We start from the raw sequence: 54,825 nt of genomic DNA, 5'->3' as shown, positions 1-54,825 counted from the left end.
CCATCAACGGGCGCGCCCAGGCCGTCACCAGGAGCCAGGCGAAGATCGCGGCGATGAGCCACAGGGGCTGCGGCGATGTCCACCGGCCATTGCCGGCGCGCTTCATGTCTCTTCGGCCTCGAGACCGCTGCCGTGTTCGCGGCGCACCACGTACAGCGGACGGCCCTTGACCTCTTCGTAGATGCGCGCGATGTACTCGCCCACGATGCCGGTGGAGATCATCTGGATGCCGATGAAGAACATCAGGCTCACGACGATGGTGGTCCAGCCCGAGACGGAGTTGCCGAACAGCAGGTGGTCCACGGCCACGTAGGCGCCATAGGCGAAGGCCGGCACCGCGAGCATCAGGCCCGCCACGCTGACCAGGCGCAGCGGCCAAGTGGTGAAGGCGGTGAGCCCGTCGATGGCCAGGTTCAGCAGCCGCCGCGCGTTGAACGTGGTGGTGCCTTCGGCGCGCGGCGCGGGCGTGTAGGGCAGCGCCACGGCTCTAAAGCCCACCCACGCGTACAGGCCCTTCATGAAGCGGCTGCGCTCGGGCAGGCTCATCAATGCATCGACCACCTTGCGGTCCATCAGGCGGAAGTCGCCCGCGTCCTTGGGCACCTCGAAGCGGTCGGAGGAATTGACGAACTTGTAGAAGAGCTTGCTGCCGATCTGCTTGAAGCGGCTTTCGTCGCTGCGCTCCTGGCGCACTGCGTACACCACCTCGGCACCGGCCACCCACTGCGCGATCATGGCGTGGATGAGCTCGGGCGTATGTTGCAGGTCGCCGTCGAGCAGCACCACCGCATCGCCGTTGGCCGCCGCAAGGCCGGCGGTGAGCGCGGCTTCCTTGCCGAAATTGCGCGACAGCGAGATGCAGCGAAAGCCCGACAGCTCGCACCACGCCTGCGCGACGGTGGCGGTGTCGTCGGTGCTGCCGTCGTCCACCACGATGATTTCCCAGCGCAGCCGCGTGGCCCACAGGATGTCTTCGAGCAGCGGCAGCAGGTGCCGCAGGTTGGCGGCCTCGTTGTAGCAGGGGATCACGCACGAGATGCTGCGCGGCTGCGTCTGGGCCGTCACCGGCGTGGCGGCTTGCGGCGCGGTTTCCGTGGCGGGGGAGGCGATTGCACCGAGGCCCGCGCCGGTGCGCGAATGTCTTGCAGTGGTGGGAGAAGTCATGAAGGCCTCCAGAGCGACTTGGTCTCGTGTCCGTTGGCGGAAGCATGACCAGAGCGCATTGCGAAAAAATGAACGATCCACAGCACGGCGGCGAGCAGCCCGGCGATCACACCGCCCAGCAGCAGGCCCGCGACGATGTCGAGCGGGAAATGCACGCCCACGTAGACGCGTGCCCAGCCGGTGGCGGCGGCCAATGCCAGCAGCGGCACGCCGAGCCGGCGCAGGTTGGGGCGCAGCAGGAAGGCCAGTGCCACCATGAACATGACGGCCGCGTGCGTGCTGGGCAACGACCCGCGACCGGCATGCTCGATGTAGGCCGGTGCCAGCCCCTGCACGAAGGGCCGGGCCACGTTGAGCGACACCGCGATGGCATGCGACATCAGCGAGGTCAGCCCCGCCATCGCGGCCACGACGCACAGGTAGGCGCGGTCGGCAGCATGCCGCCACAGGGCCACGGCGATGAGGCCGGCGCAGAGCCAACTGCCCCAGAGGGCCAGGCTGGTCGCGATCGCAAGCACCCAGGGCGTAGGCTGGCTGCCGGCGGCGATCCATTGAAAGAGGGTGAGATTCAGCGCGTTCACAAGGCCACCCCCGCGAGAGGGCCGAAGAAAAAGAGGGGCGCACGACGGCACCGGTTGCCGCATGCATGCCAGAAAAAATGGGTCACGGTCAGGACCTTTCGACGAGGAAAAGAGCCCGCGGCGACACACGGCAACGCATCTGCGCGGCAGCGCAAGGCAGCGGGAAAATGCGGCGCGCGAGGCGTCGCTTCTCAGATCCCGTAGGGCGGGGCCGCGGTGGGCGGCAGTCGCCGCCAGGGTCGTGTGGCAGGTGGTGCCCCGCCATGCGGCGGCACGTGCTCGGGCGCCTCGCGCTCGACCGGCGTGACCAGCCGGGTCATCACCAGGGCCAGCGGCAGAAGGGCCAACACCATCGCCATGAAGCCGTCCAGCGCGGACAGCAAGGCGTCGGGGTGGTCGATGCTCGCCGGCGCCTGGGCGAACACCGTGGTCTCGTGGTCGTTCGGATGGTCCGCGCGGTCGTCGGCCTCGAACTGCGTGGTGTCGCCGAGGCTGCGCACGCGCAGCATCGGTTCGTCTTCCAGTCCGTCGCAGCGGAAGTGAACCGCAATGAAGGGCTGCAGAAGAATCAGGAACACGCCCGCCACGCACCACATCCTGTAGTGCGCTTCAGCAAAACGGCGTACGCGTGCGAGCAGCATGCGGGAATCCTAGGCTGCTCTCGTGAATGGAACCTGATCTTCCGCGTCAGCTTCCCGCAAGGTAATGTCACGGGGTGCGTGTATAAGATAAGCGCGCCCCCGCGCCAGCTGCGCTACAGCACGAACGGAATGAAGCGCCGCGTGCCGCGCATGTACGCGCGGTAGGCATCGCCGAAATGCGCGATGCATTCCTTCTCGTCGCGCAGCGCCGTCAGAAACAGCAGCAGCGTGGCCGCGAGCACCAGCGCCAGCGTGAGCCAGGTGAACTGCTTGAGAAACGCGCCCCAGGCCAGCAGCATGAGCGCCGTGTACATCGGGTGGCGGATGTAGCGGAAGGCGCCCGTGGTCACGAGCGACGAAGTCTTCTCGAAACCATAGAGGGCCGGGTCGTCATTGCGTGCGTCGCTCGGCTTGCCCTGCGCCTTGAGCAACCGCACCGCATGGATCGGCAGCCAGATCGACAGCGCCAGGAACACGCACGACAGCAGTTGCGTCACCGAGAGCGGATCGACATGCCACACCGGCAGGTTCACGAGGATCAGCACGAGCATGCATTCCCACGCGAAGAAGCGATAGAAGCCGTGCGAGCCGGGCTGGCGCAACGGCCCGCGCGAGACATACAGCAGCGCGGCCGTGCCGGCGATGAAAACGATGAGCTGGAACCAGAAGAGCATGGCGGCCGAATCTACACGGGCCGCGCGCGTCAGCCGGATATCGAAAACCCGCCGTCGACCGGAATGGCCGTGCCCGTCACGTAGTCCGACGCGGGGCTCGCCAGAAACACGGCCGTGCCCGCGATGTCGGCGGGCTGGCCCCAGCGGCCGGCGGCGGCGCGTGCCACCACGCGGTCGTACAGGCCCGGGATCTGGCTGCGCGCGCCGTCGGTGAGTTCGGTCTCGAACCAACCCGGCAAGATGGCATTGACCTGGATGTTGTCCGCCGCCCACGACAGCGCCGTCGACTTGGTGAGCTGCACGATGCCCGCCTTGCTCGCGGCGTAGGCCGGTGCATAGGGCGCGCCGAAGATCGACATCATCGAGCCGATGTTGATGATCTTGCCGCCACCCGCCGCCTTCAGGTGCGGATGCGCGGCGCGGCTGCACAGAAAGGCGCTCGTGAGGTTGGTGCCCAGCACCTTGTTCCACTCGTCCAGCGAGAGCTGGTCGACCGGCTTGCGTACCGTGATGCCGACGTTGTTGACGAGGATGTCGAGCCGCCCGCAACGCGCTGCGACTTCGTCGAACAGCTTCTGCACCGAGGCCTCGTCGCTCACGTCGGCTTCGAGCGCGAAGCTGTCGCTGCCCAGCGCCTTCAAAGCCTTGATCGCGGCGGCCGATTTCTGCGCGTTGCGCGCGGCGACGATGACGCGGGCACCGGCCCTGGCCAGCCCCTGGGCCATGCCCAGGCCGATGCCGCCATTGCCGCCGGTGACGAGCGCTGTCTTGCCGGTGAGATCGAACATCAGGAGGCCTCGGGCTTCTTGGAGACGAGGGTCAGGATGTCGTAGCTGGCGACCAGCTCGCCGTCCTGGTTCGTCACTTCCACATCCCACGCCACCACGCCCTGGCCCTGGCCGCTCGCGTCCTTCTTGTTGCGGTCGATCTTGCGCTTGCAGGTCAGGCGCGCGCGGATGGTGTCGCCGATGCCCACGGGCTTGACGAAGCGCAGCGTGTCCAGGCCGTAGTTGGCCAGCACCGGGCCCGGCGCGGGCGACACGAACAGGCCGGCCGCCGCCGACAGCACGAAGTAGCCGTGCGCGATGCGCTTGCCGAAGGGCGACTCTTTCGCCGCCACTTCGTCGAAGTGCATGTAGAAGTAGTCGCCCGAGATGCCGCCGAAGGCCACGATGTCGGCCTCGCCGACGGTGCGGCGGTGCGTGAGCAGCGAGTCGCCGATCTGCAGGTCTTCGAAATAGCGGCGGAAGGGATGGATGTCGCTCTCGCGCACGGCCGCGCCGCGCACATGTTCGCGGGTGATCGCGGCCAGCATGGTGGGCGAACCCTGCACCGCGGCGCGTTGCAGGTAGTGCTTCACGGCGCGCAGGCCGCCGAGTTCTTCGCCGCCACCCGCGCGGCCGGGGCCGCCGTGCTTGAGCTGCGGCAGCGGCGAGCCGTGGCCGGTCGATTCGGCGGCGGCTTCGCGGTCGAGCACCAGCAGGCGGCCATGCCAGGCGGCGGCGACAGGGATCGCCTTGGCTGCGATGGCCGGGTCGCGCGTGACCAGCGTGCCGACCAGGCTGCCACGGCCGCGCGCGGCCAGTGCCAATGCTTCGTCGATGCCGTCGTAGGGCATGAGCGTGCTGACGGGGCCGAAGGCTTCGACGTCGTGCGCCGCATCGTGTTCGAGCGGCTTGCGGCTCAGCAGCAGCGTGGGCGCGAAGAAGGCGCCTTCGCTCACGCCGTCGCCGACCGGCGAGAAGCCGTCGCGCTCGCCGTACACCAGCTCGGCGCCTTGCAGCAGCGTCGCGACGCGCTCGGCCACATCGACCTGCTGCGCATGCGAGGCGAGGGCGCCCATGCGCACTTCTTCGCGCGACGGATCGCCGATGACGGTCTTCGCAAGCCGCGCGCGCAGGCGCTCGGCCACGGCATCGAGGTGCTGGCGCGGCACGATCGCGCGGCGGATGGCCGTGCACTTCTGGCCGGCCTTGATGGTCATCTCGCGCGCCACCTCTTTCACGAAGAGATCGAACTCCTCGTCGTCGGGCGTCACGTCGGGAGCGAGGATCGCGCAGTTCAGCGAATCGGCCTCGGCGTTGAACGGGATCGATTGGCGCACCAGGTTCGCGTTCACGCGCAGCCTGGCTGCCGTGTCGGCCGAGCCGGTGAAGGTGAGCACGTCCGGCCCTTCGAGCCGGTCGAGCAGGTCGCCCGTGCCGCCAATCACCAGTTGCAGGCTGCCTTCGGGCAGGATGCCCGATTGCACGATGAGCCGCACCAGCGCTTCGGTGAGGTAGCTGGTGGCCGTGGCCGGCTTGCCGATGCAGGGCATGCCCGCGAGGAAGCTGGGCGCGAATTTCTCGAGCAGGCCCCACACCGGGAAGTTGAATGCGTTGATGTGCACCGCCACGCCACCGCGCGGCACCAGGATGTGCGTGCCCGCGAAGCCGCCCTTCTTGCCGAGCGGGAAAGCCGGGCCTTCGTGCACGAGGTTGCCCGAAGGCAGCTCGTTGGTGCCGATGCCGGCGTAGGCGCTGAGCGTGCCGGCGCCGCCTTCGATGTCGATCCAGCTGTCGGCGCGGGTGGCGCCGGTGTGGGCCGAGATCGCGTAGAGCGTTTCCTTGTTCGCGGCGAGGAACTTGGCGAGCGCCTTCAGGCGTTCGGAGCGCTGTTGGAAGTCCAGCGCCATCAGCGCGGGCAGGCCGACGCGGCGCGCGTGGTTCAGCGCCTCGGCGAAGTCGATGGCTTCGGCGTGCGTGCTGGCCACTGCGGTGCCGTTGATGGCGCTGCGCAGTGGCTGCGAGGCTTCCTTGCCGATCCAGCGGCCGGCGATGTAGCTTTGAAGGGTGGTCATGTCGGTGTCCTTTTCATCAATGACGGATGAGGCCGTTCGGGTCTTGCTCCTTCCCCCTCTGGGGGAAGGCTGGGATGGGGGCATGGCTCGTTCGGCGCAGTGCTTCATCAAGTGCCGCTTGCCCCCACCCCGACCCTCCCCCGGAAGGGGAGGGAGAAAGACCGGGAGCGAGGCAGCGGATCAGTGTTTGTTGCCGATGCCCAGGTAGGTATCGATGATTCGTTGGTCATGCAGCAGTTCGCGCGCGTTGCCTTCCAGTGCCACGTCGCCCATCTCCAGCACATAGGCGCGGTCGGCCACCTGCAGCGCGGCGCGTGCGTTCTGTTCCACCAGCAGCACCGAGACGCCATGGGTGCGCAGTTGCGCGACCACGCGCAACACTTCGCGCACCACCAGCGGCGCCAGGCCGAGCGACGGTTCGTCGAGCATCAGCAGCCGGGGCCGTGCCATCAGTGCACGGCCGATGGCCAGCATCTGGCGTTCGCCGCCCGACAGTGTCGAAGCCATCTGCGGCCGGCGTTCGCGCAGGCGCGGAAAGATCTCGAACACTTCTTCCATGCGCGCACGCTGGTCGCGTTTGCCTTTGCGCCACTGGTAGAAGCCGCCGAGCAGCAGGTTGTCTTCGACCGACATCTCGCCGAACAGCTCGCGCCGCTCGGGTACCAGTGCCACGCCGCGCGCCACCATGGTCTCGACGCCGGGGCGGGCGATGCGTTCGCCATGCAGCGAGAGGCTGCCGGTGGAGGGCAGCAGGCCCATTGCCGCGCACAGCAGCGTGGTCTTGCCGGCGCCGTTCGGGCCGATCACGGTGACGATCTCGCCTTCGTTCACATGCAGGTGCACGCTGTGCACCGCCTCGACACTGCGGTAGGCGACGCAGAAACCGTCCAGTTGAAGAATGGGCGTGCTCATCGGGCGTCTTCCAGCAGTTCGTCGTCGGCGCCGCCCAGATAGGCTTCGAGCACGCGCGGGTTGGCCTGCACTTCGGCGGGCGTGCCGGTGGCGATGACGGTGCCGAACTCCAGCACGGTGATGCGGTCGGCAAGGTTCATCACGAATTCCATGTCGTGTTCCACCACGAGGATGCCCAGGCCTTCGGCGCGCAACTGGCTCAGCAGCACGGAGAGCGCGCGCTTTTCAAGATGGCGCAGGCCGGCGGCGGGTTCGTCGAGCAGCAGCAGCGACGGCTGGCCGGCCAGTGCGCGCGCGATCTCGACCACGCGTTGCTGGCCGAGCGAGAGCGAAGCGGCCGGCGTGTCGGCATGCGCGCCGAGGCCGCAGCGTTCGATCTGGCGGCGGGCTTCGGCCATCAGCGCGGCTTCTTCCGCGCGGTCGAGCCGCAGCATCGCCGACAGCCAGCCGCGTTTGGCGCGCAGATGGGCGCCGAGCGCGACGTTCTCGACCACGCTGCGCTGCCCGAGCAGGCGCACATGCTGGAAGGTGCGGCCCAGGCCCAGCGCGGCAAAAGCGCGCGAAGGCTTGGTGGCCATCGACTGGCCCGAGAGCCGCACTTCGCCGGAACTGGGATCGTCCACGCCCGAGATCATGTTGAAGAAGGTGCTCTTGCCTGCCCCGTTCGGGCCGATCAGCGCGTGGATCTCGCCGGCCTTCAGCGTCATCGAGATCTCGTTGTTGGCAACGAGGCCGCCGAAGCGCTTGCTGACGTTGTCGGCCTGCAGCAGCAGTTCACCGCTCGCGGGCAGCGTGCGCTGCGCGAGTTGTGCGGGTGCGGTCTTCGATGTCGCTGTCGTTGTCGTCGTGGTCGCCACAGCCTTCGTGTCATTGCGCACCCAGCGGCTCGTCAGTCGCGCCAGCGTGGGCCACAGGCCGTCCGCAAAGCGCTGCAGCACGAACAGCATCAGCAAGCCGAACACGATCACTTCGAAGTTGCCGCTGGTGCCGAGCAGCGCGGGCAGCACGTCCTGCAGCTTCTCTTTCAGCAGCGTGATGAGCGAGGCGCCGAGCACAGCGCCCCACAGGTGCCCCGCACCGCCGACCACCGCCATGAACAGCAGCTCGATGCCGATGTTCAGGTTGAAGGGCGTCGGGTTCACGAAGCGCTGCAGGTGCGCGTAGAGCCAGCCCGAGACCGCCGCGAGCAGCGCGGCCAGCACGAAGAGCTTGATGCGGTGGCGGGCCGTGTCCACGCCCATCGACTCGGCCATCAGCCGTCCGCCCTTGAGCGCGCGGATGGCGCGGCCTTCGCGCGAATCGAGCAGGTTGTGCAGTGCCCACAGCGCAAGCAGCAGCACGGCCCAGATCACCACGCCCAGCGCGCGCGGCGTGGCCAGCGAGACGCCCGCGATCACCAGCGGTGGCACGCCGGTGATGCCGGTCTGCCCGCCCAGGAACTCCATGTTGCCGAACAGGTAGTACAGGCTCAGGCCCCAGGCGATGGTGCACAGCGGCAGGTAGTGGCCCTGCAGCTTGAGCGTGACCGCGCCCAGCGCCCAGGCCAGCGCGAAGGTGAAGACCAGGCCCAGCAGCAGGCCGGCCCATGGCAGCAGCGCGGGGCTGACCGCGCCGCCCAGCCATGCGGCGGCGGTGGGCGAGGTGCAGATCCACGCGGTGGCATAGGCGCCCATGCCGACGAACGCGGCCTGGCCGAAGGAGGTCATGCCGCCCACGCCGGTCAGCATGACCAGCCCGGCCGCGACCAGCGCATACAGGCCGATGTTGCTGAGCACCGAGACCGTGAACTCGGGCAAGAAGCCCCAGGCCAGCGCCAGCAGGACCACGAAGACCAGCGTGAGCTGGCGCGGCGTGACCAGCGGCTTGCCCACGGGGGGCGCGTTGTCGACGGCAGCGATGTTGTTCGAAGACGGGTTCATTCCTCGTCCTCCACGTGATGGCTGCGCAGCGAACGCCACCACAGCACCGGAATGATCAGGGTGAAGACCAGCACTTCCTTGAAAGGGCTGGCCCAGAAAGAGGCGAAGGCTTCGAGCTGGCCGACCAGCAGCGCGCCGAGCAGCGCGAGCGGATAGCTGGCGAGCCCGCCGACGATGGCGGCCACGAAGCCCTTCAGGCCGATGAGAAAGCCGGTGTCGTAGTACACGGTGGTCAGCGGCGCGATCAGCAGGCCCGACACCGCGCCGATGAGCGCGGCGAGCGCGAAGCTCAGGTCACCCGACAGCTCGGTCGGAATGCCCGACAGCCGTGCGCCGACGCGGTTGATGGCGGTGGCGCGCAATGCCTTGCCGACCATCGAGCGGCCGAAGAAAAGGAACATGGCAATCACCAGCAGCAGCGTGACGCCGACCACCACCAGCGCCTGTCCGCTGACCGGAATGCCGCCGACGTCGAAGCGCGCTTCGGAGAACGCCGTGGTGCGCGAACCTTCGGCACCGAAGAACAACAGGCCCAGCCCGACCAGCACGCCATGCAGCGCGACCGAGACGATCAGCAGCATCAGCACGTTGGCATCCGCCAGCGGCCGGTAGGCCAGGCGATAGAGCAGCGGGCCGAGCGGCATGATGAGGATGAGCGTGGTCAGCGTCTGCCCCGCCATCGAGGTGGGCTTGAGCAGCAGCACCAGCGCGGCGGCGGCCAGCGGCAGCACCACGCACCATGCGAGCGCGGAAGCCCAGTCGACCACCGCGCCGCGCTTCCAGCGCCAGAACTCGATCACCAGCACCACCACCGCCAGCGCCAGCAGCAGCCACAGCGTGGCCGGCACGCGGCCGGCCTGCAGCATCGCCATCGAGAGCGCCCCGAAGGCGACGAACTCGCCCTGGGGAATGAAGATGACGCGCGTGACTGAAAAAACCAGCACCAGCGCGAGCGCCATCAAACCGTAGACGGCACCGTTGACGATGCCGTCCTGCCCCAGAAGCAGGGCGATCTGCGAATCCATAAAAAAACCTTTGGGCTCGGCCCGTGTGTCGAATCAGTGTCTGCCGCTGCATGGCTCCTTCCCCCTTTGGGGGAAGGTCGGGATGGGGGCAAGCGGCACCTGTTCGGCGCAGTGCCTTGTGTCGTATGCCGTCGTGCCCCCACCCCGGCCCTCCCCCGGGAGGGGAGGGAGCAAAGACATCAGGGCTGGTATTTCCAGGCGCCGTTTTCGATCTTCACCATCACGCGGGCGCGTTGGTCCAGGCCCAGGTGGTCCGTGGCCGTCATGTTGAACACGCCGTGCGCGCCCGACACGTCCTTGGTCTGTTCCAGCGCGTCGCGCAGCGCGGCACGGAACTCCGGCGTGCCCGGCTGCGCCTTCTTCAGGGCGGCCGGCACGGCCGAGCTCATGACCAGGCCGGCGTCCCAGGCGTGCGCGCCGAAGGTCGAGACCGTGCCCTTGCCGTAGGCGGCTTCATACGCGGCCACATAGGCCAGCGCGGACTTCTTCAGCGGGTTGCTGGCCGGCAGTTGATCGGCCACCAGCACCGGGCCGGCGGGCAGGAAGGTGCCTTCCACGTCCTTGCCGCCCACGCGCAGGAAGTCGGCGTTGGCCACGCCGTGGGTCTGGTACATCTTGCCGGCGTAGCCGCGTTCCTTCAGCGTCTTCTGCGGCAGCGCGGCTGGCGTGCCGGAGCCGGCGACCAGCACGGCGTCGGCCTTGGCGGCCATGATCTTCAGGGCTTGGCCGGTCACCGAGGTGTCGGTGCGGGCAAAGCGCTCGTTGGCCACGATCTTGATCTTCTTCAGCTCGGCCGCCTTGGCGAATTCCTGCGACCAGCCTTCGCCGTAGGCATCGGAGAAGCCGATGAAGGCGACGGTCTTCACGCCGTTGGCGGCCATGTGCTCGGCGATGGCCAGCGACATCATGATGTCGTTCTGCGGCGTCTTGAAGACCCACTTCTTCTTGGCGTCCATCGGCTCCACGATGCGGGCCGAGGCGGCCACCGAGATCATCGGCGTCTGCGCTTCGCTGACCACGTCGATCATGGCGAGCGAGGCCGGCGTGGTGGTCGAGCCCAGGATCACGTCGACCTTGTTCTCGGCGATGAGCTTGCGCGTGTTGTTGACGGCCGCGGTGGTGTCGGAGGCGTCGTCGAGCACGATGTAGTTGATCTTCTGCCCGCCGATCGTCTTGGGCATCAGCGAGATGGTGTTCTTCTCGGGGATGCCCAGCGATGCCGCCGGGCCGGTGGCCGAGATGGTCACGCCGACATTGATGTCGGCCCAGGCGGCAACGGCCGTGGCGCACAGCGAGGCGATCAGCAAGGGCTTGAAGAATTTCATTTGGTCTTGTCTCCGGGTTGAAAAATGGTTGAGGCCTGAAGTATCTTCGATCACCGCTCGTCGAAAGAGAGCGTGACGCGTTCGGTGAGGGGGTGAGCCTGGCAGGTCAGTACGAAACCCGCGGCGACCTCATTCTTGTCGAGCGCGAAGTTCCGTTCCATTCGGACTTCCCCGTCCACGCACTTGGCGCGGCAGGTGCCGCACACGCCGGAAGTGCAGGAGAACGGCACTTCGAGCCCGGCCGCCGACGCCGCATCGAGAATGCTGGGCTGCCCTTCGGTATAGGTGATGTCGCGCTGCAGGCCGTCGCGCACGATGGTGATGCGCGATTGCTTGGCGTCGCCGGGCTGGGCCTCGTGCACCACCGCGCCCACCTGCGTGGCCGAGGGCAGGGCGACGCCGAAACGCTCGATGTGGATGCGGTCCTCGGGCACGCCCGCCGCCAGCAGCGCGGCCTCGGCCTCGTCGTTCATCTGGAACGGGCCGCACACGTACACATGGTCGATGGCCGCGGCCGGCACCACGCTCTGCAGGAACTCGCCGATCTTCTCGCGGTTCATCACACCGAAGCCCAGCGGCGAATCGGTGTGCTCGTCGGAGAACACATGCTGCAGCACGAGGCGCGTCATGTAGCGGTTCTTCAGGTCCTCGATTTCTTCCTTGAACATCGTGGACTGCAGTTGCCGGTTGCCGTAGATCAGCGTGAAGCGGCTCGCGGGCTCGCGCGCCAGCACCGTCTTCATGATCGACAGGATCGGCGTGATGCCGCTGCCGCCCGCAATGCCCACGTGGTGCCGGGCCGAGGCCGGTTCGATCGGCACGAAGAAGCGGCCTTGCGGCGCCATCACCTGTAGGGTGTCGCCGGGTTGCAGGCTGGCGTTGATCCAGTTGGAGAACACGCCGCCGCGCACCTTGCGCACGCCGACGCGCAGCTCGCCGTCGTCCAGGCCGGCGCAGATCGAATAGGAACGGCGCAGGTCCTGGCCGTCGATGTCGTGGCGCAGGGTGAGGTACTGGCCCTGCGTGAAGCCGAAGACTTGCTGCAGGTCGGTCGGCACTTCGAACGAGACGATGACGGCCTCGGCCGTGTCGGGCTCGATGGCCTTCACGCGCAAGGGGTGGAAGAGGGTGCTCATCGCTTGGGGCGCTTTTTAGATTGGCTTGAAATGTTCGAACGGTTCGCGGCAACTCATGCAGCGATAGAGGGCCTTGCAGGCCGTGGAGCCGAAGGCCGACAGGCGCTCGGTGCGCTCGCTCGCGCAGCGCGGGCAGGCGATGCGTTCGCCGGCCATGCGGCCGAAGAGCTTGATCGGCATGGCGGTGTTGGCCGCGGCTTCGGGGGTGAGGTGAGCGGGCGGCGCGATGCCGTAGGCCTTGAGCTTCGTGCGGCCTTCGTCGCTGATCCAGTCGCTGGTCCAGGCCGGCGCGCGGCGCAGGGTGGCGCGGGCGCGGCCGAGGCCGGCCTGTTCGATGGCGGCCAGCACGTCGTGCTCGATGGCTTCGGTCGCGGGGCAGCCGGAGTAGGTCGGCGTGAGCACGATCTCCAGGCCGTTGTCATGCTCGATCACGTCGCGCACGATGCCCAGGTCGCAGACCGACACGGCCGGCACCTCGGGGTCGGGCACGGTGTGCAGCACGGCCCACGCGGCATCGATGCGCGAAGCGGTCGCGAGATCGGCTGTGGTCATCACCACACGCCCCCGGGGTAGCTGCGCTGCAGGTGCTGCATCTCGGCGAGGATGTAGCCCATGTGTTCGCTGTGCACGCCGTGCTTGCCGTTGCTGCGGAAGGCGGCTTCCTTCGGCATCGCGAGGCCGGCCGCATCGAGCACCTGCTGCATCTCGGCCAGCCAGGGCTCGCGCAGCTCGCTCCACGCCGGGCCGAGGCCGTCGGCACTGGCCTGGGCATCGACCGCGTCGCTCTCGAACAGCTCGGGCATGTAGAGCCACAACTGCTTCAATGCCTTCTCGGTGCGGCGGCGCGATTCCTCGGTGCCGTCGCCCAGACGCACCACCCAGTCGCCCGAGTGCTGCTGGTGGTAGCGTGCTTCCTTCACGGCCTTGCCGGCGATGGCCGCCACTTCGGCGTCGCTCGATGCGGCCAGGCGCTGCCACAGCAGCTTGAGCAGCGTCGAGACCATCGTGTTGCGCACCACGGCAAAGGCGAAGTCGCCGCGCGGCAGTTCGGCGATGGTGAGGTTGAAGTAGTCGCGCTCGTCGCGCAGGTAGGCCAACTGGTCTTCGTCGTGCTCGCGGCCGGCGCCTTCGAGCTTGCCGGCGTGCGTGAGCAGCGCGCGCGCCTGGCCGACGAGGTCGAGCGCGATATTGGCCATCGCGATGTCTTCCTCCAGCACGGGCGCGTGGCCGCACCATTCGCCAAGCCGCTGCGCCAGCACCAGGCTGGTGTCGGCGATGCGCAGCAGGTACTGCACGGCGGGCGTGCGGTTGAGTTCTATCGATGCTTGCATGGCGTGCCGCTCGCTCACATGTGGTCCACGGACTTGGGCAGCGCGTAGAAGGTCGGATGGCGGTAGACCTTGTCTTCCGCCGGGTCGAAGAACATGTCCTTGTCGCCCGGATCGCTCGCCACGATCTGCTCGGAGCGCACCACCCAGATGCTGCTGCCTTCCTGGCGGCGGGTGTACACGTCGCGCGCCATCTGGATCGCCATCTTCGAATCGGCCGCGTGCAGGCTGCCGCAATGCTTGTGGTCCAGGCCCGCCTTGCTGCGCACGAACACTTCCCACAGGGGCCACTCTTGTTTGGTTGTCGTATCGGCGCTCATGCGGCCTCCTTCAATGGTTGTTTGTTGGCGTGGGCCATCGCGGCTTCGCGGACCCATTCGCCGTCTTCCCATGCGTCCACGCGGGCCTGCAGGCGTTCGCGGTTGCAGGGGCCGTCGCCGCCGATCACGCGCCAGAACTCGCTCCAGTCGATGGCGCCGAAGTCGTGCGCCTGGCGCTCCTCGTTCCACTTCAGGTCGGGGTCGGGCAGGGTCACGCCGAGGATGGCGGCCTGCTCCACGGCGGCGTCGATGAACTTCTGGCGCAGCTCGTCGTTGCTGAAGCGCTTGATGCCCCAGCGCATCGACTGCGCGCTGTTGGGCGACTGGTCGTCCGGCGGGCCGAACATCATGATCGAGGGCCACCACCAGCGGTTGACCGCGTCCTGCACCATCGCCTTCTGCGCGTCGGTGCCGTGGGTCATCATGGTCAGCAGGGCTTCGTAGCCCTGGCGCTGGTGAAAGCTCTCCTCGCGGCAGATGCGGATCATGGCGCGGGCGTACGGCGCATACGAGCAGCGGCAGATCGGCACCTGGTTCATGATGGCCGCGCCATCGACCAGCCAGCCGATGGTGCCCATGTCGGCCCAGGTGAGCGTGGGGTAGTTGAAGATCGAGCTGTACTTGGCCTTGCCGCTGTGCAGCGCGTCGAACATCTGGTCGCGCGAGGTGCCCAGCGTTTCGGCGGCCGCATACAGGTAGAGGCCGTGGCCGCCTTCGTCCTGCACCTTGGCCAGCAGGATGGCCTTGCGCTTGAGCGTGGGCGCGCGGCTGATCCAGTTGCCTTCGGGCAGCATGCCGACGATTTCGGAATGCGCATGCTGGCTGATCTGGCGCACCAGCGTCTTGCGGTAGTGCTCGGGCATCCAGTCTTTGGCCTCGATGAAGTCGCCGGCGTCGATGTGGGCGTCGAAGCGCTCTTCGAGGCGCATCTCCTCGGCGGAGCGCACGGCTTTTTTCGGCTTGCCGTCGCCTGCGTCCTTGCCCATGGTGTCCATTGCCTGGGTGTACATGTGCGTGTCCTTTCGGTGGATGTTTGGAAGTGGCTTCAGCGCGGGCGCGTGTCGATCACGCGGCGTGCCTTGCCGGTCTGGGTGCGTTCCATCTCGTTGGGCGCGTGCACTACCACTTGGGTCGAAATGCCGATGAGCGTCTTCACGCGGTGCTTGACCCAATCGCCGATGGCGGCGCGGTCGGCCGCGGCGACGTCGGCGGGATTGAGTTCGCAATGGATCTCGACCTGGTCGAGCTTGTCGGCGCGGCTCACGTGCACCTGGTAGAGGCCCGACAGCGCCTTGTGCGCGAGCACGATCTCTTCGACCTGCGTGGGGAACACGTTGACGCCGCGGATGATCATCATGTCGTCGCTGCGCCCGACGATCTTGCCCATGCGGCGGAAGGCGCGCGAGGTGGGCGGCAAGAGGCGCGTGAGGTCGCGCGTGCGGTAGCGAATGATCGGCATGGCCTCTTTGCTGAGCGAGGTGAAGACGAGTTCGCCTTCTTCGCCGTCGGCCTTCAGCTCACCGGTCTCGGGGTCGATGATCTCGGGGTAGAAGTGGTCTTCCCAGATCACGGGGCCGTCCTTGCTCTCGACGCATTCGCTGGCAACGCCGGGGCCCATCACTTCGGACAGGCCGTAGATGTCGACCGCGTCGATGCCGGCCTTGGCTTCGATGTCGCGGCGCATCGCCTCGGTCCAGGGCTCGGCGCCGAAGATGCCGATCTTGAGCGAGCTGTCTTTGGCGCTCAGGCCCTGGCGCTCGAACTGCTCGATGATCACCTGCATGTAGCTGGGCGTGACCATGATGATGTCGGGCTTGAAGTCCTGGATGAGTTGCACCTGCTTCTCGGTCTGGCCGCCGGACATGGGGATGACGGTGCAGCCCGCGCGCTCGGCGCCGTAGTGCGCGCCGAGGCCGCCGGTGAAGAGGCCGTAGCCGTAGGCCACGTGGATCATGTCGCCGGCGCGGCCGCCCGCTGCGCGGATCGAGCGCGCGACAAGGTCGGCCCAGGTGTCGATGTCGTTCTTCGTGTAGCCCACCACCGTCGGCTTGCCGGTGGTGCCTGACGATGCATGGATGCGCGCGACCTGCGTGCGCGGCACGGCGAACATGCCGAAGGGGTAGTTGTCGCGCAGGTCGGTCTTGACCGTGAACGGAAACTTCGACAGGTCGGCGAGCGACTTCAGGTCATTGGGGTGCACGCCCTTGGCATCGAAGGCACGGCGGTAGTGCGGCACGTTGTCGTAGGCGCGTTGCAGCGTGGCGCGCAGGCGGGTGAGCTGCAGCGCGGTGATCTCGTCGCGGCTGGCGGTTTCGATGGCTTCGAGTTCGCCGGGGGCTGGGTGTCGGGCGGTCATGGTGGTCTTCTTGTCTTGTCTCTTCAGGCTGTGGCTGCAGCGACGGCGGGGCGGCCCTTGGCCGTGTACGAGCGGCCGCGGAACATGGCGATGCGCTCGCCGCGCTGGTTGGTGATTTCGGTGTCGTACACACCGGTGCGGCCGGCCTTCGACACTTCGAAGCAGCGCGCGGTGAGCAGGTCGCCTTCGCGCGCGGGTGCGATGAAGTCGATGGAGAAGCCCGAGGCGACGGTCAGCTCGTTGTACGAGTTGCAGGCGAAGGCGAAGGTGGAGTCGGCCAGCGTGGCCATGAACCCGCCGTGGCAGGTGGCGTGGCCGTTGAGCATGTCGGGGCGCACCTGCATTTCGATGGTGGCCTGGCCGGGGCCGACCTCGACGATGCGCATGCCCAGGCCCTTGGTGGCGTTGTCGTTCGCGAGCATGCCGTCGCGGACGTATTCGGCTGTTTGCTGGGGTGTGCGGTTGGTTGCGGTCATGACTCAGCGGTCCTTGAATTGCGGCGCGCGCTTGGCGCGGAAGGCTTCGACGCCTTCGCGGTAGTCGTTGGCGTTGCCCATCTCGCGTTGAATGCGGGCTTCTTCGGCGAGTGCGGTGCCCAGGTCCGTGTTCTGCGCGGCGGCCATGGCCTGGCGGGTGGCGACAAGGGCGCGAGTCGGCATGCCGGCCAGCTTCGAGGCGAGTGCCGTGGCTGTTTCAGCCAGCCCCGCGTCGTCCACGCACTGCCAGATCAGGCCGATGCGCGCGGCTTCTTCGGCGGGCAGCTTGTCGCCGAGCATCGCGATGCCGAGCGCGCGCGCCGGGCCCACGAGGCGGGGCAGCAGCCAGGTGCCGCCGGTGTCGGGCACGAGGCCGATCTTGGTGAAGGCCTGGATGAAGCTGGCCGAGCGCGCCGCCACCACGAGGTCGCAGCACAGCGCGAGGTTGGCGCCCGCTCCGGCGGCAACGCCGTTCACGGCTGCGATCACCGGCACCGGCATCGAGCGCAGGCGGGCGACCAGCGGGGCGTAGTACGTGGAGATGACATGGCCCAGGTCCTTGGGCGCGGCACCGGGCGTGGGGTCGGGAGCGACCGACGGATCGGCCAGGTCCTGCCCGGCGCAGAAGGCACGGCCCGTACCGGTGAGCACCACACAGCGCACGGTGTCGTCCTGTGCGGCCAACTCCAGCGCCGCCATCAATTCGGCATGCAGTTCGGTCGTGAAACTGTTGAGCGCCGCAGGGCGGTTGAGGCTCAGCGTGCGGACCGCGCCGGCATTGCTGGTGAGTACCAAAGGATCACTCATGGCTTGTGTCTCTCATCCTGTGTGGGGGCGGATCGGCTCGCAAACACTATTGACCGACCGTTCGGTTGATTTTAGGATCGACCCCAATCAAGGCACAAGCGGGTTTGATTCAGGGAAAACCCTGCGACCCGCAAAAAAGGAGACGGACCCCATGCCCAGCTATTCCATCGACGGTGTGATCCCGGTCGTCGACCCGAGCGCGTACGTGCATCCCACGGCCGTGCTGATCGGCGACGTGATCGTCGGCCCGAACTGTTATGTGGGCCCCTGCGCCAGCCTGCGCGGCGACTTCGGCCGCATCGTGCTGCAGGAGGGCTCGAACGTGCAGGACCACTGCTGCGTGCACGGCTTTCCCGACAACGACACGGTGATCGAGGTCAACGGCCACATCGGGCACGGCGCGATATTGCACAGTTGCATCGTGCGGCGCGATGCGCTGGTGGGCATGAATGCGGTGGTGATGGACGAGGCCGAGATCGGCGAGAAGGCCATCGTCGCGGCCTGCGCCTTCGTGCCGGCCGGCATGAAGGTGCCGGCGCGCTCGCTGGTCGCGGGCATTCCGGCGAAGGTGAAGCGCGAGCTGAGCGAGGACGAGATCGCCTGGAAGCTCGAAGGCACGCAGACCTACCAGGCGCTCACGGTGCGCAGCCTCGCGAGCCTGCATGAAGTGGCGCCGCTCGCCGTGGTCGAGCAAGATCGGCCGCGCCTGCCGGCGACCGATGTGCGCTCTCTCATCGCGACGAAGCGCGGCTGACGACGCCGCTCGCGCTTCGTGCAAGATCGCCCGTTGCCTTTGACCGAACAACCCAGGAACAAGACCCGATGCCGCGTGGAAGATCCGCCACCTACGACGACCAGCGCGAACTGATCCTTGCGCAGGCGGCCCAACTGTTCGCGCGCCGGGGCTATCCCGCCACGTCGATGAACCAGGTGGCCGAGGCCTGCAATCTCTCGAAGGCCACGCTCTATCACTACTACAAGGACAAGAGCAGCCTGTTGATCAGCATTGCCGAGACGCACGTGTCGAAGCTGGCTGCGCTGGTGGCCGAGGAAGAGGCCTCGACCCACACCGACGAGCAGCGCCTGCGCCGCTTCATCTACCGCATCGTCGAGGAATACGCCGGCGCACAGGACGCGCACCGCGTGCTGACCGACGACGTGCGCTTTCTGGAAGAGGCCGACCGCGAGCGCGTGCTCGACAAGGAGCGCGAGGTGGTCGCGGGCTTCGCGCGCGCCGTCTCCGCACTGCGGCCCGGCGCGCCGAGCGACGACCTCGCCAAGCCGCTGACCATGCTGCTGTTCGGCATGATCAACTGGATGTTCACCTGGATGAAGCCCGGCGGAACACTCGACCACGCGGCGATTGCGCCGATCGTGGCCGATCTGTTCCTGGGGGGCATCGGTGCGGTCAAGTCGCCGGACTATGCGGCGATCGAGGCCAATGCCAAGGCCCTTCAGGCTGCCGCAGCAGCAGCCAGGGCCGCTGCCGAATAACGCGTCGCCGGCTTGCCGATCTGCGAGGCGGCGAACAGCTTGCCGCTTGCGTCGATGAAGGTGGCGAGCAGGGCGGCGTCGTTCACCGATGGCAGGGTGATCGCTTCGCCCAGGTCGAGCCCGGCCAGTGCGGCGTCCACGCAATCTTCGGCGGCCATGATGGTGCCTTCGGCCAGTGCCGACATCGGCACGCCCGACAGCTCCCAGATGTCGGTGGCCGTGGCCGCCGGCAACACCAGTTGCACCTTCACGCCGGTGCCCGTCACTTCGTCCTGCAGCCCGCGCGTGAAGGCCACCACGAAGGCCTTGGTGCCGCTGTAGATGCTGCTGATCGGCAGCGTGTGAAAGCCCAGCACCGAACCGACGTTGACCAGGCTGCCACGGTTGCGTGCCTTGAAGGCGGGCAGCACCGCGTGGCTCAGGCGGGCGAGGGCGTGGATGTTCACGTCGAGCATCTGCTGCATCTGGCCGGTGGTGGTCTGCGCGACCGGTGCCAGCGTGGAGGTGCCGGCGTTGTTGACGAGCAGCGTGATCGCGGGGTCGGTGGCAACGACGGCGGCCACGCGTTCGAGGTCGTCGGCTGCGCCCAGATCGGCCACCAGCGTCTGCACCTTCACGCCGTATTCGGCGCGCAGGGTCTTTGCCACTTCTTCCAGCCGGTCGCCGCGACGGGCCACCAGCAGCAGGTCGTGTCCGCGCCGGGCCAGGCGGTCCGCATAAATCTTGCCGAGGCCGGCGGAGGCGCCTGTGACGACGGCGGTGCCGAGGGTTGCGTGTTCGCTCATTTCGTATCCATTCAAAGGTGGTTGGCTTCAAAGCATGATGATCATCATGTTTGAGGTGGCGAAGCATGATGGGTATCATGCTTAACGTCAAGCCAGGTCTTGAAGTACCCCGGAACAGGAAGAGGTCACATGCGATACCCCCCAGCAGAAACCGCCGAAAAGCACCAGAAGATCCTGGACGAGGCCTCGCGCCTGTTCAAGGAACGCGGCTTCGGTGGCGTGAGCGTGAGCGAGATCATGAAAGCCACGGGCCTCACGCACGGGCCCTTCTACAACCACTTCGCCTCGAAAGAGGCGCTGATGGCCGAGTGCATCGACCATGCCTCGGCCGCCGCGCTGGCCCAGATCGACAGCGTGGCCGAAACGCCCGATGGCCTGCTGGCCTACATGCGCGCCTACCTGAGCGCGGACCACCGCGACGATCGCGGCCAGGGCTGCCTGATGGCGGCATTCGCGGAGCAGACGGGGCGCGAGCAGGGCCTGAGCGCATCGGTGACGGCGCACTTCAAGGCCACCATCGAGCGCTTCACGAAGCACTTTCCGTGGCGCACGAAGAAGGCGGCACGCGCCGACGCCATCCTGATGCTCGCCGCCATGCTGGGCGGCGTGGTGATCGCCCGCGCCGTGAACGACAAGGCCCTGTCGGACGAGGTGCTGGACGAGGTGCGCACCGGCCTCGAACGCCTGGCGTCGAAGTCGGCCACGGGCGCCTGAAAGAAGCCTAGAGGATGCGGTTGAACCAGAGCAGCGAGAGCCCCGCCGACAGCAGCGTGAGCACCGCCGCGCAGAGCGCGAACAGCGCCGAGATTTCGGTTTCTTTTTTCTCCACGGTGAGCCGGGTGCTCAGCGTTTCGTAGACCTTCTTCAGGTCGTTCGCGGTGCCGGCGTAGAAGTAGTCGGCCTGCGTCTTCTGTGCGATGGCCTTGAGCGTGTCTTCGTCCAGCCGCACGCGCATCGACCAGCCCTCGAAGCCGATGGTTTCGCCATCGACCGTGCCCACGCCCACCGTGTAGATGCGCACGCCGCGGTCGGCCGCCGCCTTGGCCGCATCGAGCGGATCGACGCCCGTGGTGCGCTGGCCGTCGGTCAGCATGATGATCGCGGCCGAGGTGAACGAGCCGGGCGCGACGGGCGTGAACTCCTTGAGCTTTTTCTCCGTCTGGTCGAGCGGCATGCCGCGCTGGCGGCTCGGTGCGCTGAATTGCTCGACGTCGATGCCGGCATCGGGGAACAGCGTGGCCAGCGACACCACGATGGCGTTGCCCGTGGCCGTGGCGCGCTGCAACTGGAAGCTGTCGATGGCGGTCACGAGGTCGTCGTGGTTGGTGGTGGGCAACTGCGCCACCTGCGCGCTGCCCGCGAAGGCGACGATGCCCACCTTCACGCTGCGCGGCAGGTCCTTGATGAAGCTCTTGGCCGCTTCCTGCGCCGCCACCAGCCGGTTGGGCAGCACGTCGGCCGCGCGCATGCTGCCCGACACGTCCATCGCCAGGATGATGGTCTGCTGGTTCGACGGCAGCACCACCACCGCCATCGGCCGCGCGGCGGCCACCAGCATCGCGGCCATGGCCAGCAGGAACAGCAGGGGCGGGATGTGGCGCCGCACGCTCTGCCCGGTGCCGATGGCTTCGCGCACGATCGACAGGCTGGCATAGCGCACCGCCAGCTTCTTCTTGCGGCGGATCAGCCAGAGGTACAGCAACACCAGCAGCGGCAACGCGGCCAGCAGCCAGAGGAATTGAGGCCAGAGAAAGTTCATGCTGCCACCGCCTTCAGGCCAGCCAGGCCGATGCGCGTGCGGCGCTTGCGCATGTCGGCAAAACGAACGATGGCTTCCACCAGGTCGTCGCTGGTCGAGAGTTCGAGCGCGTCCACGCCGGCCTTGGCGAGCGACGCGCGCAGCGTGGCTTCGCGCTCGGCCGCCAGCCGTGCGAAGCGCTTGCGAAAGCCGGCGTCGTGGGTGTCGACCCAGAGCTGTTCGCCGGTCTCGGCATCGCGCAGCGGCACCAGGCCGAGGTCGGGCAGCTCCAACTCGAGCGGATCGAACAGGCGCACTGCGATCACTTCATGGCGCTGCACCAACTGGCCCAGCGGGCGCTCCCAGCCGGGCTCGCTCAGGAAATCGGACACCACGAACACGGTGGAGCGGCGCGGCATCAGCGCGGCGGCAGACTTCAGCAGTTCGTCGAGGCGGGTCATGCCTTTTTGCGTGGGCGCGGCCTCGGCCTTGCCGGCGCGGCGCTCCATCGCATGCAGCAGGTGCAGCACATGGCGGCGGCCGCTGCGCGGCGGAATCACCGCTTCGAGGTCCTTGCCGTAGACCAGCGCGCCGACGCGGTTGCCGTGCCGCGTGAGCAGGCGCGCCAGTACGCCGACGAAGCCGGCGGAGATTTCGCGCTTGGCCTTCAGGCCCGAGCCGAAGTCGACCGAGCGGCTCAGGTCGAGCACGAACCAGGCGGCCATCTCGCGGTCTTCGGTGAACACGCGCACATGCGGCACCTGCAGCCGCGCGGTGACGTTCCAGTCGATGTGGCGCACATCGTCGTGGTGCTGGTATTCGCGCAGGTCGGCCAGGTCGAGGCCGACGCCGCGCATCAGCGTGCGGTAGTCGCCCTGCAGCAGGCCGTCGAGGCGGCGGATGACGGTCCATTCGAGCCGGCGCAGCGCGCGTTCCGCCCCGCCGGCTTGCGCGGCAAGCCGTTCGTCGTTCGCGGCCGCAGGGGCCTTACGCCACCAGCTTTTCATGTTCGAGAGGCTTTGCAGGAGCGGGGACTGCACGCATGATCTTTTCTACCAGCCCGTCGGGCGTCAGGCCTTCGGACAGACCCTCGTACGACAGCGTCACGCGATGGCGCAGCACGTCGGGCACCAGCGCGATCATGTCTTCGGGCAGCGCGTAGCTGCGGCCGCGCAGCAGTGCCAGGGCGCGCGCGCCTTCGGTCAGGCTGATGCTGGCGCGCGGGCTGGCGCCGAAGGTGATGAAGCGGCGCAGGTCCTTCAGGCCGTGCTTCTCGGGCGTGCGCGTGGCCGAGACCAACTTGACGGCGTACTGGATCAGCGAAGGATCGACATACACGCGCCGCGCCTCGGCCTGCAGCGCGGCGAGCTGGTCGGTGGTGGCGACCGCGTTCACTTCCACGGGCGGGCCGATCACGCGCTGCACGATCACGAACTCTTCTTCGTCGCTCGGGTAGTCGACCATCACCTTCATCATGAAGCGGTCGACCTGCGCCTCGGGCAGCGGATAGGTGCCTTCGGTCTCGATCGGGTTCTGCGTGGCCATCACGAGGAAGGGGCGCGGCACCTTGTGCGTTTCGCCGGCAATGGTGACCTGCCGCTCCTGCATCACTTCGAGCAGCGCGCTCTGCACCTTGGCCGGCGCGCGGTTGATTTCGTCGGCCAGCAGCAGGTTGGCGAACACCGGGCCGAGCGAGGTGCTGAACTCGCCGGTCTTCTGGTTGTAGATGCGCGTGCCCACCAGGTCGGCCGGCACCAGGTCGGGCGTGAACTGGATGCGCTTGAACTGGCCGCGCACGGTATCGGCCAGCGTCTTGATGGTGAGCGTCTTGGCAAGACCCGGCACGCCTTCGACCAGCAGGTGCCCACCCGCGAGCATCGCGACCATCACGCGTTCGAGAAAACGGTCCTGGCCCACGACCACGCGCTTGACCTCATAGAGGATCTGCTCCATCAGTTCGGCGGTGCCGGCGGGCGTGGGGGAGGCGGTCTCTGTGCTCATGCGAAGGGCTTTCGTTGAAATCAGATCAGAACGGTGGCGAACCGGCGGCGGAGGCGGCGTTCTCGATGGGGATCGCGAAGGCGATGCCGATGAAGGTGCGCTGCTGCGTCGGGTTGAGGATGGCGGTGACGATGCCGAGCACTTCGCCGTCCATGTTGATCAGCGGTCCGCCCGAATTGCCAGGGTTGGCGGCGGCATCGAACTGGATCAGGTTGCCCAGCTCCTGCTTGCCCTCGGGCGAGCGGAAGGAACGGTTGAGGCCCGACACCACGCCGGCCGACACCGACGGCCCGATGCCGAACGGAAAGCCCACGGCCGCCACGTTGTCGCCGGGGCGCAGGTCGGCGGTGGAACGCATGGTGGCCGGGATCAGGTCGTCGGGCACCTTCTGGGCCTGCAGCACGGCGAGATCGTTCTCGGGTTGCACGCCGGTGATGGTGGCAATGGCTTCCAGCCCGTCGAAGAAGGTGACCTTGATCTTGTCGGCGCCCGCGACCACGTGCAGGTTGGTGAGGATCACGCCCTTGTCGACGATCACCACGCCCGTGCCCACGCCGCGCTCGACTTCGCCGGGCGGCGAATCGGCGTCCGGCGCCTTGCCCTTGGCGAGGTTGCGGCCGCGCTTTTGCAGCCGGGCCTCGGGGGTGTGCTTCTCTTCGCCATAGCTCACCACCCGCACCACCGAGGGCCGGATGATGTCGGCCGCCTTGGCGGCGGGCGAGGGCAGGGTGTTGGTCTGCAGCGTGCGCAGCACGGCCGCGTCGATGTCCTTTTGGGTGAGGGCCTTGCTGCCCGGGCGCGGAGCCCAGAGGGCGGCGCCGGTGACCAGCGCGGCGCTCAGCACGATCAGCAGTGCGAAGCTGCGGCGGCCCGGTTGCCAGCCCGTCCTTGATGAAGATGCGGTTCGCGCGCCATGGCCTGCCGCGTCAGGCGACGCCGGGGCATCCGCCTGATCGGCCGCTTGTTCTGCGGCCGGCGGCAGCGTGCGGGGCGAACGGCTGTAGAAAGCGGGCCTGCGCATCGGAGAACCTCCGGCAAAAAATCGCGTGAAGGAGTTCACAGTAGCACGCTTTCCGCGCCTGCGCATCCCTTCGGGCATCATCGCGCGATGGCTGCATTTGTCGATACCCACTGCCACCTGGATGCGCCCGAATTCGGTGCCGAGATGCCGGCGATCCGCGCCCGCGCCGCCGAGCGGGGCGTGGCGATGTGCGTGATTCCGGCCGTGGCCGTCTTCAACTTCGCCACCGTGCGCGAGCTGGCCCACGTGCAGGGCGATGCCTACGCGCTGGGCATCCACCCGCTGTGCACCGGCGATGCGAAAGACGCCGACCTGGACGCGCTCGATGCCGAGCTGAGCGCGCGGCGCGACGACCCCCGGCTGGTGGCCGTCGGCGAGATCGGGCTCGACTATTTCGTCGAGGGCCTGGACGGCGACAAGCAGGAGCGCTTCTTTCACACTCAGTTGCAACTGGCACGCAAGCACGGGTTACCCATCCTCATCCACGTGCGGCGTTCGGTCGACAAGGTGCTCAAGCATCTGCGGCAAACGGCGGGCGGCCGACCGTGGCACGGCATCGCGCATGCCTTCAACGGCAGCGAGCAGCAGGCGCAGGCCTGCATCGCGCTCGGGCTGCGGCTGGGCTTCGGCGGCGCGGTGACCTTCGAGCGCGCGCTGCAATTGCGGCGGCTGGCCGCCACGCTGCCGCTCGAATCGATCGTGATGGAGACCGATGCGCCCGACATCCAGCCGCATTGGCTCTACCGCACGCAAGAGCAGCGCGCCGCCGGCCAGCCGCAAGGCCGCAACGAGCCCGGCGAGCTGCCGCGCATCGCCGAAGTGGTGGCCGGCCTGCGGGGCATCGGCATCGAGGAACTGGCCCGGGCCACCACGCGCAATGCGGTCGAAACGCTGCCGAAGCTCGAAAGTCTGATGGCTTTGTCGGAGCGCCCGCCGCAGGCCGCGTAGGTCAACGCCCCGTTCTGCGCCCGTGTGTGCAGATGCTGCAGATTTGCTGTCATCCTTGAGGTTCGCAAGTTCGTTGCTAGTCCAGTGGCAAGCACGTCACTCCAAAACTTCATCCAACATCCAGGAGCCTTTTCATGACCACGTCTTTCATTCGCACCGTGCCTGTTGTCCTCGCCCTGGCGCTCGCCTCCATCGGCGTGTCGGCCGTGGCGCAGACCTCCGCGCCCGCGCCGGCACCGGCTGCGGCGCCCGCAGCGGCCGAACCCAGCACCACCGAAAAGGTGAAGGAAGCCGGCAAGGACGCAGTCGACGCGACCAAGCGCACCACCAAGAAGGCCGTTGCCGCCACCGAACGCGGCACCAAGAAGGCATGGGACGCGACCAAGCGCACCACCAAGAAGGCCACCAAGGCCACCAAGCACGCTGCAGCCAAGACCGGCGAAGCCGTTGAAAACGCCGGCCACAAGACGGCCGACGGCATGCGCAGCACCGGCAAGGCCATCGGCGAGAAGATCCCCGGCACGGCCGAGAACGAAGCCGCCAAGAAGTAAGTTGGCACCCCGGGCTTAGGCCTGAACGAAAGAACCCGCCGCGGCGGGTTTTTTTGTGAGCGCTCGCTCTTTCAGGCGAAGAGCTGCTACTGGCGGGAGAGGCGCTGTTTCTCGATAGCAGCGTTGCCTTCCTTCATCGCACGCTCGGCCTCTTCGCGCGCCTGTGCCTTTGCGATGGCATCCTTGTATTTCTGCGCCCTCGCGGCTGCCCAGCCAACGACCAGCGTGAGCAGCCCGACGATGGGCTCAAGGAAAGCGCTCTTCGAGCCGCCCTGCAAGCCATCGATCATCCACCAGACCAAGAGTACGGCAACCGCAACAGACCCGGTTGCCAGCAAGCCGACGACCGTGCGCGAAAGTCCACCGCCGGTCTCATCGCCCTCGATGGCCCGGCTCCGGTCTTCCAGTTTCTCCACCCGCTTTCTGTCGTTCGCCGATTCGACGAACAAGGCGCTGCTTACTCGTTCGTAGATCAGGAAGTCCTTGAGCATGCGGGCCAGCACATGGTCTGCAATTTCTTCCGGACCATCGAAGTGTCCCCAGATGATGCGGGATTTCTTTCGCCGAACCACCTCGGATTCGAACGGATAGAACAGCACGATCACGCTTCCCAGCGGGCCTTGCGACATGACGAGCGTGCAGCCCGATTCCAGGCTCCGTTCGCCCTTCGTATTGCCAACAGGATGCTGGCCGCAGAAGAGTTGAATCGTTCGGCGCGCGTCGATCCGGCTGATGTACATCCATTCGAACCAGCCGACCCGATTGGCATGCTCGCGCACGGCCCGGAAGTTGAGCGTGATCTTGTCCGCCAGGATTTCCCAGCTGACGTTCCGGTAGAAAAGCTGGCGTCCGGCTGCATGGTTTTCGGCCTGCTGCTTCTCAAGCGTGTTCGCGTGGAGAGTGTCCTGCTCTCCTGAAAGGGCGAAGCAGATTGTCTTGTTCGAATCATCGTCGCGCGAGTTCATCGGAGAAGTCTATCCCCGGCATTCCTTGGCTCGAAGAAGGTGAAGGGCGGAAGGTGCGCGCCGACAGTGCCAAGATACCGCCCATGAATCCATCCGCCGCACCCGCCGCCGCGAGCACTGTGCTCACGGGGCTCGCGCCCATCGTCTCGCCCGCCACCGTCGTGCTGATCCTCGGCAGCTTCCCCGGGGTCAAGTCGCTCGCGCAGCAGCAGTACTATGCACACCCCCAAAACCAGTTCTGGAAGATCTTGCAAGCCGTCTGGCCCGACAACCCTCTCCCCTCGGGCGTAGACAGCTACGGCAAGCGCTGCGGCTGGCTGCTCGATCGCGGGCTGGGCGTGTGGGACGTGTACGGCGCCTGCGAGCGCGAGGGCAGCCTCGATTCGGCCATCCGCGCGCCGGTGGCGAACGACATCGCCGGCCTTCATCTGCCCCGGCTCGCGGCCATTGCGCACAACGGCGGCGAGAGCTTCAAGCACGCGCGCCACACGCGCACCCTGGGCGTGCCGGTCTATCCGCTGCCTTCCACCAGTCCCGCCAATGCGTCATGGAGTTTCGAGCGCAAGCTCGCGGCCTGGCGCGAGGTCTTCGTCGCCCACCACCTTCTCTGATGGCATCGAGCAAAACACCCGTTCTTCTTCCCGAAGTCAATTTTTCCGACTGGGGCGACATCCGCTACCTGCACCTGGGCACCGAATGGGTCCAGGGCTCGATGAAGCTCGATGCGCCGTTCGAGATCGAACTCGAATACGTGCAGCGTATGATGGCCTGGCTGCTGTTCGTCGACGGCAAGACCGTGGCCAGCCGACATGCGATGCAGCTCGGCCTCGGTGCGGCCACGCTCACCAAGTTCAGCCGCAAGACGCTGCGCATGCGCACCACCGCGGTTGAACTCAATCCGCAGGTGGTGTCGGCCTGCCGCGGCTGGTTCAAGCTGCCGGCCGACGACCTGAAGCTGCGCGTGGTCATCGCCGATGCGGCGCTCGAAGTCCGCAAGCCCGAATGGCACGGCACGGTCGATGCGCTGCAGGTCGACCTGTACGACCACGAGGCCGCCGCGCCGGTGCTCGACAGTGAAGACTTCTATGCCGACTGCCGCGCGCTGCTCACGGAAGACGGCTGCATGACGGTCAACCTCTTCGGTCGTTCGTCGAGCTACGAACGCAGCCTCGAAAAAATCGCGGCCGCTTTTGGTGCCGATGCCGTCTGGGCCTTCAAGCCGACGCGCGAAGGCAACACGGTGGTGCTGGCCCAGCGCACACCCAGCCGCCCGAAGCGCGAGGTGCTTGCCGAGCGCGCGCAAACGATCCAGACTCGCTGGGACTTGCCCGCGCCCAAGTGGTTGCGGGTGTTCAAGCCGCTGACTCTTTCCATCACCTGACCTTCCGGCCCATGAGCGCTGTTCCTGCTGCTTCCGCCCCCGTTCCCCTGGCCGCCCGCCATGAAGGCCCGCTCGACCTGCGCCGCCTGATCGAATGGCTGGCCACCGATGGCGTCATTTCTCCGGTCGAGGCCAAGCGCACCATCGCGCGCTGCGCGCAGGCCGAAAGCCGGCAGGCACCGCTGGTGCGCCTGGCCAACGTGGCGATGACCCGCGAGAGCGACAACAAGCCGCTCGACCTGGAAATGCTCACGCAATGGCTGGCGGGCCGCGCCGGCCTGAGCTACCTGCGCATCGACCCACTCAAGGTCGACGTGGGCAAGGTGGCCGACACCATGAGCGCGGCCTATGCCGAGCGCCACAAGGTGCTGCCGGTGCAGGTGCTGCCCAACGAAGTGGTGGTGGCCACGGCCGAGCCCTTCCTCACCGACTGGATTTCCGAGGTCGAGCGCCAGTCCAAGCGCACGGTGCGGCGCGTGGTGGCCAACCCGGCCGACATCCAGCGCTACACGGCCGAGTTCTTCGCGCTCGCGAAGTCGGTGCGCGCCGCGCAGAAGGCCGGCGGCAACACCGGCGGCGCGAGCTTCGAGCAACTGGTGGAGCTGGGCAAGAGCAACAAGCAGCTCGACGCCAACGACCAGAGCGTGGTGCAGGTGGTCGACTGGCTGTGGCAATACGCCTTCGACCAGCGCGCCAGCGACATCCACCTGGAGCCGCGCCGCGAGCAGGGCGTGATCCGCTTTCGCATCGACGGCATCCTGCATCCGGCGTATCAGATGCCGATGGGCGTGATGAACGCGATGGTCGCGCGCATCAAGCTGCTGGGCCGCATGGACGTGGTTGAAAAACGCCGTCCGCTCGACGGCCGCATCAAGACCCGCAACATGCGCGGCGACGAAGTCGAAATGCGCCTGTCGACCTTGCCGACCGCCTTCGGCGAGAAGATGGTGATGCGGATCTTCGACCCCGACACGGCAGTGAAAGACCTCGACGCGCTGGGCTTCGCGCAGCACGACGCGCACCGCTGGGAGCAGCTCGTCACGCGGCCCAACGGCATCATCCTGGTGACCGGGCCGACCGGCTCGGGCAAGACCACCACGCTGTACTCCACGCTCAAGCGCGTGGCGACCGAAGAGGTCAACGTGAGCACGGTGGAAGACCCGATCGAAATGATCGAGCCCTCGTTCAACCAGACGCAGGTGCAGCCGCAGCTGGACTTCGGCTTCATCGAAGGCCTGCGCGCGCTGATGCGGCAGGACCCGGACATCATCATGGTCGGCGAAATCCGCGACCTCGCCACCGCCGAAATGGCGGTGCAGGCGGCGTTGACCGGTCACCTCGTGTTCAGCACGCTGCACACCAACGACGCACCGAGCGCCATCACGCGGATGATGGAACTGGGCGTGCCGTCGTACCTCATCACGGCCGTGATGCTGGGCGTGCTCGCGCAGCGGCTGGTGCGCACGCTGTGCCCGCATTGCAAGCAGCCCGACGACACGGTCACGCGCGAAAGCCTCGAAGCCATCGTCAAGCCGTGGCAGATCACCGGCTCGGTGCGCGCCTACAAGCCGGTCGGTTGCGTCGACTGCCGCATGACCGGCTACATGGGCCGCATGGGCCTGTATGAACTGCTGAGCGTGACCGAGCCCTTCAAGGACCAGGTCACCAAGGAGCCCAACCTGACCGGGCTGCGGCGCCAGGCGGTGATCGACGGCATGCGGCCGCTGCGTCTGGCTGGCGCATTGCGCGTGGCCGAAGGCGTGACGACCATCGAAGAAGTGCTGAGCGCGACGCCGCCGCTCGAATAAGCTCTCACCCTCCGCGAAAGTGGAGAGGCTGGAGGTGTTGGAGATGTGGCCTTTCGGGTTATCCCTAGGTCTTTCGTTAGTGGAATCCACATCAGCCTGACCACCGCCTGACCGGACAATCCCGCATCGAAATTGTTCGAGGAGACTGTTCGTGAAGATCAAAAGTCAGAAAGACTTTTTCTCGGGTCTGATGTTCACCATCGTGGGCGTCGGATTCGCATGGGGTGCCACCACCTACAGCGTGGGCAGCGGTGCCCGCATGGGGCCGGGTTACTTTCCGTTGATGCTCGGCATCCTGATGGCCCTCATTGGCCTCGGGATCATGTTCAGCGGGCTCACCGTTGAAACCACCGACGGCGAAAAAATCGGCAAGTGGGCCTGGAAGCAGGTGGTGTTCATTCTTGGCGCCAACCTTGCCTTCGGCGTGCTGCTCGGCGGCCTGCCGAGCATCGGCGTGCCGGCCATGGGCATGATCATTGCCATCTACGCGCTGGTGATCATCGGCAGCCTTGCGGGCAGCGAGTTCGATCTCAAGAAAGTACTGGTCCTTGCGACCGTGCTGGCCGTTGGCAGCTATGTCGCATTCATCTGGGCGCTGAAGCTCCAGATCCAGGTCTGGCCGACCTTCATCACCGGTTGAGAAGAAAGCTGCTCACATCATGGAATTGGTTGAACACCTCTCGATGGGTTTTGGCGTTGCCTTTACCTTCACCAACCTGCTGTACTGCCTGGTCGGTTGCATTCTTGGCACGCTGATCGGCGTGCTCCCGGGCATCGGCCCGGTCGCGACCATCGCGATGCTGCTGCCCGCCACGTACGCACTGCCGCCCGTGTCGGCGCTGATCATGCTGGCCGGTATTTATTACGGCGCGCAATACGGCGGCTCCACCACCGCAATTCTGGTCAACCTGCCGGGCGAATCGTCGTCGGTGGTGACCGTGATCGACGGCTACCAGATGGCGCGCAAGGGCCGTGCAGGTCCGGCACTCGCCGCTGCAGGCCTGGGCTCGTTCTTCGCAGGTTGCGTCGGCACGCTGATCCTGGCCGCCTTCGCACCGCCGCTGACCGAGCTGGCCTTCAAGTTCGGCCCGGCCGAATACTTCTCGCTGATGATCCTGGGCCTGATCGGCGCCGTGGTGCTGGCTTCGGGCTCGCTGCTCAAGGCCATCGCGATGATCGTGCTGGGCCTGCTGCTGGGTCTGGTCGGTACCGACGTGAACTCGGGTGTGGCTCGCTACAGCTTCGACATTCCCGAACTTACCGACGGCATCGGCTTCGTGGCCATCGCCATGGGCGTGTTCGGCTACGGCGAAATCATTGCCAACCTCTCGCGTCCGGACGACGAACGCGAAGTGTTCACCGCCAAGGTCTCGGGCCTGTTCCCGACCAAGGAAGACTTCAAGCGCATGATCCCCGCCGTGCTGCGTGGCACGGCGCTGGGTTCGGCCCTGGGCATCCTGCCGGGCGGCGGCGCATTGCTGGCGGCTTTCGCGGCCTACACGATCGAGAAGAAGACCAAGCTGAAGCCGGGCGAAGTGCCCTTCGGCAAGGGCAACATCCGCGGCGTGGCAGCTCCCGAGTCGGCCAACAATGCGGGCGCGCAAACCTCCTTCATCCCGCTGCTGACGCTGGGCATTCCGCCCAACGCGGTGATGGCGCTGATGGTGGGTGCCATGACGATCCACAACATCCAGCCGGGCCCGCAGGTGATGACCAGCAACCCGGAACTGTTCTGGGGCCTGATCGCCTCGATGTGGATCGGCAATGCGATGCTGATCATCCTGAACCTGCCGCTGATCGGCATGTGGATCAAGCTGCTGTCGGTGCCGTACAAGTACCTGTTCCCGGCGATCGTGCTGTTCTGTGCGATCGGCGTGTACTCGACCAACAACAACACCTTCGACGTGTGGATGGTCGGCATCTTCGGTCTGGTGGGCTACACCTTCTTCAAGCTGGGTTGCGAGCCTGCGCCGTTGCTGCTGGGCTTCATCCTGGGGCCGATGATGGAAGAGAACCTGCGCCGCTCGCTGCTGCTGTCGCGTGGCGACTGGAGCGTGTTCGTGACGCGTCCGATCTCTGCCAGCCTGTTGGCCGCCGCTGCGCTGCTGCTGATCATCGTGCTGCTGCCGGCTGTGAAGTCGAAGCGCGAGGAAGCCTTCGTCGAGGAATAAGCGGGGGCGGCTTTGTCCCCTTCCTGCAAAAAGACGGCACCTTCGGGTGCCGTTTTTTTTGTGCGCGGAAGTTGAACAGGTTCATTCGGGGCGAGTGCGAATGACACCAGGAGCTCCCCTCCGCGAATGTCCCCCGCTTCGCTCCTCCTTTATTTCGCTGCGGGGAGCACCTGGTGCCATTCGCACATGGGCACGCTGCTGGTGATCGCCGCCCCGAACAACGGCAGCACCAGAGCAACAACGCGGCAAACCAAAAGACCTAAGGCTTGCTGCCCCGAGGCGGTTTCATGTGCTGCCTTGCCATCGCCAGAAAGGCCATGGCCGCCGGGCTGAGCGGATGCTTGGCCAGCCGGATGGCGACGACCGGGTATTCCAGCGTTGGGCGCGTCACGGCCACCGCGCGCAGGTTGTTGGGCATCAGCACTTCCACATACCGGGGCAGCAACGCCACACCCGCTCCCGCCTGGATCAGGCCGAACGCCGTGGACAGCATCGACACGTGATGCACCACGCGCGGGTACACGTTGGCCACGCTCGACAACTGGCGGCTCACGGCGCGCCATACGTTGGCATCGGGGTTCACGTGAATGAACGGCAGCGCCTCCAGGTGCCTGGCATCGACCACCACGCGCTGTGCCAAGGGGTGGTCGTCCCGCACGAAGAGCGCCATGCGCTCGGTGAACAGCGGCTCGGTCGCCAGCTCCGAATGCTTCTGTCCGATGTCCGAGCCGAAGCCCAGGTCGGCCTCTTGCGAGAGGATGCGCGAAATCATCTGCTCCGCCGTGCTGTCGAGCAGCGTGGCTGCCAGCGTCGGGTGCTTTTGCGAAAAGCGGCCCAGCACCGGCGGCAGCAGCGCGCCCGCCGTCAGGTGGCCGACGGCCAGCACCACGCGGCCTTCGCGCAGTTGCGACTGCGAGCGGCAGGCGCCCACGGATTCATCGATCAGGCGCAGCGCGCGCACGGCCGTTTCGACCATCACCTGCCCGGCGCTCGTCAATTGGATGCGGCGACCGCGCACCACCAGCGGCTGCCCCAGCTCTTCCTCCATGCGCTTGATCAGGTGGCTGATGGCCGGCTGGGTGAGCTGCAGGGCTTCCGCCGCCAGCGTGAAGCTGCCCGATTCGGCGACCGCCGCCAGCGCCCGAAGCTGCTGCAGCGAGACCTCTTCCGTGGCGTTCTTTGTCATAAGCCGCGCTCATAGTTGAATAAGTGGAATTATCTGGCTTGATGCGCGGGGGCTGCATAGCATGCAAGGTTTCTCCACGGGGACAGAATCCAGCACCATGAAAAGAATCCAGTTCCTCCAAGGGCTTGCCATTGCGTTGTGCGTGGCCACGTCGACCGCCAGCATGGCGCAGGGCTACCCCAACAAGCCCATCCGGCTGATCGTGCCGTTCCCCGCAGCCGGCGCCACCGACCTCTTTGCCCGCACGCTGGGCCAGAAGATGGGCGAGAAGCTCGGCACCACGCTCGTCATCGACAACAAGCCCGGTGCCGGCGGCGCCATCGGCTCCGACCAGGCGGCCAAGGCCGCGCCCGATGGCTACACGCTGCTGCTGGCAACCACCAGCACGCACGCCATCGGCCCGGCCATCAACAAGCTGCCCTACGACACGGTGCGCGACTTCACGCCCATCGCGCATGTGGGCGATGCGGCCAGCATCATGTTGGTGCCCGTGAACTCGCCCGCCAAGACGGTGCGCGAGTGGATCGACTACGCGAAGAAGAACCCCGGCAAGCTCAACTACGCGTCGAGCGGCAACGGCACCATCGTGCAGCTCACGGCCGAGCTGTTCAAGGCGCAGGCTGGCGTGTTCGTCACGCACATTCCCTACAAGGGCACGGCGCTGGCCATTCCCGACCTGATCAGCGGCAAGGTCGACGTGCTGTTCGACTCGCTGCCCACCGGCATGCCGCACGTGCGCGACGGCCGCCTGCGCGCGCTGGGCGTGACCTCGCTCAAGCGCAGCCCGCTGGCACCCGAGCTGCCGCCCATCGCTGACACGCTGCCGGGCTACGAGTCGAACACCTGGTTCGGTTTCTACGGCCCGAAGAACCTGCCGGCCGACATCGTCGCGCGCATCAACAAGGCCGCGAATGAAGCACTGGCCGATCCCGAGGTGAAGGAAAAGCTCGCGCGCCTGGGCATCGAGCCCGCGACGCCGGGCACGCCCGACCAGTTCGCCAAGCTGGTGGCGGTCGACGCCGCCAAGTGGAAAAAGATCGTGGTCGACCGCAAGATCACCAACGAATGAATAAAGAAGAGCACACCGACATGAACTTCGACTTCAACAACCCGTATCTCTCCACCCGCATCCCGATCTTTGCGCGCAATGTGGTGTCGACCTCGCACCCGCTGGCCTCGCAGGCCGGGCTGCGCATCCTGCAGCAGGGCGGCAACGCGGTCGATGCGGCCATTGCCACCGCAGCGGTCATGACGCTGGTCGAGCCGGTGAGCAACGGCCTGGGCAGCGATGCCTTCTGCATCCTGTGGGACGGCAAGGAACTGCACGGCCTGAACGCCTCGGGCCCGGCGCCCAAGGCCTGGACGCCCGAGTACTTCAAGGCCAAGTACGGCGCGGACGCCGCCACGCCGCCGATGCGCGGCATCGACTCGGTCACGGTGCCGGGCGCGGTGCGCGGCTGGGTCGCGATGAGCGATCGCTTCGGCAAGCTGCCCTTCGCCGACCTGATGGCACCGGCCATCGACATCGCGGAGCGCGGCTACCTCGTGCCGCCGGTGGTGCAGGGCAAGTGGGCTGCGGCCACGCCGGTGCTGCAGTCGCAGCCGGGCTTTGCGCAGACTTTCCTGCCTTGGGGCCGCGCGCCCGAGGTGGGCGAGCTGTTCCGCTTCACCGCCGCGGCACGCGCGCTCAAGGCCATTGCCCGCACCAAGGGCGAGGCCTACTACAACGGCGAGATCGCCGAGGCGATCGCCAAGTTCTCCGCCGAACAGGGCGGCGCGCTCACGGTGGCCGACCTCGCGGCCTACCAGCCCGAATGGGTCAAGCCGATCTCGCGCGACTACCGTGGCCACACGCTGCACGAGATTCCGCCGAACGGGCAGGGCATCGCGGCGCTGATCGCGCTGGGCATCCTGGAGAAGTTCGACATCGCCTCGCTGCAGGTCGACTCGGTCCAGTCGCAGCATCTGCAGATCGAAGCGATGAAGCTGGCTTTTGCCGACGTGTACCGCTACGTGTCGGAACGCAAGACCATGGAAGTGACGACCGAGCAGATGCTCGACGACGCCTACCTCGCCTCGCGCGCCCGCCTCATCGATGTAAAAAAGGCGCAGGACTTCAAGGCCGGCAACCCGGTCAAGGGCGGCACCATCTACCTCACGGCCGCCGACGAGAGCGGCATGATGGTGAGCTTCATCCAGAGCAACTACATGGGCTTCGGCTCGGGTTGCGTGGAGCCCGAGTTCGGCATCAGCCTGCAGAACCGCGGCCACGGCTTCAGCCTGAAGGCCGAGAGCCCGAACGTGGTGGCACCGGGCAAGCGCCCGTTCCACACGATCATTCCGGCCTTCCTCACCAAGGACGGCCAGCCGGTCATGAGCTTCGGCGTGATGGGCGGCAACATGCAGCCGCAGGGCCACATGCAGACGCTGGTGCGCATGCTCGACTACAAGCAGAACCCGCAGGCCGCCTGCGATGCACCGCGCTGGCGCTTCAATGCGGGGCTCGAGATCAACGTCGAGGCCGCGATGAACCCGAACACCCTGCAGGGCCTGCGCGACCTGGGCCATCACCTCGAAGTGATCAACGACTCGTACCAGGACTTCGGCGCCGGCCAGTTCATCTGGCGTGCGGGCGAGCCGTCGGTCGAAGGCTATGTGGCCGCCAGCGACCCGCGCCGCGACGGCGTGGCGGCAGGGTACTGAGCAAGCAAGGTCTCGGGGTTGCCGCGATGATCGGGGGATGAACAAGACAGCCGCGTCGCTCGGCATCCCCTCTCACGACGGCGCAAGAAAAGGCTATGCGACCGGCCTGGTCCTTGCCACGCTGGGCGCGATCGCGTTCAGCGGCAAGGCCATCATCGTCAAGCTGGCGTACCGCCACGGCGTGGACGCCATCACGCTCATCATGCTGCGCATGCTGTTCGCGCTGCCGCTCTTCGCCGTCATGGCGTGGTGGGCAGGGCGCGGCAAGCCGAAGCTCACCTCACGCGACTGGCTCGGCGTGATCGGGCTCGGCTTCTCGGGCTACTACCTCGCGAGCTTTCTCGACTTTGCGGGGCTGGCCTACATCTCGGCCAGCTTCGAGCGGCTCATTCTTTATCTCAACCCCACGCTGGTGCTGCTGTTCGGCTGGCTGATGTACCGGCGGCGCGCCACGCGCCCGCAGGTGCTGGGCATGGTCGTGAGCTATGCCGGCGTGCTGCTGGTGTTCGGCCACGAACTGTGGACCGGCGGTGGCGGCAAGGGCGGCGGGGCGGCGGCCTGGGGCGCGTTCCTCGTGTTCCTGAGCGCGGTGAGCTATGCGGGCTACCTCGTGTACAGCGGCGAGTTCGTCAAGCGCCTGGGCTCGCTGCGGCTCGTGGGTCTGGCCACCACCGTGGCCTGCGTGCTGTGCATCCTGCAGTTCGTGCTCACGCGGCCGATGAGCGTGGCCTTCGGGCTCGCGCCCGAGGTCATCTGGCTGTCGGTGCTCAACGCCACGCTGTGCACGGCGGTGCCCGTCCTCATGGTGATGATGGCCATCGAGCGCATCGGCCCGGCCGTGGCCGCGCAAACCGGCATGATCGGACCCCTGTCGACCATCCTCATGGGGGTGGTGATACTCGGCGAGCCGTTCACACCGTGGATCGCCGCCGGCACCGTGCTCGTCATCGCGGGCATCTTCGTTTTCACACGCAAGGGGCGGCAAGCCCCTGCACGATAGGAGCAAACAACATGGATCTGGGTATTGCAGGCAAGACCGCGCTGGTGTGCGGCGCGAGCAAGGGGCTGGGCTACGGCTGCGCCGAGGCGCTGGTGCGCGAAGGCGTCAACGTGGTGATCGTGGCGCGCGGCGCCGAGGCATTGGATGCGGCCGCGAAGAAGCTGGCCGAGGCCGCAGGTGCGTCGGGTCCGTTCGTCAAGCACGTGGCCGCCGACATCACGACCGAAGCAGGCCGTGCGGCCGTGTTCGCACTGGGCCACGACTTCGACATCGTCGTCACCAACGCTGGCGGCCCGCCGCCCGGCGACTTCCGCAACTGGGATCGCGACGCGTGGATCAAGGCGGTCGATGCCAACATGCTCACGCCCATCGAGCTGATCAAGGCCACGGTCGATGGCATGGCCAAGCGCGGCTTCGGGCGCATCGTGAACATCACGTCGAGTTCGGTGAAGTCGCCCATCGACATCCTGGGCCTGTCGAACGGCGCGCGCAGCGGCCTGACCGGCTTCGTGGCCGGCGTGGCACGCACGCCCATCGCGGCGCAGGGCGTGACCATCAACAACCTGCTGCCGGGCTCCTTCGACACCGACCGCCTGAAGGGCACGATGGCCGGCGCGGCGCAGAAGACCGGGCAGGACTTCGACACCGTGTGGGAAGCCCGCAAGAAGAACATTCCGGCCCGGCGCTTCGGCACGCCGGCCGAGTTCGGCGCCATCTGCGCTTTTCTCTGCAGCATGCAGGCCGGCTACATGACCGGCCAGAACGTGCTGGCCGACGGCGGCGCCTACCCCGGCACCTACTGACGCATCCGCACAGGCAAGCGCGCATGAGCGGGGAGGCTTTCCGGCAGATCACTTTGGTGTCGGTCACCGGCCTGCCCGATGCGCGCGGCGCGGCGATGGCCCTGCAACTGAGCCAGTCGCAAATGCCCGGCACCCGCGCCTTGCTGTGCAGCCCGCAGGCGCCCGACAACCTGGCGCCGGGCATCGCGCATGTGGCGATCGCGCCGATGAACTACCACGAGTACGGCTGGTTCATGATGTTCGCGCTCTGGCGCGTGGTGCAGACCGAGTTCGCGCTGGTGGTGCAGGACGACGGCTGGGTCGTCAATGCCGCCAACTGGCGCGACGAATTTCTGGGCTGCGACTACATCGGCGCGCCGATCCATCTGGCAAAAATCGATTCGCCGCAGGGCACCTTCTGGCGCAACAGTTTCGACTGGGCGCAGGAGCTGCAGAAGCCCGACCACGTCGTCACGCCGATCCAGAACGGCGGCTTCAGCCTGCGCAGCCGGCGCTTCATGAAAGCGCTCATCGACCATCCGCACATCCGTGTCGAGATTCCGCCGCCCGATGTGGTGACGGGCGATCCGCTCAGGATGCACTGGCAGCACAACGCGCTGCTCGAAGACGTGCAACTGAGCGGCGTGCTGCGACCGGCCCTCGAAGCCGTCGGCATGCGCTTCGCGCCGCTGGAGCTGGCGCGCAGCTTTGCCATCGAGCATGCGGGGCCGCAACTGCACCACGGCTATGACGCGATGCAGCTGTTCGGCCACCATGCGAAGGTGCGGCAACTGGTGAGCCTGGCGCCGCTCACCTTGCGTTCGCTGATTCCGCTGTCGCAGCTCGACGGCTGGTATGGCGAGCGCGAAATTTTGCAGATGTTCGAGCGCAGCGGCTACCGCATCGAGTTCGCGCCTGAGCCGCCACAAAACCCGGCCTGACGCCAGGCAGCGCCTGCATGGGCGCCGACGTGCCGGGGCAATGTCCCGCGCCATCGCGAAAACGCCAAACGTGGCAGGATGCGCCTCTTCTTTTTCTGCGCGTGGAGACAGTAGCAATGATCAGCAAAGCCGTCCGTATCGACCGTCATGGCGGTCCCGAAGAACTGAAGATCGTCGAGGTCGAAGTCGGCGACCCGGGCCCCGGCGAAATCCGCATCCGCCACAAGGCGGTGGGCCTGAACTTCATCGACACCTACCAGCGCAGCGGGCTCTATCCGTTCGCAATGCCGCTGCAACTGGGCATGGAAGCCTCGGGCGTGGTCGAGGCAGTGGGCGAGGGCGTCACGCACCTGAAGGCTGGCGACCGCGCCGCCTATGCGAGCCCGCCGCCCGGCGCGTACTGCGAGCTGCGCGTGATGCCCGCCAAGAACGTCTGCAAGCTGCCCGACGACATCTCCTTCGAGACCGGCGCGGCCATGATGCTCAAGGGCCTCACCACCCAGTACCTGCTGAAGAAAACGCTGCCGGCCGAGGGCCTGCAGCCCGGCGACTTCATCCTGTTCCACGCGGCCGCCGGCGGCGTCGGCCTCATCGCCTGCCAGTGGGCCAAGGCGCTGGGCCTGCAACTGATCGGCACGGCCGGCAGTGACGCCAAGTGCAAGCTCGCGCTCGAATACGGCGCGGCGCACGCCATCAACTACAGCACCGAAAACTTCGCGGCGCGCGTCAAGGAAATCACCGGCGGCAAGGGCGTGAAGGTGGTCTACGACTCGGTGGGCAAGGACACCTTCGAGGGCTCCATCGATTGCCTGCGTCCCTTCGGCCTGCTGGCGGTCTTCGGCAACGGCTCGGGCCCGGTGCCGCCGATCAACCTCGGTACGCTCGCGTCCAAGGGCTCGCTCTACGTCACGCGGCCCACGCTGTTCACCCACATGGCCACGCGCGAAAGCACGCAGGCCATGGCCGACGACCTGTTCGCGGTGGTGCGCAGCGGCGCGGTGAAGATCCCGATCGAGCAGCGCTATGCACTGGCCGATGTGCAGCAGGCGCACCGCGACCTGGAAGCGCGCAAGACCACGGGCTGCACGATCCTGACGCTGTAAAGCTGCGCGCAAGGGTGGAAAAAGGGTAGGAAGAGCGCCGCCAGCCTTGTCCTACCCGCGTGGGGGTGTCATGCCTTCGACTTGTGCCGGGCGCACTTTGTAGCCTGTGGCAAAAGCTACGAGGCCAGCGTCATGAACACCATCCGCACATTCATCGTCGAAGACAACCCCACCATCCGCGAGAACCTCGTGGGCACCTTGCGGGAGGTGGCACGCGTCGATCCCATCGGCCAGGCCGAATCGGAAGCCGAGGGCACGCGCTGGCTGACAGGCAACCCGTCGCAGTGGGACCTGGCCATCGTCGACCTGTTCCTGAAAGACGGCACCGGCTTCAGCGTGCTGCGAGCCTGCCGCAACCGCGACCCGATGCAGAAGATGGTGGTGCTGAGCAACCACGCCACGCCGGACATGCGCCGCAAATGCGCGCTGCTCGGTGCCGACGCGGTGTTCGACAAGGCCACCGAGGTCGAGGACCTGATCGACTTCTGCCTGCGCCAGCGGCAGGAGCAGTTCAGGCGGGCAGCTTCTTCGACGTCGGCGTCGTCGCGCCCGACTCCGCTGTCGCACTGAGCGCGGCGGTGTCGCGCACGATGCCCCACACCTGCTGCGCGAGCGGCGACAGCGCCCGGTTGCGCCGGCGGATCAGCATGATCGCGCGCTGCACGCGCGGCACCAGCGGGCGCACCACCAACTGAGCCAGCCCTTCGGGCGGCAGCGACATGCCCGGCATCACGCTGATGCCGATGCCCGCCTCGACCATGCGAAAGACCGTGGTCGGATGGCCGAGCTGCTGCTTCACCTCGCACTGCGCGCCATGGCTCTCCAGCGCCTGGTCGATCAGGCGGCGGCTGCCCGAGGCGTGGTCGAGCAGCACCAGCGGCTGCCCGTCGAGCGCCGCCCAGCGCACCGAAGTCTTCTGGGCCAGCCGGTGGGCGGGCGGCACCACCAGCACGAAGGGGTCGTTCAGGATCGGCTCGCAATGCAGGTCGTCGGCTTCCGAAGGCTCGATCACCACGCCGAAATCGACCTCGCCGCTGCGCACGCTGTCCAGCACGTCCTGCTGGATGCGGTCGAGCAGCAGGAACTGGATGCCCGGCGCCTTGTCGGCGCAGACCGCGATGCACCCGGGCATCAGGTTGGCCGACAGCGTGGGGCTGCTGGCCACCCGCACCTTGCCGCCGCGCGCGCTGGCCAGGCCGGCCACGTCCTGCAGCGTCTGGTCGAGGTCGTCGAGCACGCGGTCGAGCCGGGCGGCGAGCGACTGGCCGGCCTCGGTCAGCATCACCTCGCGCGTGGTGCGGTCGAGCAGCTTGAGGCCGAGCTGCGACTCAAGCTCCAGGATCGAACGGCTGACGGCCGGTTGGCTCAACCCGACCTGATCGCCGGCGCGGCTGAAATTGCGCCCCTCGGCCACCGAGCGGAAGACGCGGAGTTGGCGAAGCGTGACGTTCATGCGCCGGAATCATATATCCATCCGATAAATCCATTTCTCTTTTGAATGGGCAGCCGCTCCAATACGTCCCATGGCCCGTTCACGCTTTCTCCCCGACAACTTCACGCTCGCGCTCGTCACGGTCGTGACCTTCGCCAGCCTGCTGCCCGCGAGCGGGCGCATCGCACATTTCTTCGAGGGCCTGACGACCGTCGCCATCGGCCTGCTGTTCTTCCTGCACGGCGCCAAGCTGTCGCGCGAGGCGATCATGGCGGGCATCACGCACTGGCGGCTGCACCTGCTGGTGTTTGCGAGCACCTTCGTGCTGTTTCCGCTGCTCGGGCTGGCGCTGCGGCCGGTGCTGTCGCCGCTGGTGACGCCTGAGCTTTACACCGGCGTGCTGTTCCTCTGCGTGCTGCCGGCCACGGTGCAGTCCGCGATTGCGTTCACGGCCATGGCGCGCGGCAACATGCCCGCGGCCATCTGCAGCGCATCGGCCTCGACCCTGTTGGGCGTGTTCATCACGCCGGTGCTAGTGAACCTGGTCGTGCTGCCCAACGGCGGCGGCATCACTTCGTCGTCGTCACTCGATTCGATCGGCCGCATCCTGCTGCAACTGATGGTGCCCTTCGTGGCGGGCCACCTGCTGCGCCCGGTGATCGGCAAGTGGATCCAGAAGCGCGCGGCCGTGCTGAAGTTCGTGGACCAGGGATCGATCCTGCTGGTGGTCTACACGGCGTTCAGCGCGGCGGTGATCGAGGGGCTCTGGAAGCAGATTCCCGTGAGCGCGCTGCTGGGCCTGCTGCTGGTGTGCGCGGTGCTGCTGGCCCTGGCGCTGGGCATCACGACGCTGATGGCACGCAAGCTCGGGTTCGATGTGGCCGACGAAATCACCATCGTGTTCTGCGGATCGAAGAAGAGCCTTGCCAGTGGGATTCCGATGGCGAAGGTCTTGTTCGCTTCGCATGCGGTGGGGGCGATCGTGTTGCCGCTGATGCTGTTTCATCAGATGCAGCTGATGGTGTGTGCCGTGCTGGCGCAGCGGTATGCGCGGCGACAGATCGAAAAGCCCGCCGAGGCTGCTGGCAAGCTCGTCAAGGCCAAGTAGGTTTCACGGGGCCTGGCGATTCTTCGCCAGGCCCCAGTGGTTTCGGCTTCAGCGGTTGCTGTTCAGCGGCCCCGGGTCGCTCATGCTGGCCTTGCCGGTTTCGACGTGTCCCGCAAAGCGGCGAAGGAAGGGCGCGTTGGCCGACGACCCGGCGTCCGAGCTGACCGACAGGTCGTACCAGCCCGAACTGGCACTCAGAACCCAGAGGTCCTGCAGCGTCGCTCCGGCGGCCAGGTTGTGGGTGCGTGCAGCCTTCTTGCTGTAGGCATTGCTCACCGTCACCGAGCACGCCGCCGATCCGCTGTTGGTCAGCGTCAGGGCCACATTGCCGTTGGTGACGTCGTAGCAAACCTTCGCTTCGGGGCTGGCTGTGCCTTGGGACACCGCGGAGGCATTGCCCTTGTACTGGCACAGGTAGCCGTTCGGCCCGTAGGCGGCGAAGTCGTAGGCGCCCTTCGTGTCCGACAGGAGCCAGTAATCCGACAACACATCGCCGGGGGAGACGGTGTAGCGGCGCGGGTTGTCGTTGGGCTTCAGGCGGTTGTACACACAGAACGCGGCGCCCACGCTGCCGGTGTTGGCAAAGTCTAGCCAGATCTGGACGTTGCGCGTATCGACGCGGCTGTGCACGAAGTGCTCGTAGGGCAGGGGCCGCGCCTTGCGCGTGCCCGGCTCCTGGGAGGGCATCAACTGGGGATTCGGTACGTAGTCGGTCCGCGTGCCGACGGTGATCGATGCGACCGGCGCGATCTTCGGAACCGACGTGTCCTGGTTGCCTGAAAAATCGAAGGCCGACGTCAGGTTTCCGCAGACGGCCTTGCGCCATTGCGAGATGTTGGGTTCGGCGACGCCGAACCGCGCTTCCAGGAATTGCAGGACCGAGGTGTGGTCGAAGGTCTGCGAACAGACCCATCCTCCGGCACTCCACGGTGACACGACAAGCATGGGAACGCGCGAACCCAGGCCGACGGGCTGCAAGCCGCCGGGGTCGCCGCTCGGCACCAGCGATCCCTTTTCGTAGGGGAAGCGGTCCAGGTCGAGAAACTCATCCTTGAGACTGTCGACCAGGCCCTTGGAGACGAGGCCGCTGTCGTTGGTGTTGCTTGCCAGCGCCTGCAGTGGCGGCATTGGCGGAACGATGTGGTCGAACAGGCCGTCGTTCTCGTCGTAGTTGATGAGAAAGACCGTCTTGCTCCAGACCTCGGGGTTCGACGTCAGCGCGCTCAGGATGGCTTCGATGTACAGCGCGCCATTGACGCTCGTGGCGCTCGAGTGCTCGCAGAATTTTTGCGGCGCGACGATCCAGCTGACCTGCGGCAGGTTGTTCTTGCTGACGTCGCTGGCGAATTCCACCAGGGTGTGCCTGGAGGCTCCCTTGTCCCGAAGGACGCCGTTCGTCTGGTAGGCCGCGAAGTGCTCCAGCGAGTTGTCGGTGAAGTTGTCGGCCTCCTTGGTCAGGTTGTTATAGCCTTCCGAGCCGCCCTGGTAGAGCTTCCAGCGAATCCCCTTGGCCTCCAGCCGCTCCGGGTAGGTCGTCCACGTGTAGCCGTTCGATCCGTTGCGCTCCTGCAATCCGGGGCCATTGGGCTGGGTGCCCATGACGTTGCGCGGATCGATGGTTCCCGTCCACAAGTGCACGCGATTCGGCACCGTGTCGGCGGGAACGGAGGCATGGTAGGCATCGCAGATGGTGAACGCGTCGGCCAGTGCGTAGTGGAATGCGAGATCCCTGCGGCGCAGGTATCCCATCGTCATCGCATCCTGCTTCTGGTTCAGCCACTGGTTGTTCTTGCCATTGTTCAAGGCGCCGTGGCCGTCGCTCCATCCATGCTGCGTGCCCGCATGTCCCTTGGTCGTGCGTGGGTCGATATAGAACGGCAACACGTAGGTCGCGTCGCTGGGCAGGCCGCGCGGGTTGTAGACCCGTTTTGGGTCGACCGGGCTTTCGTTCGGCGTGGGCTGGTACCAGACCGGCCGCCCGTCCGGCAAAACGTGCGGGCGCGGGTCGTTGAATCCACGCACGCCCTGCAGGGTTCCGAAGTAGTGGTCGAAGGAGCGGTTCTCCTGCGTCAGGATCACCACGTGCTCGACGTCCTCGATGGTGCCTTTCACGTTGTTCGGTGGAATGGCCAGCGCGCGCTGGATCGAGGGCGGCAGCATCGTGAGCGCGGCGGCTGCACCGGCGGTGGTGGCCGAGCTGCGCAGGAAGCGACGGCGGCCGGGGTTTGAAGCGGTCATGGTGTGGGTGTCGGCAAAGAGGCGATGAAGATGGGGCGTGCCGTCAAGGCGCGCAGTGAAAGACGGCCTTGGCACCGGTGTCCGGTGCGGGCGGCTCGGGCGTGACGGCGACGGGCGGTGCTGGCACGAACGATGTTCCCCCGCTGCCTCCGCCGCAAGCCGCGAGCGCGGCAAGCAGGACCGCGCCCGATACGGCGCGCACCATCCGTTGTTTCTGTCGATTGCTCATCATGTGGCTCTCCCCTTGGAAAAAAGAGTGGATGCCCTTGGCGCAGGCGTTCGGAGCAGGACGCCTTGCAGTCGAAGGGCAGCGTGAAATGGCTTGAAGCCGGACGCGATAAATCGCATTCATGCGAACTTATGAAATTACACAAATTCACTCAAAAGCAATTTATGCCTCGAATGCTAGGCAGGCTTCATGACATCGGAACGACAGGTGTTCACGCGTCTTTTCTCAAGACGTCGGGTCGTTCGAGGCGATGGAATTGGGGGCTTGCCGGTGGTCCTTCCAGGGACGCGGCAAAGCGCAAATGACGAGGCCGGCATGCATGCCGGCAACGACGCAGCCGGCGCGTTTCGGCGCGGTGCGTCTCAGGTTTTGGGGAGTCCGGGGCAGTCGAATGCTGCCCGCGAGAACGCTACCCTTCGATCTTGCCCAGTCGGGACTCTCTCAACCTGCTCGGCGCCAACGCCCCGGCCGATTCGAGGATCGGATACGCAATCGAGCAGATGTGCGAGTTGATCCGCTTCAGGTCGCTGATCAGGTCGATGTGCAGCGAGCTGGTCTCGATGCTCAGCGTTGTCTGGTCCGACAGTCGATCCAGGTGGGTCGTTGCATAGGCCCGCTCCAGATCGCGGAAGCGCGCCTTTTCTTCGAGCAGCTTCTGCGCGTCCCGCACATTGCCGTTCAAGAACACGCTCATGCTTAGCCGCAGGTTGGCAACGAGGCGTCCGTGCAGCTCGACGATCTCGGCCATGCCTGCTTCCGAGAAGTTGCGCTGCGGCTTGATCTTCTTGTCTTCGATGTCGATGATCACGCGCTCGATGATGTCGCCGATCTGCTCCATGTTGATGGTGAAGCTGATGATGTCCGTCCAGCGCCGGCTTTCCTCTTCGCCCAGCGCCTCGCGCGAGATCCGGGTCATGTAGTACTTGATGGCCGAGTACAGCTCGTCCACCGTGTCGTCGAGCTGCCTCAGTTCCTGCGACAGGCGCAGGTCGTTGTTGCGGATCACGTCCAGCGTGCCGATCAGCATGGTCTCGACGATGTCGGCCTGGTGCAGCGCTTCGCGCGCCGCGTTCGAGATGGCCAGCGAAGGCGTCGACAGCGCCGACGGATCGAGGTGATGCGGCCGGGTGGTGCCGGCCGGTTGCTGCGGCACGGGCAGCATCCGCGTCACCAGCTTGGCCACCCATTGCGTGAGGCCGATGAAGCCGACGCTGATGATGACGTTGAACGCCAGGTGGAACAGCACCACGCCATGCGTCTGGTTCGGCAGCTCGGGCTGCACGTAGTGAATCCACAGCCCGATGAAGGGCGCGACGACGGCCACGCCCAGCGCCTTGAAGAGCAGGTTGCCGATGGTCACCTGCCGCACCGACACCGCCGACTTGGCCGTGGTCAGCACAGCCAGCAGCCCGCTGCCGAGGTTGGCGCCGAGCACCAGCCCGAGCGCCACATCCAGCGGCACCACGTTCGACGTGGCCATGGCCGCGACCAGCAGCACCACCGCCAGGCTCGAATACGCCACGATGGCCAGCACCGAGCCGATGGTGATTTCAAGCAGCACGTCGCTGTTGAGCGATGCGAGCAGCGCGCGCACGGCGGGCGAAGAGAACAGGGGTTCGGTGGCTTCGACCACCAGTTGCAGAGCGAGCAGCATCAGCCCCAGGCCGATCAGCACGCGTCCCACGCGCCCCGCCACGGTGGCCGAGCGGGTGATGAACAGCACCACGCCCACGAAGATGAACATGGGCGAAAGCCACGACAGGTCGGCCGAGAACAGCACCGAGATCAGCGCCGTGCCCACGTCGGCGCCCCGCATCACCGCCAGCGCTGCCGGCAGCGTGACCAGGCCCTGCCCGACGAAGGACGAGGTCATGAGGGAAGTGGCGGTGCTGGACTGCACGAGCGCCGTGACGCCGATGCCCGAGAGGGCGGCCGTGAAGCGGTTGCGCATGCTCTGCACGAGGATCTTGCGCAGGTTGGCGCCGAACACGCGCAGCACGCCGGTACGAACGAGGTGCGTACCCCACACCAGCAATGCGACTGCCGCCAGCAGATTCAGAAGGTGCTTCATGGAGGTCGGGTTCTGGCCTTTCTCTTGTTTTCGTTTGGCTTCGTTTCGACCCCATTTTCCACAAGTGGGCGCTTCAGTCGATCAGGGCTCCGTTGTCGTGGAAAGGATAAGGGCCTTCGAAGGTACCGGAGGCCGCCAGATGGGTGATCAGCCGGCCGCTGCGCGGCGACCATGCGTGCACCCGGAAAGCCGGTGGTTCGAGCGTCCAGGCCGAGGGCGCATCGGCCGCCAGGTCGAGGCAGACCTGATGCGCCTGCGCCGGCGAGGTCGAGGCGATGGTGCCGCCGAAGCGCACGTCGATGGCGCGGTGCAGGTGGCCGCAGATCACGCGCTCGACGTTCGGATAACGGGCGATCAGCGCTTCGAGTGCGTCGGCACCTTGCAGCAGTCCGATCTCGTCCATGTGGCCGATCAGCGTTTCAAAAGGCGGGTGGTGCATGGCGACGACCACGGGTTCATCGCGGCAGGCATCGAGCTGGGCTTCGAGCCAGGCCAGGCGCTTCCCGCACAGCGAACCGTGGCTGGCACCTGGCACGCAGGTGTCGAGCGTGAGCAGGCGCAGCGCACCGACACGCACCGAGTACTGGATGAAGCCGTCGGTGTCGGTGCCGGTGCCGAGGTAGGCGTGGCCGGGGAAGCTGCGGCGCAACTGGTCGCGGTCGTCGTGGTTGCCGGGCATCAGGTAGACCGGCATGGCCAGCGGCGCCAGCAGGCGGGCCAGGTGCTCGTACTCGGCGGCACGGCCGAAGTCGGTCAGGTCGCCGGTGATCACCACGGCATCGGGCGGCTGCCGCAGGGCCAGCACCGACTGCACCGCGCGTGCCAGGTACGGCGCGGTGTCGATGCGGCCATAGGCCAGCCGGCCCGGTTCGCGGATGTGCAGGTCGGTCAGTTGGACCAGGAAGGTGTTGCTGCTGCTGTTTGGCGTTGTCGTCATGCGCTGGTTTCCTGCGACGTCATCAGGCGATCGGGGTGGATGCGAAGACCGACTGCGTCGCCCGGACCGAAGGGGCTGTCGCGTCCCACATCGGCCACCAGCACGGGCTGGTCTTGCGTGCGCAGATGCAACTGCACGCGGTCGCCAAGGAAGGTGCGGCGTTCGACGGTGGCGTTGCCCCAGTCCGACTGGGGCGCGCCGACCTCGATGTCTTCGGGTCGCGCCAACAGCATCGCATGGTCTTGCCATGCGATGGGGCAGGGCACGGTGCAACCCCCGAGTCGGACAACGCCTTGCGCGATGGCCTCGGCCGCGCGTTCGAGCTTGTTGACCCGGCCCAGGAACTCGGCCACGAAAGGATGCGAAGGCGCGCGGTACAGGTCTTCGCCACGGCCCACCTGCACGATGCGGCCGGCGCGCATCACCGCGAGCCGGTCGGCAATGGCCAGGGCCTCCTGCTGGTCGTGCGTCACGTGGATGGCCGTGATGTGCAGGCTGCGCAGCAGCTCGGCCAGCTCGTCGCGCAGCGATTCCTTGAGCTTGGCGTCGAGCGCGGCCAGCGGCTCGTCGAGCAGCAGCACGCGCGGCCGCACGGCCACGGCGCGCGCCAGGGCCACGCGCTGGCGCTGGCCGCCCGAGAGTTCGGCGGGACGCTTGTTCTCCAGGCCACCGAGCCGCACGAGGTCGACCAGTTCGCCGACCCGGCGTTTTTCTTCATCGGGCGCGATGCCGCGAATGCGCAGGCCATAGCCGATGTTGGCCGCCACCGTCATCTGCGGAAAGAGCGCGTAGCTCTGGAACACCATGCCCACGCCGCGATGCTCGACCGGGCGCTGCGTCACGTCCTGGTCGCCAAACACGATGCGGCTGCCGGCGTCGGGCGCCTCCAGTCCGGCGATCAGCCGTAGCAGCGTGGTCTTGCCACAGCCCGAGGGGCCGAGCAGCGCGAGCACTTCACCGGCCTCGACGTGCAGGTCGGTGGGTTGCAGGCCGCGTGTGCCGTCTGTGTAGGTCTTCGCGCAGTTCGCGATGTCGACGGGGATGCGTTCAAGTTCCATGGCGTTTCTGCATCAGGTTGGCAAGGTACTGCAGGCCCCACAGCACCGGAAGAATGACGGCGAAGAAGACCAGCGTGTAGGCCGATCCGATCTCGATGCGCATCGAGGCATAGCTGTCGGCCAGGCCCACGGGCAGCGTGCGCGTGAGCGGCGTGTGCAGCATCCAGGTGAGGTTGAACTCGCCCACCGAGAGCGTGAACACCATCAGGCTGCCGGCCACGATGGCCGGGAACACTGCGGGCACGAGGATGCCCAGGAAGCGCTGGCGGAAGTTCGCGCCCAGCGAGCGCGCGGCCTCTTCGAGCGCGAGCAGGTCGTCGCGCTCGAAGGCCGAGCTGACGGTGCGCACCATGAAGGGCAGCGTGAAGATCATGTGGCCCACGAGGATGAAGGCGAAGCTCTGGCGGAAAGCCGTGAGCTGGCCGTAGGCCAGGATCAACGCCAGCGCGGTGGCCAGCCCCGGCACCGCGACAGGCAGCGTCAGCAGCTCTTCAAAGATGCGCGCGGCACGCGAGCGGCTGCGCGCCAAGGCATAGGCGCAGGGCACGCCGATCAGCACGGTGCCGACGACGCAAGCAATGGCCAACGCGATCGACCAGCCGACGGTGCCGCCGTAGTTCTCCCACACCTCGCCGAGCCAGCGCAGCGTGAGGCCGCTCTTCAGGCCGGCGCTGTAGTTGTTGACCAGGCCCGCCATGACCGATAGCAGCATCGGCGCGATCATGAAGAGGCTCACGACGACCGTGACGGCGAGCAGGAAGGGCGCCTTGGCTTGTGTGTTCTTTCGCATGGTTTGCGTGTCTCAACGTGCTTCAGCGTGCGACGGGGTTGGCGCCGAAGCGGCGCGCGACGAACAGCACCAGCCAGGTCACGATGCCCAACGAGATCGACAGCGACGCGGCGAGCGCGAAGTTGGCGTAGTTGGTGAACTCGTTGTAGATGGTGATGGGAATGACCTCGAACTTGCTGGCCAGCGTGAAGGCCGTGCCGAAGGCGCCCATCGAGGTCGCGAACAGGATCGCGCCGCAGGCCAGCGTGGTGGGTGCAAGCTCCGGCATCCACACGTCGCGCGCCACGCGCAGCCGCGAGGCGCCGAGCGAGCGGGCCGCTTCTTCGAGCTGCGTGTTCATCGACTCGGCCGCCGCGGTGTAAGTGGCGATGGCGCGCGGCAGCGAAAAATACAGGTACGCTAGGAACAGCCCGAGCAGGCCGTAGGCGAAGGTGATGCGTTCGCCAAAGATGCTGTCGCTGAGGTCGGCCACCACGCCCTGCCGTCCGCCCAGCAGGATCACGAAGAAGCCGATGATCACGCCCGGAAACGACAGCGGCAGCGTGAGCAGCGACAGCAGCATGCGCTTGCCCACGAAGGCGTGGCGCGCGAGGTAGATGCCCACCGCCGCGCCCAGCACCAGCGTGGCCAGCGTGACGGTGATCGAGAGCACGACTGTGTTGGCCATGCTTTGCAGGTAGCGCGCGTCGGTCAGTACGGCGAAGTAGGTGGCCCAGCCTTTGTCGGCTGGCAGCGTGAGCAGGCGCACCACCGGCAGCAGCCAGAAGGCCGCGAAGAAGGCGGCCGCCGGTGCCGCGCAGGCGAGCAGCCGCCAGCGCGGGTTCCAGGCGTTGGAGGTGGTGGCTTGCGTCATCTCATGCCGTGCGGGTCAGCGCACTTCTTTCAGGTACTCGTCAGAGAAGGCGCGCTGCGCGGCGGCCATGCGGCCGTAGTCCACGCTCTTGGCACGCGCGTATTCGCTCGCGGGCAGGAACTGAGCCTCGATGTCCTTGGGCATCGCGCTGGCACGCACCGGGCGCAGATACGCCTTGGCCCAGATGGCCTGGCCTTCGTCGGACAGCGTGAAGTCGAGCACCTTCTTCGCGTCGGCCGCGTGCGGGGCCTTGGCGACGAGGCTCATCACGTAAGGCACGGCCAGCGTGCCTTCGCTCGGGATCACGAAGGCGACGTTGGCCTTGTCCTTGTACTTGGCGCGGTAGGCGTTGAAGTCGTAGTCGAGCAGGATCGCGATTTCGCCCGACAGCACACGCGCATACGAGGTCTGCTTCGGCACGATGGGTTCGTTCTTCTGCAGGGCCTTGAAGTAATCGATGGCCGGCTTGAAGTTGTCGAGCGTGCCGCCGCGTGCCTGGTTCACGGCCACGGCGCCGACATAGCCGACGAAGGCCGAGGCGGGATCGAGGTAGCCGATCAGGCCCTTGTATTCGGGCTTGAGCAGATCGGCCCACGACTTGGGCACCGGCTTGCCCTTGAGCGCATCGACGTTGACCATGAAGCCGAGCGTGCCCGAGTGGATGGTGAACCAGTTGCCTGCGGGGTCCTTCAGGCCGTCGGGAATGTCGTTCCATGCGGCCGGCTTGTAGGGCTCGACCAGGCCGTCCTTGGCGGCCTGCACCGCGAAGGTCACGCCCAGGTAGGTGACGTCGGCCACGGGGCTGGCCTTCTCGGCGGCCATCTGCGCGAGCGACTGGCCCGAGTTCTTGTTGTCGGGTGGCACGGTGATGCCGGTCTTGGCCTTGATGGCCTTCAACTGGGTGCCCCAGTCGGCCCACTCGGTCGGGCAGTTGTAGCAAATGGCGGTCTGGGCCATGGCGCTGCCGGCTGCGGCAACGAGCGCGGCGGCCAGCACGCCGAGGCGGGCCATGCGATGGAAACGGAAAGACATGGAAGAGCTCCTTGGATGGATGGGGGCGGAGAACGGGGGGAGGTCGATCAGGAAGCGATGGCGTCGCGCGCGGATGCGCACGACTCACCGTCGCGGAAGGCATGGGGAAGCAGCAGGCTCGCATCGGCCTGCAGCGTGGTGCCGCCGGCCATCGCCTGGATCAGCAACTCGACGCTGTGGCGGCCGATGTCGCTGTTGGGCTGGGCGATGGTGGTGAGGGCGGGCGTGAGGTCTTCGCCGAGCGCGATGCCGTCGAAGCCGATCACGCTCAGGTCGTCGGGCACCGAGAGGCCGCTGAGGTGCGCGGCACGGATGCTGCGGATGGCGAGCAGGTCGTTCGAGCAGATCAGCGCGGTGGGGCGGTTGCGGGTCGCCTGCAACTGGTGCGAGAGCGCATCGACGGCGGTTTCGACGAAGGGCACTTCGATCAGCGGCGGCGCATCGAGTCCGGCGTCGGCCATGCCTTTCTGGTAGCCGCGATAACGCTGTTGCGCGCGGTCCGACGCGGCGAGCGTGCCGCTGACCATGGCGATGCGGCGATGTCCGAGCAGCACGAGGCGCGTGACTGCATCGGCCACGGCGCCTTCGCTGTCGACGGAGACGCAAGGGTGCTCAGGGTGCCGGTTGTAGGCAAGGACGTAGGGAACGCCGGCCGTTCGCAACCGGGGAAGGGCGGTCGAGGTCGAGGGGTTCGACACCACGAGGATGAGCCCATCGACGTTGCCGGCCAACAGCAGATGGACTGCGCGCTCTTCCTCGTCGAGTTGATAACCGGTGGTGACGGGAATGATGGCGTAGCCGCCCGCGACGGCGGCGCGCGCGATGCCCTGCAGGCATTCAGCGAAGGTCGGGTTCAGCAGCGTGGGCAGCACGACGCCGAGCACGCGGCTGCGCTGGGTGCGCAGGGTGCGGGCGCTGGCGTTCGGCAGGTAGTTGAGTTCACGCGCCACGCGCTCGACCAACTCCCGTGTGGCCGGGGTCACCTTGTCGGGGAAATTGAAGGCCCGCGACACGGTGGCCACGGAGACTCCGGCTTTGGCTGCAACGGCTTGAATGCTCATCGTGCGGTGTTCATGTAATCGATTACATTGAACCGCCGCAGTATGACCCCGCTATGACAGGCCTTGGAAGCGGGGAGAAACCCTTTGGGTTTTGTTCGTCGGGGGTGTGGTTGCTATGCCCCGTCTTTGAGGCCACGTCCCCGCATTACTCCCTCTCCCTCCGGGAGAGGGTTGGGGTGAGGGCAGCGGCATCAACGCCACGACAAGCGCCTGGTACGCGGTTCGGCGCGCTCAGCCCCTCTGGGCCGCCGAGGAGCGCAGCGTTTCGCGGATCAGGGCTCGCAGCTGTTTGAGCGAAGCGAGTTCTGCGAGACCCCGCGAGACGCGAGCACCGCAGGGAAGCCGCGAAGCGGCCGGCACAGTGGGGCTGAGCGCGCCGAACCGCGTACCGGGCGCCGCCCCAAAAGAAAAACTACTTGCCGCGACGAACGCGACGAATCTCATCAACGATCAAACAGATCGCCCCCAGCGTGATCGCACTGTCAGCAGCATTGAACGCAGGGAAATACCAGTTCCCCAAGTGGAAGCTCAAAAAGTCCACCACGTACCCATGCATCATCCGGTCGACAACGTTGCCGATGGCCCCGCCCAGGATGCAAGCCATGGAGAACGAGAACAGCTTCTGCCCCGCATGCGACCTCAGCATCCAGACGATGAACACCGCAGCCCCCACGCCGATGGCCGTGAAGAACCAGCGCTGCCACCCCGAGTGATCCGCCAGGAATGAGAAGGCCGCCCCCGTGTTGTGCGCCCGCACGACATTGAAGAAGCTCGTGACGTAAGTCCAGTCACCGACCTTGTAGTAGCCCAGGATCAGCGTCTTGGTGAACTGGTCGATCATCACGATGATCAGCGCCAGCCCCAGCCAGGGCCAGATGCCCAGGCTGCCACCGCGCGAACGCGATGATGCCGATGCGGAACGCGCGGCCGCCATCAGGCAAAGCTCCGCGATTCGCCGGCGCCGAACAGGTTGCTCGTGCAGCGTCCACAGATCGTCGGGTGCGCCGGGTCGTGGCCCACGTCGTCGCGGTAGTGCCAGCAGCGATCGCACTTCTGCGCGGTGCTCGGCGTCACCACCGTCGACAGCTCCTCGCCGGCCGCCAGCTCGATGGCGGAGGCGATGAAGACGAACTTCAGGTCGTCGCCCAGCGAGCCCAGCAGCGCGAAGTCGTCGGCCGGAGCCGTCACCTGCAGGTTGGCCTGCAGCGATGAACCGACCTTGCCTTCGGCACGCACCGCTTCGATGTTCTTGTTCACCGCATCGCGGATCTCGCGGATGCGGCCCCACTTGGCGAGCAGAGCTTCGTCGGGCGCGGCGAACTGGCTGTAGGTCTGCGTGAAGATCGACTCGCCCGGCTTGCCTGTGCCCACGAACTTCCACGCCTCTTCGGCCGTGAAGCTCAGGAACGGCGCCATCCAGCGCAGCATGGCTTGCGAGATGTGCCACAGCGCCGTCTGCGCACTGCGGCGCGCCAGCGAGCCCGGGGCCGTCGTGTAGAGGCGGTCCTTCAGGATGTCGAGGTAGAAACCGCCCAGGTCTTCCGAGCAGTAGATCTGCAGCTTCGCCACCACCGGATGGAACTCGTACACCTGGTAGTGCGCAAGGATCTCGGCCTGGAACTGCGCCGCGCGCGCCATCGCGTAGCGGTCGATCTCGAACAACTGGTCGAGCGGCACCGCGTCCTTCGTGATGTCGAAGTCGCTGGTGTTCGCCATCAGGAAGCGCAGCGTGTTGCGGATGCGGCGGTACGCATCGACCACGCGCGCAAGGATCTTGTCGTCGCCCGCGATGTCGCCCGAGTAGTCGCTCGCAGCCACCCACAGGCGGATGATTTCAGCGCCCAGCTTGCTGCTGATTTCCTGCGGATCGATGCCGTTCTTGAGCGACTTGCTCATCTTGATGCCCTTGGCATCCACCGTGAAGCCGTGCGTGAG

Annotated in this window: 56 protein-coding genes (2 of these 56 only partly in view); 18 read left to right on the top strand and 38 right to left on the bottom strand. The window is 66.7% G+C overall.

Annotated elements, in window-relative coordinates:
* The 19 genes from ACSFB7_RS26460 to ACSFB7_RS26370 form a co-directional block, all read right to left on the bottom strand.
* Positions 1-106, bottom strand: the start of a protein-coding gene (locus tag ACSFB7_RS26460; protein ID WP_435475317.1) for an ArnT family glycosyltransferase. The gene continues 1,511 nt to the left of window position 1, outside the view; only the first 106 of its 1,617 coding nucleotides appear in the window; the start codon lies at positions 104-106; its stop codon lies beyond the left edge, outside the window.
* Entirely contained in the window at positions 103-1,164 is a 1,062-nt protein-coding gene (locus ACSFB7_RS26455; protein WP_435475316.1) for a glycosyltransferase family 2 protein, read from the bottom strand. Before ACSFB7_RS26455 ends, ACSFB7_RS26460 begins: the two co-directional genes overlap by 4 nt.
* A complete protein-coding gene (locus ACSFB7_RS26450) occupies positions 1,161-1,745 on the bottom strand; it encodes a phosphatase PAP2 family protein (RefSeq protein ID WP_435475315.1) in 585 nt (194 codons plus the stop codon). The genes ACSFB7_RS26455 and ACSFB7_RS26450 overlap by 4 nt, the downstream gene beginning before the upstream one ends.
* A gap of 191 nt (positions 1,746-1,936) precedes the next feature.
* Complete coding sequence (locus ACSFB7_RS26445; RefSeq protein WP_435475314.1) at positions 1,937-2,386, bottom strand: hypothetical protein; 450 nt, start codon at positions 2,384-2,386, stop codon at positions 1,937-1,939.
* Positions 2,387-2,499: 113 nt separating this feature from the next.
* A complete protein-coding gene (locus tag ACSFB7_RS26440; protein WP_435475313.1) occupies positions 2,500-3,060 on the bottom strand; it encodes a methyltransferase family protein in 561 nt (186 codons plus the stop codon).
* 29 nt (positions 3,061-3,089) lie between these two features.
* Positions 3,090-3,848, bottom strand: coding sequence for an SDR family NAD(P)-dependent oxidoreductase (locus ACSFB7_RS26435; protein ID WP_435475312.1), 759 nt, complete (start codon positions 3,846-3,848; stop codon positions 3,090-3,092).
* Positions 3,848-5,899 (bottom strand): phenylacetic acid degradation bifunctional protein PaaZ, encoded by a 2,052-nt coding sequence (gene paaZ / locus ACSFB7_RS26430; RefSeq protein ID WP_435475311.1) that lies wholly within the window; start codon positions 5,897-5,899, stop codon positions 3,848-3,850. The genes ACSFB7_RS26435 and paaZ overlap by 1 nt, the downstream gene beginning before the upstream one ends.
* A gap of 180 nt (positions 5,900-6,079) precedes the next feature.
* Positions 6,080-6,811, bottom strand: coding sequence for an ABC transporter ATP-binding protein (locus tag ACSFB7_RS26425; RefSeq protein WP_435475310.1), 732 nt, complete (start codon positions 6,809-6,811; stop codon positions 6,080-6,082).
* Entirely contained in the window at positions 6,808-8,730 is a 1,923-nt protein-coding gene (locus ACSFB7_RS26420) for a branched-chain amino acid ABC transporter ATP-binding protein/permease (protein WP_435475309.1), read from the bottom strand. Before ACSFB7_RS26420 ends, ACSFB7_RS26425 begins: the two co-directional genes overlap by 4 nt.
* Positions 8,727-9,755, bottom strand: a complete 1,029-nt coding sequence (locus ACSFB7_RS26415) for a branched-chain amino acid ABC transporter permease (protein ID WP_435475308.1) — start codon at positions 9,753-9,755, stop codon at positions 8,727-8,729. The genes ACSFB7_RS26420 and ACSFB7_RS26415 overlap by 4 nt, the downstream gene beginning before the upstream one ends.
* A 179-nt stretch (positions 9,756-9,934) precedes the next feature.
* Complete coding sequence (locus tag ACSFB7_RS26410; protein ID WP_435475307.1) at positions 9,935-11,080, bottom strand: ABC transporter substrate-binding protein; 1,146 nt, start codon at positions 11,078-11,080, stop codon at positions 9,935-9,937.
* A gap of 50 nt (positions 11,081-11,130) precedes the next feature.
* The gene (gene paaE, locus ACSFB7_RS26405; protein ID WP_435475306.1) at positions 11,131-12,216 is read right to left on the bottom strand and encodes a 1,2-phenylacetyl-CoA epoxidase subunit PaaE; all 1,086 of its coding nucleotides are present in this window, start codon (positions 12,214-12,216) and stop codon (positions 11,131-11,133) included.
* A gap of 15 nt (positions 12,217-12,231) precedes the next feature.
* Entirely contained in the window at positions 12,232-12,768 is a 537-nt protein-coding gene (paaD, locus tag ACSFB7_RS26400; RefSeq protein ID WP_435475305.1) for a 1,2-phenylacetyl-CoA epoxidase subunit PaaD, read from the bottom strand.
* Positions 12,768-13,547 (bottom strand): 1,2-phenylacetyl-CoA epoxidase subunit PaaC, encoded by a 780-nt coding sequence (gene paaC, locus ACSFB7_RS26395; RefSeq protein WP_435475304.1) that lies wholly within the window; start codon positions 13,545-13,547, stop codon positions 12,768-12,770. The genes paaD and paaC overlap by 1 nt, the downstream gene beginning before the upstream one ends.
* 14 nt (positions 13,548-13,561) lie before the next feature.
* Positions 13,562-13,864 (bottom strand): 1,2-phenylacetyl-CoA epoxidase subunit PaaB, encoded by a 303-nt coding sequence (gene paaB, locus ACSFB7_RS26390; protein ID WP_435475303.1) that lies wholly within the window; start codon positions 13,862-13,864, stop codon positions 13,562-13,564.
* A complete protein-coding gene (gene paaA / locus ACSFB7_RS26385) occupies positions 13,861-14,874 on the bottom strand; it encodes a 1,2-phenylacetyl-CoA epoxidase subunit PaaA (protein WP_435475302.1) in 1,014 nt (337 codons plus the stop codon). The genes paaB and paaA overlap by 4 nt, the downstream gene beginning before the upstream one ends.
* A gap of 35 nt (positions 14,875-14,909) precedes the next feature.
* Entirely contained in the window at positions 14,910-16,220 is a 1,311-nt protein-coding gene (paaK, locus tag ACSFB7_RS26380; RefSeq protein ID WP_435475301.1) for a phenylacetate--CoA ligase PaaK, read from the bottom strand.
* 23 nt (positions 16,221-16,243) lie between these two features.
* Positions 16,244-16,696 carry a hydroxyphenylacetyl-CoA thioesterase PaaI gene (paaI, locus tag ACSFB7_RS26375; RefSeq protein WP_435475300.1) on the bottom strand — a complete coding sequence of 151 codons (453 nt, stop codon included), beginning with the start codon at positions 16,694-16,696 and terminating at the stop codon, positions 16,244-16,246.
* A 3-nt stretch (positions 16,697-16,699) separates the two neighbouring features.
* A complete protein-coding gene (locus ACSFB7_RS26370) occupies positions 16,700-17,503 on the bottom strand; it encodes an enoyl-CoA hydratase-related protein (protein WP_435475299.1) in 804 nt (267 codons plus the stop codon).
* 151 nt (positions 17,504-17,654) lie between these two features.
* Between ACSFB7_RS26370 and ACSFB7_RS26365 the strand changes: the two genes are divergently transcribed.
* Positions 17,655-18,257, top strand: a complete 603-nt coding sequence (locus ACSFB7_RS26365; RefSeq protein WP_435475298.1) for a phenylacetic acid degradation protein PaaY — start codon at positions 17,655-17,657, stop codon at positions 18,255-18,257.
* 68 nt (positions 18,258-18,325) lie between these two features.
* Entirely contained in the window at positions 18,326-18,997 is a 672-nt protein-coding gene (locus tag ACSFB7_RS26360) for a TetR/AcrR family transcriptional regulator (protein ID WP_435475297.1), read from the top strand.
* Here ACSFB7_RS26360 and ACSFB7_RS26355 read toward each other — a convergent pair.
* Positions 18,958-19,782, bottom strand: coding sequence for an SDR family NAD(P)-dependent oxidoreductase (locus ACSFB7_RS26355; RefSeq protein ID WP_435475296.1), 825 nt, complete (start codon positions 19,780-19,782; stop codon positions 18,958-18,960). The two genes, ACSFB7_RS26360 and ACSFB7_RS26355, sit on opposite strands and share 40 nt — an antisense overlap.
* A 129-nt stretch (positions 19,783-19,911) precedes the next feature.
* Between ACSFB7_RS26355 and ACSFB7_RS26350 the strand changes: the two genes are divergently transcribed.
* On the top strand, positions 19,912-20,496 hold the full coding sequence (locus ACSFB7_RS26350) for a TetR/AcrR family transcriptional regulator (RefSeq protein ID WP_435475295.1): 585 nt from the start codon (positions 19,912-19,914) through the stop codon (positions 20,494-20,496).
* Positions 20,497-20,503: 7 nt separating this feature from the next.
* Here ACSFB7_RS26350 and ACSFB7_RS26345 read toward each other — a convergent pair whose 3' ends face one another.
* From ACSFB7_RS26345 to ACSFB7_RS26330, 4 genes are read right to left on the bottom strand one after another with little or no spacing between them, the layout of a single operon-like run.
* Positions 20,504-21,541, bottom strand: a complete 1,038-nt coding sequence (locus tag ACSFB7_RS26345; RefSeq protein WP_435475294.1) for a VWA domain-containing protein — start codon at positions 21,539-21,541, stop codon at positions 20,504-20,506.
* Positions 21,538-22,527, bottom strand: a complete 990-nt coding sequence (locus ACSFB7_RS26340; protein WP_435475460.1) for a DUF58 domain-containing protein — start codon at positions 22,525-22,527, stop codon at positions 21,538-21,540. Before ACSFB7_RS26340 ends, ACSFB7_RS26345 begins: the two co-directional genes overlap by 4 nt.
* Positions 22,508-23,521 (bottom strand): AAA family ATPase, encoded by a 1,014-nt coding sequence (locus tag ACSFB7_RS26335; protein ID WP_435475293.1) that lies wholly within the window; start codon positions 23,519-23,521, stop codon positions 22,508-22,510. The genes ACSFB7_RS26340 and ACSFB7_RS26335 overlap by 20 nt, the downstream gene beginning before the upstream one ends.
* A gap of 25 nt (positions 23,522-23,546) precedes the next feature.
* On the bottom strand, positions 23,547-24,542 hold the full coding sequence (locus tag ACSFB7_RS26330) for a S1C family serine protease (protein ID WP_435475292.1): 996 nt from the start codon (positions 24,540-24,542) through the stop codon (positions 23,547-23,549).
* 87 nt (positions 24,543-24,629) lie between these two features.
* Between ACSFB7_RS26330 and ACSFB7_RS26325 the strand changes: the two genes are divergently transcribed.
* Both ACSFB7_RS26325 and ACSFB7_RS26320 read left to right on the top strand, forming a co-directional pair.
* Complete coding sequence (locus ACSFB7_RS26325; protein WP_435475291.1) at positions 24,630-25,490, top strand: TatD family hydrolase; 861 nt, start codon at positions 24,630-24,632, stop codon at positions 25,488-25,490.
* A 134-nt stretch (positions 25,491-25,624) separates the two neighbouring features.
* Positions 25,625-26,041, top strand: coding sequence for a hypothetical protein (locus tag ACSFB7_RS26320; protein ID WP_435475290.1), 417 nt, complete (start codon positions 25,625-25,627; stop codon positions 26,039-26,041).
* An 86-nt stretch (positions 26,042-26,127) separates the two neighbouring features.
* Here ACSFB7_RS26320 and ACSFB7_RS26315 read toward each other — a convergent pair whose 3' ends face one another.
* Positions 26,128-27,006, bottom strand: a complete 879-nt coding sequence (locus tag ACSFB7_RS26315; RefSeq protein ID WP_435475289.1) for a hypothetical protein — start codon at positions 27,004-27,006, stop codon at positions 26,128-26,130.
* Positions 27,007-27,089: 83 nt separating this feature from the next.
* Between ACSFB7_RS26315 and ACSFB7_RS26310 the strand changes: the two genes are divergently transcribed.
* The 5 genes from ACSFB7_RS26310 (at position 27,090) to ACSFB7_RS26290 (ending at position 32,366) form a co-directional block, all read left to right on the top strand.
* Positions 27,090-27,617: a DNA-deoxyinosine glycosylase gene (locus tag ACSFB7_RS26310; RefSeq protein ID WP_435475288.1), complete on the top strand. Its 528-nt coding sequence runs from the start codon at positions 27,090-27,092 to the stop codon at positions 27,615-27,617.
* Positions 27,617-28,387, top strand: a complete 771-nt coding sequence (locus tag ACSFB7_RS26305; protein WP_435475287.1) for a class I SAM-dependent methyltransferase — start codon at positions 27,617-27,619, stop codon at positions 28,385-28,387. The genes ACSFB7_RS26310 and ACSFB7_RS26305 overlap by 1 nt, the downstream gene beginning before the upstream one ends.
* A gap of 11 nt (positions 28,388-28,398) precedes the next feature.
* The gene (tfpB, locus tag ACSFB7_RS26300; RefSeq protein ID WP_435475286.1) at positions 28,399-30,195 is read left to right on the top strand and encodes a type IV pilus assembly ATPase TfpB; all 1,797 of its coding nucleotides are present in this window, start codon (positions 28,399-28,401) and stop codon (positions 30,193-30,195) included.
* A 151-nt stretch (positions 30,196-30,346) separates the two neighbouring features.
* On the top strand, positions 30,347-30,835 hold the full coding sequence (locus ACSFB7_RS26295; protein ID WP_435475285.1) for a tripartite tricarboxylate transporter TctB family protein: 489 nt from the start codon (positions 30,347-30,349) through the stop codon (positions 30,833-30,835).
* Between the two features lie 19 nt (positions 30,836-30,854).
* Positions 30,855-32,366 carry a tripartite tricarboxylate transporter permease gene (locus ACSFB7_RS26290; RefSeq protein ID WP_187108151.1) on the top strand — a complete coding sequence of 504 codons (1,512 nt, stop codon included), beginning with the start codon at positions 30,855-30,857 and terminating at the stop codon, positions 32,364-32,366.
* Between the two features lie 259 nt (positions 32,367-32,625).
* On the opposite strand, the gene ACSFB7_RS26285 is transcribed toward ACSFB7_RS26290, so the two are convergent.
* Positions 32,626-33,552 (bottom strand): LysR family transcriptional regulator, encoded by a 927-nt coding sequence (locus tag ACSFB7_RS26285; RefSeq protein WP_435475284.1) that lies wholly within the window; start codon positions 33,550-33,552, stop codon positions 32,626-32,628.
* A gap of 97 nt (positions 33,553-33,649) precedes the next feature.
* Between ACSFB7_RS26285 and ACSFB7_RS26280 the strand changes: the two genes are divergently transcribed.
* From ACSFB7_RS26280 to ACSFB7_RS26250, 7 genes are all read left to right on the top strand, one after another.
* On the top strand, positions 33,650-34,621 hold the full coding sequence (locus ACSFB7_RS26280) for a Bug family tripartite tricarboxylate transporter substrate binding protein (protein WP_435475283.1): 972 nt from the start codon (positions 33,650-33,652) through the stop codon (positions 34,619-34,621).
* A gap of 20 nt (positions 34,622-34,641) precedes the next feature.
* Positions 34,642-36,255, top strand: a complete 1,614-nt coding sequence (locus ACSFB7_RS26275) for a gamma-glutamyltransferase family protein (protein WP_435475459.1) — start codon at positions 34,642-34,644, stop codon at positions 36,253-36,255.
* A gap of 37 nt (positions 36,256-36,292) precedes the next feature.
* Positions 36,293-37,255, top strand: coding sequence for a DMT family transporter (locus tag ACSFB7_RS26270; RefSeq protein ID WP_435475282.1), 963 nt, complete (start codon positions 36,293-36,295; stop codon positions 37,253-37,255).
* A gap of 11 nt (positions 37,256-37,266) precedes the next feature.
* On the top strand, positions 37,267-38,058 hold the full coding sequence (locus ACSFB7_RS26265) for an SDR family oxidoreductase (protein WP_435475281.1): 792 nt from the start codon (positions 37,267-37,269) through the stop codon (positions 38,056-38,058).
* A 23-nt stretch (positions 38,059-38,081) separates the two neighbouring features.
* The gene (locus tag ACSFB7_RS26260) at positions 38,082-38,978 is read left to right on the top strand and encodes a DUF5672 family protein (RefSeq protein WP_435475280.1); all 897 of its coding nucleotides are present in this window, start codon (positions 38,082-38,084) and stop codon (positions 38,976-38,978) included.
* A gap of 116 nt (positions 38,979-39,094) precedes the next feature.
* Positions 39,095-40,081, top strand: coding sequence for a quinone oxidoreductase family protein (locus ACSFB7_RS26255; protein WP_435475279.1), 987 nt, complete (start codon positions 39,095-39,097; stop codon positions 40,079-40,081).
* A 132-nt stretch (positions 40,082-40,213) separates the two neighbouring features.
* The gene (locus ACSFB7_RS26250) at positions 40,214-40,651 is read left to right on the top strand and encodes a response regulator (RefSeq protein WP_435475278.1); all 438 of its coding nucleotides are present in this window, start codon (positions 40,214-40,216) and stop codon (positions 40,649-40,651) included.
* Here the strand turns inward: ACSFB7_RS26250 and ACSFB7_RS26245 are convergent.
* A complete protein-coding gene (locus tag ACSFB7_RS26245; RefSeq protein WP_435475277.1) occupies positions 40,593-41,534 on the bottom strand; it encodes a LysR family transcriptional regulator in 942 nt (313 codons plus the stop codon). The two genes, ACSFB7_RS26250 and ACSFB7_RS26245, sit on opposite strands and share 59 nt — an antisense overlap.
* 70 nt (positions 41,535-41,604) lie before the next feature.
* On the opposite strand from ACSFB7_RS26245, the gene ACSFB7_RS26240 reads away from it, so the two are divergent.
* Positions 41,605-42,621: a bile acid:sodium symporter family protein gene (locus ACSFB7_RS26240; RefSeq protein WP_435475276.1), complete on the top strand. Its 1,017-nt coding sequence runs from the start codon at positions 41,605-41,607 to the stop codon at positions 42,619-42,621.
* 48 nt (positions 42,622-42,669) lie between these two features.
* On the opposite strand, the gene ACSFB7_RS26235 is transcribed toward ACSFB7_RS26240, so the two are convergent.
* The 11 genes from ACSFB7_RS26235 to ileS all read right to left on the bottom strand — a co-directional run.
* A complete protein-coding gene (locus ACSFB7_RS26235) occupies positions 42,670-44,859 on the bottom strand; it encodes a phosphocholine-specific phospholipase C (RefSeq protein ID WP_435475275.1) in 2,190 nt (729 codons plus the stop codon).
* A 43-nt stretch (positions 44,860-44,902) separates the two neighbouring features.
* Positions 44,903-45,088 carry a hypothetical protein gene (locus ACSFB7_RS26230; protein ID WP_435475274.1) on the bottom strand — a complete coding sequence of 62 codons (186 nt, stop codon included), beginning with the start codon at positions 45,086-45,088 and terminating at the stop codon, positions 44,903-44,905.
* Between the two features lie 409 nt (positions 45,089-45,497).
* Positions 45,498-47,159, bottom strand: a complete 1,662-nt coding sequence (locus ACSFB7_RS26225; protein WP_435475273.1) for a Na/Pi cotransporter family protein — start codon at positions 47,157-47,159, stop codon at positions 45,498-45,500.
* Between the two features lie 73 nt (positions 47,160-47,232).
* Positions 47,233-48,096: a phosphodiesterase gene (locus tag ACSFB7_RS26220; RefSeq protein ID WP_435475272.1), complete on the bottom strand. Its 864-nt coding sequence runs from the start codon at positions 48,094-48,096 to the stop codon at positions 47,233-47,235.
* Positions 48,093-49,154 (bottom strand): ABC transporter ATP-binding protein, encoded by a 1,062-nt coding sequence (locus tag ACSFB7_RS26215; protein ID WP_435475271.1) that lies wholly within the window; start codon positions 49,152-49,154, stop codon positions 48,093-48,095. Before ACSFB7_RS26215 ends, ACSFB7_RS26220 begins: the two co-directional genes overlap by 4 nt.
* Positions 49,144-49,944 carry an ABC transporter permease gene (locus ACSFB7_RS26210; RefSeq protein WP_435475270.1) on the bottom strand — a complete coding sequence of 267 codons (801 nt, stop codon included), beginning with the start codon at positions 49,942-49,944 and terminating at the stop codon, positions 49,144-49,146. The genes ACSFB7_RS26215 and ACSFB7_RS26210 overlap by 11 nt, the downstream gene beginning before the upstream one ends.
* Before the next feature lie 22 nt (positions 49,945-49,966).
* Positions 49,967-50,797 (bottom strand): ABC transporter permease, encoded by an 831-nt coding sequence (locus ACSFB7_RS26205; protein WP_435475269.1) that lies wholly within the window; start codon positions 50,795-50,797, stop codon positions 49,967-49,969.
* Positions 50,798-50,812: 15 nt separating this feature from the next.
* Complete coding sequence (locus ACSFB7_RS26200) at positions 50,813-51,829, bottom strand: ABC transporter substrate-binding protein (protein ID WP_435475268.1); 1,017 nt, start codon at positions 51,827-51,829, stop codon at positions 50,813-50,815.
* Positions 51,830-51,876: 47 nt separating this feature from the next.
* The gene (locus tag ACSFB7_RS26195) at positions 51,877-52,890 is read right to left on the bottom strand and encodes a LacI family DNA-binding transcriptional regulator (RefSeq protein ID WP_435475267.1); all 1,014 of its coding nucleotides are present in this window, start codon (positions 52,888-52,890) and stop codon (positions 51,877-51,879) included.
* A 412-nt stretch (positions 52,891-53,302) separates the two neighbouring features.
* Positions 53,303-53,824: a signal peptidase II gene (gene lspA / locus ACSFB7_RS26190; RefSeq protein WP_435475266.1), complete on the bottom strand. Its 522-nt coding sequence runs from the start codon at positions 53,822-53,824 to the stop codon at positions 53,303-53,305.
* A protein-coding gene (gene ileS, locus ACSFB7_RS26185) for an isoleucine--tRNA ligase (RefSeq protein ID WP_435475265.1) crosses the window boundary here: on the bottom strand, positions 53,824-54,825 show its 3' end. 1,851 nt of this gene lie beyond the right edge of the window; 1,002 of the gene's 2,853 nt are visible here — the last part of the coding sequence; its start codon lies off the right edge, out of view; its stop codon occupies positions 53,824-53,826. Before ileS ends, lspA begins: the two co-directional genes overlap by 1 nt.

It is taken from the genome of Variovorax raffinosi (genome assembly GCF_051216615.1).
Taxonomy (GTDB): Bacteria; Pseudomonadota; Gammaproteobacteria; order Burkholderiales; family Burkholderiaceae_C; genus Variovorax.
This window is presented reverse-complemented; position numbering and strand designations above follow the sequence as displayed.

Bases quoted from the DNA above. Each gene is read 5' to 3' on its own strand.
- ACSFB7_RS26455 (WP_435475316.1), bottom strand. From the start codon at position 1,164: ATGACTTCTCCCACCACTGCAAGACATTCGCGCACCGGCGCGGGCCTC.
- ACSFB7_RS26445 (WP_435475314.1), bottom strand. From the start codon at position 2,386: ATGCTGCTCGCACGCGTACGCCGTTTTGCTGAAGCGCACTACAGGATG.
- ACSFB7_RS26440 (WP_435475313.1), bottom strand. From the start codon at position 3,060: ATGCTCTTCTGGTTCCAGCTCATCGTTTTCATCGCCGGCACGGCCGCG.
- ACSFB7_RS26435 (WP_435475312.1), bottom strand. From the start codon at position 3,848: ATGTTCGATCTCACCGGCAAGACAGCGCTCGTCACCGGCGGCAATGGC.
- paaZ (WP_435475311.1), bottom strand. From the start codon at position 5,899: ATGACCACCCTTCAAAGCTACATCGCCGGCCGCTGGATCGGCAAGGAA.
- ACSFB7_RS26425 (WP_435475310.1), bottom strand. From the start codon at position 6,811: ATGAGCACGCCCATTCTTCAACTGGACGGTTTCTGCGTCGCCTACCGC.
- ACSFB7_RS26420 (WP_435475309.1), bottom strand. From the start codon at position 8,730: ATGAACCCGTCTTCGAACAACATCGCTGCCGTCGACAACGCGCCCCCC.
- ACSFB7_RS26415 (WP_435475308.1), bottom strand. From the start codon at position 9,755: ATGGATTCGCAGATCGCCCTGCTTCTGGGGCAGGACGGCATCGTCAAC.
- ACSFB7_RS26410 (WP_435475307.1), bottom strand. From the start codon at position 11,080: ATGAAATTCTTCAAGCCCTTGCTGATCGCCTCGCTGTGCGCCACGGCC.
- paaE (WP_435475306.1), bottom strand. From the start codon at position 12,216: ATGAGCACCCTCTTCCACCCCTTGCGCGTGAAGGCCATCGAGCCCGAC.
- paaD (WP_435475305.1), bottom strand. From the start codon at position 12,768: ATGACCACAGCCGATCTCGCGACCGCTTCGCGCATCGATGCCGCGTGG.
- paaC (WP_435475304.1), bottom strand. From the start codon at position 13,547: ATGCAAGCATCGATAGAACTCAACCGCACGCCCGCCGTGCAGTACCTG.
- paaB (WP_435475303.1), bottom strand. From the start codon at position 13,864: ATGAGCGCCGATACGACAACCAAACAAGAGTGGCCCCTGTGGGAAGTG.
- paaA (WP_435475302.1), bottom strand. From the start codon at position 14,874: ATGTACACCCAGGCAATGGACACCATGGGCAAGGACGCAGGCGACGGC.
- paaK (WP_435475301.1), bottom strand. From the start codon at position 16,220: ATGACCGCCCGACACCCAGCCCCCGGCGAACTCGAAGCCATCGAAACC.
- paaI (WP_435475300.1), bottom strand. From the start codon at position 16,696: ATGACCGCAACCAACCGCACACCCCAGCAAACAGCCGAATACGTCCGC.
- ACSFB7_RS26370 (WP_435475299.1), bottom strand. From the start codon at position 17,503: ATGAGTGATCCTTTGGTACTCACCAGCAATGCCGGCGCGGTCCGCACG.
- ACSFB7_RS26365 (WP_435475298.1), top strand. From the start codon at position 17,655: ATGCCCAGCTATTCCATCGACGGTGTGATCCCGGTCGTCGACCCGAGC.
- ACSFB7_RS26360 (WP_435475297.1), top strand. From the start codon at position 18,326: ATGCCGCGTGGAAGATCCGCCACCTACGACGACCAGCGCGAACTGATC.
- ACSFB7_RS26355 (WP_435475296.1), bottom strand. From the start codon at position 19,782: ATGAGCGAACACGCAACCCTCGGCACCGCCGTCGTCACAGGCGCCTCC.
- ACSFB7_RS26350 (WP_435475295.1), top strand. From the start codon at position 19,912: ATGCGATACCCCCCAGCAGAAACCGCCGAAAAGCACCAGAAGATCCTG.
- ACSFB7_RS26345 (WP_435475294.1), bottom strand. From the start codon at position 21,541: ATGAACTTTCTCTGGCCTCAATTCCTCTGGCTGCTGGCCGCGTTGCCG.
- ACSFB7_RS26340 (WP_435475460.1), bottom strand. From the start codon at position 22,527: ATGAAAAGCTGGTGGCGTAAGGCCCCTGCGGCCGCGAACGACGAACGG.
- ACSFB7_RS26335 (WP_435475293.1), bottom strand. From the start codon at position 23,521: ATGAGCACAGAGACCGCCTCCCCCACGCCCGCCGGCACCGCCGAACTG.
- ACSFB7_RS26330 (WP_435475292.1), bottom strand. From the start codon at position 24,542: ATGCGCAGGCCCGCTTTCTACAGCCGTTCGCCCCGCACGCTGCCGCCG.
- ACSFB7_RS26325 (WP_435475291.1), top strand. From the start codon at position 24,630: ATGGCTGCATTTGTCGATACCCACTGCCACCTGGATGCGCCCGAATTC.
- ACSFB7_RS26320 (WP_435475290.1), top strand. From the start codon at position 25,625: ATGACCACGTCTTTCATTCGCACCGTGCCTGTTGTCCTCGCCCTGGCG.
- ACSFB7_RS26315 (WP_435475289.1), bottom strand. From the start codon at position 27,006: ATGAACTCGCGCGACGATGATTCGAACAAGACAATCTGCTTCGCCCTT.
- ACSFB7_RS26310 (WP_435475288.1), top strand. From the start codon at position 27,090: ATGAATCCATCCGCCGCACCCGCCGCCGCGAGCACTGTGCTCACGGGG.
- ACSFB7_RS26305 (WP_435475287.1), top strand. From the start codon at position 27,617: ATGGCATCGAGCAAAACACCCGTTCTTCTTCCCGAAGTCAATTTTTCC.
- tfpB (WP_435475286.1), top strand. From the start codon at position 28,399: ATGAGCGCTGTTCCTGCTGCTTCCGCCCCCGTTCCCCTGGCCGCCCGC.
- ACSFB7_RS26290 (WP_187108151.1), top strand. From the start codon at position 30,855: ATGGAATTGGTTGAACACCTCTCGATGGGTTTTGGCGTTGCCTTTACC.
- ACSFB7_RS26285 (WP_435475284.1), bottom strand. From the start codon at position 33,552: ATGACAAAGAACGCCACGGAAGAGGTCTCGCTGCAGCAGCTTCGGGCG.
- ACSFB7_RS26280 (WP_435475283.1), top strand. From the start codon at position 33,650: ATGAAAAGAATCCAGTTCCTCCAAGGGCTTGCCATTGCGTTGTGCGTG.
- ACSFB7_RS26275 (WP_435475459.1), top strand. From the start codon at position 34,642: ATGAACTTCGACTTCAACAACCCGTATCTCTCCACCCGCATCCCGATC.
- ACSFB7_RS26270 (WP_435475282.1), top strand. From the start codon at position 36,293: ATGAACAAGACAGCCGCGTCGCTCGGCATCCCCTCTCACGACGGCGCA.
- ACSFB7_RS26265 (WP_435475281.1), top strand. From the start codon at position 37,267: ATGGATCTGGGTATTGCAGGCAAGACCGCGCTGGTGTGCGGCGCGAGC.
- ACSFB7_RS26260 (WP_435475280.1), top strand. From the start codon at position 38,082: ATGAGCGGGGAGGCTTTCCGGCAGATCACTTTGGTGTCGGTCACCGGC.
- ACSFB7_RS26255 (WP_435475279.1), top strand. From the start codon at position 39,095: ATGATCAGCAAAGCCGTCCGTATCGACCGTCATGGCGGTCCCGAAGAA.
- ACSFB7_RS26250 (WP_435475278.1), top strand. From the start codon at position 40,214: ATGAACACCATCCGCACATTCATCGTCGAAGACAACCCCACCATCCGC.
- ACSFB7_RS26245 (WP_435475277.1), bottom strand. From the start codon at position 41,534: ATGAACGTCACGCTTCGCCAACTCCGCGTCTTCCGCTCGGTGGCCGAG.
- ACSFB7_RS26240 (WP_435475276.1), top strand. From the start codon at position 41,605: ATGGCCCGTTCACGCTTTCTCCCCGACAACTTCACGCTCGCGCTCGTC.
- ACSFB7_RS26235 (WP_435475275.1), bottom strand. From the start codon at position 44,859: ATGACCGCTTCAAACCCCGGCCGCCGTCGCTTCCTGCGCAGCTCGGCC.
- ACSFB7_RS26230 (WP_435475274.1), bottom strand. From the start codon at position 45,088: ATGAGCAATCGACAGAAACAACGGATGGTGCGCGCCGTATCGGGCGCG.
- ACSFB7_RS26225 (WP_435475273.1), bottom strand. From the start codon at position 47,159: ATGAAGCACCTTCTGAATCTGCTGGCGGCAGTCGCATTGCTGGTGTGG.
- ACSFB7_RS26220 (WP_435475272.1), bottom strand. From the start codon at position 48,096: ATGACGACAACGCCAAACAGCAGCAGCAACACCTTCCTGGTCCAACTG.
- ACSFB7_RS26215 (WP_435475271.1), bottom strand. From the start codon at position 49,154: ATGGAACTTGAACGCATCCCCGTCGACATCGCGAACTGCGCGAAGACC.
- ACSFB7_RS26210 (WP_435475270.1), bottom strand. From the start codon at position 49,944: ATGCGAAAGAACACACAAGCCAAGGCGCCCTTCCTGCTCGCCGTCACG.
- ACSFB7_RS26205 (WP_435475269.1), bottom strand. From the start codon at position 50,797: ATGACGCAAGCCACCACCTCCAACGCCTGGAACCCGCGCTGGCGGCTG.
- ACSFB7_RS26200 (WP_435475268.1), bottom strand. From the start codon at position 51,829: ATGTCTTTCCGTTTCCATCGCATGGCCCGCCTCGGCGTGCTGGCCGCC.
- ACSFB7_RS26195 (WP_435475267.1), bottom strand. From the start codon at position 52,890: ATGAGCATTCAAGCCGTTGCAGCCAAAGCCGGAGTCTCCGTGGCCACC.
- lspA (WP_435475266.1), bottom strand. From the start codon at position 53,824: ATGGCGGCCGCGCGTTCCGCATCGGCATCATCGCGTTCGCGCGGTGGC.